This window comes from Streptomyces sp. NPDC017991, assembly GCF_044328075.1.
Classification (GTDB): Bacteria; Actinomycetota; Actinomycetes; order Streptomycetales; family Streptomycetaceae; genus Streptomyces.
Map to the genome: position 1 here is coordinate 20,974 of NZ_JBIRGP010000007.1, position 57,671 is coordinate 78,644.

A 57,671-nucleotide genomic window follows, 5' to 3' on the forward strand; every position below is an offset into this window, starting at 1 on the left:
GTAGGCGGCGGGGCCGGCGCCGGGGCCCCGCGGGGGGGGGGCGGGGGGGCGGGGGGGGGCGGCCCGCGCTGTGCCCCGCGCCCCTGAAGGGGCGCCCCTTCAGGGGCGCGGGGAACTGCGCGACAAGCCCCCACCGGGGCCGCACCCGGGGCCGGACCGGGCAGCGCCACGTACCCCCGGAGGGGATCCCTCAGTCCTCCGGGAGTTCCAGCGGAGCTATCTCGTCGAAGACGTCACCGGGACCGGGGTTCAACGGGTCGGTCTCCCCACCGAAGTGGTGCATGACGCCCCACACCGCGTTGAGCGCGGTCTGTACGGCCCCCTCGGCCCACCCGGCCGTCCAGGAGATGTCATCACCCGCGAGGAAGATACCCCGCTTGTCCTCCGGCAGCCGATCCTGCATGAAGTGCGTGAACAGGCGCCGCTGATAACGGTAGTGACCAGGCAGGTTCGCCTTGAACGCCCCCATGAAGTACGGCTCGTTCTCCCAGGACACGGTCACCGGGTTGCCGATGACGTGCTTCCTGATGTCGACCTTCGGATAGATCTCGCCGAGCGACTTCAGCATCACCTCCATCCGCTCGTTCGCGGACAGCGGCAACCACTTCAGGCTGTCGTCGCACCAGGTGTAGGAGAGGCAGATGACGGCGGGCCTGTCCGGGCCGTTGTCGAGGAGGTAGGTACCGCGCGTCATACGGTCCGTGAGCGTCATCGACATGACGTCCCGCCCCGTCGGATTCCCCCCGTCGTCGACGGCCTTGTCCAGCCAGAACGGCCGGTCCACCGGTACGAACAGCTTGGAGCTCTCCATGTAGTGGGTGCGCTCGATCGCCGTCCAGTGGTCGATCGGGAAGAGCGCGTCGTCACAGGCCACCTTGGACAGCAGCATCCAGGACTGCGCGGTGAAGACCGCCGCCCGGTACGTACGGATGTCGCCGGAGGCGTCGGTCACGGTGATCCGGTTGCCCGCGGTGCGGTTCAACCGGGTCACGGCCGGCCGCGGCTGCCCGCCGTGCAGCGTGGCCAGCGAGGTCCCGTACGGCCAGTGCACGATCTTCTCGGGCTGGCGCTCCCACAGGCGCAGCGGGAGCTGCTGGCTGCCGCCGACGATGCCGCGGTGGTGGTCGTCGGCCTCGGTGTAGACGACGCGCAGGATCTCCAGGATGGAGTTCGGGAAGTCGGTGTCCCAGCCGCCCGTGCCGAAGCCGACCTGCCCGAAGATCTCGCGGTGCCGGAAGGACTTGAACGCCGTGGAGTCGCAGAGGAATCCGTAGAAGGTCTGGTTGTCGAGCTTCTCGACGAGCTTCGCCCAGATCTCGCGGATGCGGGGGACGTCACGCTCGCGCATCGCCCGGTTCATGTCGGAGAAGTCGGCGCCCTCCTCCAGGCAGGCGTTCCAGGCGGCGGCCACGTCCCGGTAGACCTGCGGCAGGTCGGCGAGCGTCTGGGCGTAGTGCGACTCGCCCTTGAGGTCGACGACGGTCGAGGGCGTGGTCTCGGAGAGCGGGTTGGGGAACGGCTCGGTCCGCAGCCCCACCAGGTCGATGTAGTGCTGGAGCGCCGTGGAGGACGGCGGAAAGCGCATCGCCCCCATCTCGGCGGTGAGGGAGGGGTCGCAGCCCTCGAACCCGACCGTCCGCAGCCGCCCGCCGATCTTGTCCGCCTCGTACACGACGGGCCTGAGGCCCATCTTCATCAGCTCGTACGCCGCCACGATGCCGGACAGGCCGCCGCCGATGACGGCCACCTCGGCGCCCAGCTCGGTCGCGGGTATCTGGCCGAGTCCCGCGGGGTGCGCGAGGAAGTCGTCGTACGCGTACGGGAAGTCCGGGCCGAACATGGTGATAGGCGGCTGCGCGTCGGTGTGCGGGACGGCGGGGGGCACCGTGGACGTCATGGGGTACGGACTCCTTGCGCGAAAGCTTGAGGTGGGGCCGGTGGTTCTCGTCAGATCGGGCGGGGGTGCCGGACGAGGGCCCCGTAGAGGCCGGGGCGGCGGTCCTTCAGGTACGGGTTGGCCTCGCGTGAGGCGGCGAGGAACGCGGGGTCCACGTCGCCCAGGACGAGTTCCTCGGTGCGGCCCGCGCGGGCCCGGGCGCCGCCGTCGGGTCCTGCCAGGGTGGAGAGCCCGACGAACTCGAACTCCCCTTCCGTGCCGACCCGGTTGACGTACGCGACGTACATCTGGTTCTCGAAGGCCCGCACGGGCACGACGGACTCGGCGACGAACTGGAACGGGTGCATCTGGGCCGTGGGCACCACGAGCAGATCGGTGCCGGCGAGGGCGTGCGCGCGGACGTTCTCCGGGAACTCCACGTCGTAGCAGATCATGAGCCCGACGCGGAGACCGTCCAGCTCGGCCTGGACGACCGGCTCGTCCCCGGGGGTGAACCACTCCTGCTCGAAGCAGCCGAAGAGGTGTGTCTTGCGGTGGTTCGCGAGGCGCCTGCCGTCGGGGGCGATCAGCTGGGCCGAGTTGAAGACGAGGTCCGAAGCGCGCTCCGGGTAGCCGTAGACGACAGCGACGCCGTGCCGGCCGGCGATCTCGGCGATCTCGTCCGCGGAGTCCCCGTCGGCGGGCTCGGCGAGCCGGTGCACATCGGCGCCGATCGCGTAGCCGGTGAGGAACAGCTCCGGGGCGATCAGCAGCCCGGCGCCCGCGGCGGCGGCGCGGCCCGCGGCCTCGTCGAGGACCTTGAGGTTCCCGACGACGGATCCGGGGCGGCCGGAGCTCTGGAGCAGGGCGGTGCGCATGCGTGTTCCTCACAGGAAGGAAAGGGGTGTGGTCGGGGGCCGGACTGGCGGCCAGATCGACGGTACGGGCGGGGGTTCCGGGGGACAAGGAGGAGCCGTTGCGCGCTGGTACGCGAATCGTTGCGTCCATCGGCACTCCGACGGTGATTCGTTGCGCGCCCCGGGCCCGAAGGTTCTCCCTCGTACGCCCGGCGGGGCCGCGCGCGAGGCAGCCTCCCCACCGGCGGCGCTAAGACGTACCGGTCCGCCGGGGACGACATCACGTTCTCCTTCGGCGCGCATCCGGCGGCGAAGGACGACGACGACCCGCTGAAGGCGACGGGCACCGCGGTCGTCTCCGGTGCGGTCACCGACTCCGACCTGCCGGGCGCGAAGGGCGGACGCGACTTCACGGTCGTGCCGTGGCTTCCGAAGTTCTGGCCGCGCTCCTCCCGGCGGCGACGACCAGCGCCGTGAGGAGGTAGGGCACCGCCGACAGCGCGAAGGCGCCGGCGTGCGAGGTCGCCGACCCGACCACCGCGTAGGCGCCGAACACGGCGACGGTGGCCAGGTCGGTGCCGACCCCGGCGACGGAGGTCAGGGTGGCCCGGCCGGTTCCCTCGATGCTCTCCTGGAGCCGGGCGTCGGCCAGGACGCTCGCCAGCTGGAACCCGCAGAAGGCGAGGGCGACCAGACCGATCGCGGCCGGGGTCCGCGCCCCCGCGCCCATGGCGAGCGCCAGCGCGGAGCCCGCCAGGATCCCGGCGAAGCCGCCCCCGCCCAGCCGCTGTGCCGGGCCGGCGAGCAGCCCGCCGACCGTCGCCCCCGCCCAGATCAGCAACAGCCAGTGCGTCACGGCGTTCTCGGCGACCCCCGTGTCCCGGACGAGCAGGGGCGTGTACTCGTCGAGCGCGCCCCACACCGCGGTGACGGCCGGTACGAGCAGCAGGGCGGCGCGTACGGACCGGTCCCCGCGGGCCTCGGCGAGCCCGGCCCGCAGGGGCGCGACCCACCCCTCGCCGGACGTGGCCCCGGGGTCCGCTTCCCGGTGCTCGGGGAAGCGTGTCGCGACGGCGGCGGTGAGCAGACAGGCCATCACACTGGCGGCTCCGACCACCGGATAGCCGCCGTACGCGAAGACCGGGCCGGCCAGGCCCATCGCCGCCATCACGCCCACGAGTCCCGCCGCACGGGCCCGGCCCATGGCACGGCCGTAGCGGTCGGCCGCACCGAGCCGGTCCAGCTCCTCGTACACCAGCGCCTCCAGCGCGCCGGAACCGAGCGCCCCCTTGACGCCCCAGAGCACGAACCCGAGGGCGAACGCCCAGTACGAGGGCACGAGCACCCAGAGCGTGAATCCGGCGGCGGTGAGAAGGGGCCCCACCCACAGGAGCAACCGCCGTGAGACGGCGTCGGCCCAGGCGCCGGACGGTATCTCCAGCACGACTCCGGTGCCGGACCAGAGAGCGAAGAGCGAGGAGATCTGCCACACCGTGAGCCCGCTGTCGGCGAACAGCAGCGCGTACACCGGATAGAGCAGGACGAAGTCGTCGAGGAACGCGTAGCCGTACAGCACGGCGGTCAGCCGCCGCGAGGAAGAGAGTGTCATGGGGCCTTCCCGAAAGAACCGCGAGAGTTCGGACACCGAAACCACGGCATCCGAGGCGGCCCTCGGGAGGCACAACGTCTAACTCAATGTCGCCAGATCACACCCCAATGCTACCCCGCCCGCTTCCAGGAGCACGGGGAGTCACTTCCAGGGGCGCGGGAAACGGCACAGGCTTTTGCCTTTGGGGGCGCGGGGAACGGCGCAGTCTCGTTCGCTTCCAGGGGCGCGGGGAACTGCGCAATCCTGTTCGCTTCCAGGGGCGCGGGGAACGGCGCAATCTTTTGCTCTTCAGGGGCGCGGGGAACGGCGCGACAAGCCCCCACCGGACCCGCAGCCGAACACTCCCCCGCCCCCCGCGGAGCGCTACGTCGGCGCCCCGGAAGAAAACCTCCGCAACAACGGCGAAAGCACCAGCACGGACTTCGTCCGCTCGACGAACGCCTCCCCCGCGATCCGCTCAAGCACCCGCTCGAAGTGCCGCATATCGGAGGCGAACACCTGCACCACCGCATCCGCCTCCCCCGTGACGGTGGAAGCGGCCACCACCTCCTGATACCGCTCCAGCCCTCGCTGAATCGTCTCCGGCGAGGTGTTCCGGCGGCAGTAGATCTCGACGAACCCCTCGGTCTCCCACCCGAGCGCCGCCGGGTCCACCCGCACGGTGAACCCGGTGATGGCCCCACTGGCCCGCAGCCGGTCCACCCGCCGCTTCACGGCGGGCGCGGACAGCCCGACCTCCTGCCCGATGTCGGCGTAGGAGCGCCGAGCGTCCTCGGCAAGGGCGTGCACGATACGTTCGTCGAGATCGTTCAGCACTGCGGGTGGATCACTTCTCTTCGCTGTTCGCACCGGCCGCGGTGGACGCATCGGTCGCACCCGTCGCTCCGGTCGCAAGACGCGACCGCCGGTAGCCGTAACTGAAGTAGAACACGAGCCCGACAGCCATCCAGGCCCCGAAGACCACCCAGGTCACGATGGAGAGGCTGCCCATCATCCACACGCAGAAGCCGAAGCCCAGCGCGGGCATCAGCGGCGACAGCGGCACCCGGAACGTACGGGGCATCCCGGGCTGCGTACGCCGCAGCACCACGACGGCCACGTTCACCAGCGCGAAGGCGAAGAGCGTGCCGATGCTGGTCGCGTCGGCGAGCTGCCCGAGCGGGATCGCGGCGGCGAGGACACCGCAGAACACGGAGACGATGACGGTGTTGACACGCGGGGTCCCGCTCTTCGGGTGGACGCGGGAGAAGACCTTGGGCACCAGTCCGTCGCGGGACATGGCGAAGAGGATGCGGGTCTGCCCGTAGAGCACGGTCAGCACGACACTCGCGATGGCGACGACCGCGCCGGCCGCGAGCAGCGTGCCCCAGAAGGCGTCACCGGTGACGTCCTTCATGATCCCGGCGAGCGCGGCCTCCGAGTCGGTGAACTCCCGCCAGGGCAGGGCACCGACGGCGACGGCCGCGACGAGCACGTACAGGGCGGTCACGATGATCAGGGAGAGCATGATCGCGCGCGGCAGGTCGCGCTGGGCGTTCCTGGCCTCCTCGCCCGCGGTGGAGGCCGCGTCGAAGCCGATGTAGGAGAAGAAGAGGGTCGCTCCTGCGGCGCTGACGCCGGCCATGCCGAGCGGCATGAAGTGCGCGTAGTTGCCGGAGCGGAAGCCCTGCACACCGATCACGCAGAACAGCAGCAGCGCGGCGATCTTGACGACGACCATGACGGTGTTGGCGCGCGCGGACTCGCGGGCGCCGCCGAGCAGGAACGCCATGGCGAGCAGCACGACGATCAGCGCGGGCAGGTTGAAGATCCCGCCGTCCCCGGGTGGCGCGGAGAGCGCGTCCGGGATGGTGACGCCGATCGTGCCGTCGAGCAGCTCGTTCAGGTACTCGCCCCAGCCGACGGCCACGGCCGCGACGGAGACGCCGTACTCCAGGACGAGACACCAGCCGCAGATCCAGGCGATCAGCTCGCCCATGGTGGCGTACGTGTACGAGTACGAGGATCCGGCGACCGGGATGGTGCCCGCGAGCTCGGCGTAGGAGAGGGCCGAGAAGAGTGCCGTGAGTCCGGCGATCACGAAGGAGACGGTGACGGCGGGGCCCGCCTTCGGAACGGCCTCGCCGAGGACCACGAAGATGCCGGTGCCGAGCGTGGCGCCGATGCTGATCATCGTCAGCTGCCACAGTCCGAGGGAGCGGTGGAGGCTGCCGCCCTCGCCCCGGCCGCCCTCGGCGACCAGGACCTCCACGGGCTTGCGGCGCATCAGCCGCGCGCCGGGCCCGGCGGCCGGGGGATGACTGCGGGACTGCGGTGGTGCGCCGTGGTCGTGCACGCGGCTGGCTCCTTCATCGCTGCCGGTCGAGGCGGCGGGACCCCACGACGGCCCTGCGGAGGGGACCACCGTGCACGGGGTCCCCGCCACACTTCGCTCAGCGCACGACTCTATGAGCCCGGACTTCCCACCCGTAATGCGCCAACCATGCGCGTGTCCGCAAGATCGTTGCGCACATCCCCAACAGACGAACGTTCATTGCGCACCGGTAGGGGGCGCGGGGAACGGCCCGATCTTTCGCCCTTGAGGGGCGCGGGGAACGGCGCAGTCTCGTCGCCTTCAGGGGCGCGGGGAACGGCGCAATCTTGTCGCCCTTCAGGGGCGCGGGGAACGGCGCAATCTTGTCGCCCTCCAGGGGCGCGGGGAACGGCGCGACCAGCCACAGTCGGCCGGCACACGCGACTCCACCCCGCCGGCGGAGCCCTCAGCTCCAGCTGGCATGCAGAGGCTGCCCCTCCGCATACCCCGCAGCGCTCTGCACCCCGACAACCGCCCGCTCCGCGAACTCCGCAAGAGAGTCGGCACCGGCATACGTGCACGAGGACCGCACACCCGCGATGATCGAGTCGACCAGGTCCTCGACCCCCGGCCGGGACGGGTCGAGGAACATCCGGGACGTCGAGATGCCCTCCTCGAACAGCGCCTTGCGGGCCCGGTCGTACGCCGACTCCTCCGACGTACGGTTGCGCACCGCGCGCGCGGACGCCATGCCGAACGACTCCTTGTACACACGTCCGTCGGCGGCCTGCTGGAGGTCGCCCGGCGACTCGTACGTACCGGCGAACCACGAGCCGACCATGACGTTCGACGCGCCCGCCGCCAGGGCCATGGCGACATCGCGCGGGTGCCGCACACCGCCGTCGGCCCACACGTGCTTGCCGTGCTTCCGCGCCTCGGCCGCGCACTCCAGGACGGCCGAGAACTGCGGGCGGCCCACGCCGGTCATCATGCGCGTGGTGCACATGGCGCCCGGTCCCACACCGACCTTGATGATGTCCGCGCCGGCCTCGATCAGATCGCGTACGCCCTCGGCGGCGACGATGTTGCCCGCGACGATCGGCACCTGGGGGTCGAGCCCGCGGACGGCCCGCACCGCGGAGAGCATCGACTCCTGGTGGCCGTGCGCGGTGTCCACGACGAGCGTGTCGACGCCCGCGGCGAGCAGCTGCTTCGCCTTGCCCGCGACATCGCCGTTGATACCGACGGCGGCCGCGATGCGCAGCCTGCCGTCCGCGTCGGTGGCCGGCGTGTAGAGCGTGGCGCGCAGGGCGCCCTTCCGGGTGAGGATGCCGGCGAGCCGGCCGTCCTTGTCCACGGCGGGGGCGTACCGGCGGTTGGCGTGGTCGAGCCTGTCGAACGCCTCCCCCGGCTCGATGTCCGCGTCGAGGAGCAGCAGGTCGCGGGACATGACCTCGGACAACTGGGTGAAGCGGTCGACGCCGTTCAGGTCGGCGTCGGTGACCACACCGACGGGCCGGCTCTCGCCGTCCACCACGACACCGGCGTTGTGCGCGCGCTTGGGCAGCAGGGACAGGGCGTCGGCGACGGTCTGGTGCGGGGCGAGGATGATCGGGGTGTCCAGCACGAGGTGCCGGCTCTTGACCCAGGAGACGACCTCGGCGACGACCTCGATCGGGATGTCCTGCGGAATGACGACGAGGCCGCCGCGGCGGGCCACGGTCTCGGCCATCCGGCGCCCCGCGATCGCGGTCATGTTGGCGACCACCAGGGGAATCGTGGTGCCGGTGCCGTCCGGCGAAGCCAGGTCGACGCCCTGCCGCGAGCCGACCGCGGAACGGCTCGGCACCATGAAGACGTCGTCGTACGTCAGGTCGTACGCGGGCTGGATGTCGTTGAGGAAACGCACGTGCTGCACATCCCAGTCGATCAGAGGCGGCCCCCGGACAGGTCAGCCCGAGGGAGAGCACGTACTTCATTGTCCCATGTGAGGAGCCGTGCACGCCCTGGGTCGATCATCCAGGCTGGTCAGGGGCCTCTTCGTGGGATCCTCCCAGACCCCGGTTCCCCAGACCCCCGGGCCCCGGACCTCCGAGCCCCTAGGTCCCCAGGGCCAGCGCCACGGTGAGCGCCGGGGTGCGGTCGGCCGCCTGGGCGAAGACGTCCTCGGCGATCTCCCACTCGTCGGGCCGCGTGCGCGCGTACGTCCGCCAGCCGGTGACGACGACCAGCAGTCGCCGTTCGCCGACGGCCGCGGGCCACACGGACGGGTCGGCGAGGCTGTCGGCGAGCGCGTCCCAGTTCCGGCCGAACCACTCCGGCAGCTCCAGGACGCGTACGCAGCGCTCCATGAAGCCCGCCTTGTCCGCGACCCCGTCAAGCTCCAGGGTGACCACGTGGCGGTCCGGCAGGTCGCCTTCCGGCTCGTCGTGCGTCATCTCAGCACCGCCCTGAACGAGTTGTTGTGATCATCGGTGTAGTAGACCTCGCCGCCCCGCCCCGTGACAATGCGCGTCAGAGGGCTAGCGTCGGGGGGCCTGGGCCGGCAGCAGGGCCACAACGCACCCCAGCAGCCCGGGAACCAGACGGGGGACGGACCGGAGCAGCATGTCGTCGATGCTGCCACGGCCGTCCCCAGCCGACCGCCCCTACCTGGCCGTCCCCACCCGGCGCGCTGCCTCGAACGGCCGGTGGATCACGACGGATCTCGGTGTACCGCGGTGAACCTGTAGGCGGACCTCGGTGTACCGAGCCGGCTCAGAGCCCGTCGGGGTCCGCCCGGTCCAGGGCCGGACGCGGCGCCGGACCCGTCGTCATCAGGGCGTCCGCCGCCGCCGTGTCCGTCACCAGGCTGGTGACGAGCCCGGACCGCAGCACCGCGTCGATGGCGCCCGACTTGCGCTGTCCCCCGGCGATCGCGACGACCTCGGGGATCCGCCGCAGCCGGTCGGCCTCGACGGTGATGCACCGCTCCCCCAGGTCCCGTCCGACGCGGCGGCCCTCGACGTCGAAGAGGTGCGCGGACATCTCGGCCTCGACCCCGAGGGACGCGTAGTGGGCGCGCTCCTCCTCGGTGAGCATGTCGTGCACCGTCGAGATCCCGGCCTCCCAGGACCCGATGGACACACAGGCCACGGTGACCTTGTCGAAGTACTCGAAGGCCCGGGCGATCCCCGTCTGGCTGCGCAGGGCGGCCGCGGTGGCCACGTCCGGCAGGAGCATCGGCGCGTAGATGGGGTGGGCGTCGCCGCCGGAGACCTGGGCGGCCCGGCGGACGGCCTCGACCGAGCCGCGCTCGGCCGTCCCGGCGTCGTAGACACCCGTCAGCTGCACCACCGTGCACGGCGGCAGCCGGTCGAGCGCCGCCGCCATGTGGATGGTGGAGCGGCCCCAGGCGAGACCGAGCACATCGCCCTCGGCGACCAGCTCACCGAGCAGGTCGGCGGCCACCTCGCCGAGGTTCTCCGGGTCGGGCGACTCCACGGCCTCCGCCGGGGACTCGACGACCACGGCATGCCGCAGACCGTAGCGGGCGCGCAGCGCATCGGAGCGCTCCGCGTCCAGCTCCGCGGGGACACGGATCTCGATCCTCACGAGATCCCGTTCGAGGGCGGTCTCCAGGACCCGGGCCACCTTGAAGCGGCTGACGCCGAACTCCTCGGCGATCTGGATCTTGGACTTGCCCTCTAGGTAGAAGCGGCGGGCCATGGCCGCCGCCTGCACCAGCTCGGCGGGTCCCATCCGCATGGCTGACCGGCCCGCCGACATACCCGACACGGCGATCTCCTCACTGCTGTTCACACTCTGGATTCGCCGTTCATCCTTGCAGATCCGGCGTACTTGATCAGCCCTGAGGGGCGGCGTTCACGTTCCCTTGGCTCAGTGGCCGCATGCCCATGCTGCCTGGGCCGTCGCCTCCTCCGCCTGCGTGCGCAATGCACGTACCGCCTGGGCGGGGTCGGCGGCCCCGTAGACGGCCGAGCCGGCGACGAAGACGTCGGCTCCCGCCTCGGCGCAGCGCTCGATGGTGGAGGCGGAGACCCCGCCGTCGACCTGGAGCCACAGTTCGAGACCGTGCTTGCTGATCAACTCGCGGGTACGGCGGATCTTCGGAAGCATGATGTCGAGAAACGCCTGGCCCCCGAAGCCCGGTTCGACGGTCATGATCAGCAGCATGTCGAGCTCGGGCAGCAGATCCTCGTACGGCTCGATGGGGGTCGCGGGCCGCAGCGCCATCGAGGCACGGGCGCCCTTGGCCCGGATCTCGCGGGCCAGCCGCACGGGTGCCGCGGCGGCCTCGACGTGGAAGGTGACGGAACCGGCACCCGCTTCTACGTACTGGGGCGCCCACCGATCGGCGTCCTCGATCATCAGATGACAGTCCAGCGGGGTGTCCGTCGCCCGTGCCAGGGACTCTACGACCGGTACGCCGAGCGTGAGGTTGGGGACGAAATGGTTGTCCATCACGTCGACATGCAGCCAGTCGGCCCCTTCCACCGCCTTTGCCTCCTCGGCAAGGCGGGCGAAGTCGGCGGAGAGGATGCTGGGATTGATCTGCGCGGCCATGCCACAAGCCTGCCATGCCCGGAGCCGGTTGCCTCCCCGGTCCCGGGCCGGACCGGTCGGTATGTACCAACTCGTTCAGGCCGGGGGGCTGCACCGGCCGGACGGCCCGTGCCATCCTTGTCGGCCCACCGGCTCGATGAGCGGCTACGGGGACGGCCATGACGGACGCACAGGGAACACGGGAGCCTCGGGGATCTCGGGGATCCAAGGACTCTCGGGAGACTCAGGGGTCTCGGGACTCTCGGGGGTCGCGGGAGTCTCAGGGAAAGCAGCGGCGGAGTATCGGCCGGCTGGTCTGCGGCCGACGGGCCAAGTGGCTCGTGGTGGGACTGTGGCTGGTGCTGCTCGTGCTCATGGCACCCTTCGCGCAGAAGCTCACCGACGCCCAGGACAACGACGCGGCCTCCTGGCTGCCCGGTTCCGCCGAGTCCACCCAAGTCCTGCAGACCTCCGAGGACTTCAGGCCGGAACAGCTCCCCGCGATCGTCGTGTACGCCCGCGCCGACGGCCTCACCGCACAGGACCGGGTACGGATCGCCCGGGACGTACGGGAACTCAAGGAACTGCGCGAGCACGGCCTGCGCGGCGCGGAGACCCGTGGCCCCGTGTTCGACCGGAAGACGGCCCCGCGGGCGGCCCAGGTCGCCGTGCCGATCACGATGGACGAGAAGGGCTGGGAGCGCATCGTGCCCGCGGTCGACGCCATCCGTGCGGACGTCGGCAAGGGCGGGGACGGACTCGCCGTGCACATCACGGGCCCGGGCGGTACGTCGGCCGACTTCTCCGAGGCCTTCGAGGGCATCGACTCCACGCTGCTGTTCTCGGCGATGGCCGTCGTCATCGTGATGCTGCTGCTCACCTACCGCAGCCCGAGCCTGCTGCTGGTCCCGCTGATCGGTGTGGTCGCCGCGCTGTTCACCGCGCAGGCGCTGGTCTATCTCCTCGCGGAGCACGCGGGGTTGACCGTCAACGGGCAGAGCGCGGGCATCCTCACGGTGCTCGTCTTCGGCGCGGGCACGGACTACGCCCTGCTCCTGGTGGCCCGCTACCGGGAGGAGCTGCGCCGCCACGAGGACCGCCACGAGGCCATGGCGCTGGCCCTGCACCGGGCGGGCCCGGCCGTCGTCGCGTCCGGCGCCACCGTCGTCCTGAGCATGCTGGTGCTGCTCGCCGCCGAGATGAACTCGACGCGCGGCCTCGGCCCGGTCGCCGCCATCGGCGTCGCCGTGGCACTGGTCGCGATGCTGACGCTCTTCCCGGCCCTGCTGGTGATCTGCGGGCGCTGGATCTTCTGGCCGGTGGTCCCGCACTTCGGCTCCGAGGATCCGACCGAGCGCGGTGTCTGGGCGCGGATGGGCAACCGCTTCTCGCACCGCCCGCGGCTGGTCTGGGTCATCACGGCGGCGACACTCGCGCTGCTGTCGGTGGGCCTCGTCCAACTGCGCGCGGAGGGCATCAGCAACGCCGACTCCTTCACCGACAAGCCCGACTCGATCGTCGGCCAGGAGGTGTCCGCGCGGTACTTCCCGGCGGGCAGCGGCGATCCGCTCGTCGTCATCAGCGACCGCGAACGGGCCGAGGGGGTCGAGCGGGCGGTCACGGACACCCGCGGTGTCGTACCGGAGTCCCTGGGCCTGCCGCCCGGCACGAAACCGGAGTTCGAGGGCAAGGTCCTCTTCGAGGCGACCATGACCGCCCCGGCCGACAGCGAGGCCGCGAAACGGACGGTGGAGCGGGTACGGGACGCCGTGCACGCGGTGCCCGACGCGAACGCCCAGGTGGGCGGCGGTACGGCGGCTCTGCTGGACATGGACGCGGCGACTACCCACGACAACATCCTGATCATCCCGCTGGTGCTGGTCGTGGTGCTGCTGATCCTCTGCGGCCTGCTCCGCGCCCTGATCGCCCCACTGCTCCTGATCGGCACGGTGGTGCTGTCCTTCGCCGCCGCGCTGGGGATCAGCGCGCTCGCGTTCCGGCACGTCTTCGACTACGCGGGCGAGTCGACGGACTTCCCGCTGTTCGTCTTCGTCTTCCTGGTGGCGCTGGGCATCGACTACAACATCTTCCTGACCACCCGCATCCGCGAGGAGACCGCCCGCCAGGGCACCCGCCCCGGCGTGGTCACGGGCCTCGCCGCCACCGGCGCGGTCATCACCTCGGCGGGCCTGGTCCTGGCGGGCACGTTCGCCGCCCTGGGGACACTGCCGATGGTCGCCTTCGCCGAGATCGGGTTCACGGTCGCCCTCGGCGTACTGCTCGACACGTTCATCGTGCGCTCGGTCCTCGTGACGTCCCTGTTCCTGGACGTGGGACCGAGGATCTGGTGGCCGAACCGACTGGCACAGGAGACCGGGGCCAGGGACAGGGCCAGGCCCAGGGACATCGTGGACAAGGGCGGGAACGGCCCCGCGGCCACCCCACCGACGCCTGCCGCGCCGGACGCGGGGTCCCCGTCGGAACCGGCCCCACGACCGGGCGGCCCGACGGAGTGACCGCACCGGCCCAAGGCAGCCGCGGCGGAGGTGGGCCGGCGGAGTGCGTCAGCCGATGTGGGTCGGCGGGTGCGGGTCGGCGGGTGCGGGTCAGCCGGTCCGGGTCAGCCGGTCCGGCGGATCAGCGCCAGATACATGGCGTCCGTCCCGTGCACATGCGGCCACAGCTGGACGTCCGGTCCCTCACCCAGGGCCGGGACGTCCGGGAAGAGCGGGCGGGCGTCGATCAGCTCGCCGTCCTTCTCCTTGAGTACGTCGTTGACCACGGCCCGGGTCTCGGCGAGGTGGGGCGAGCAGGTGGCGTACCCGACGACACCGCCGATCCGCACCGAGTCGAGCGCGGTGCGCAGCAGTCCGCGCTGCAGCGGCGCGAACCCGTCCAGGTCCGTGGGGCGGCGCCGCCAACGCGCCTCGGGCCGCCGCCGCAGGGCACCGAGCCCGGTGCAGGGCACGTCCATCAGTACGCGGTCGAAGGTCCCCGAGCGCCACGGCGGACGGGTCCCGTCGGCGGCGATGACCTGGTACGGCCCGGGGTTCCCGGCCAGTGCCTTCGCGACCAGTTTGGCCCGGTGCGGCTGCTTCTCGGAGGCGAGCAGCACGGCCCCGCGCTCGGCGGCGAGCCCGGCGAGCATGGCCGCCTTGCCGCCCGGTCCCGCACACCCGTCGAGCCATGCCTTGTCGGGTCCGTCGAGGGGCGCGTTCGCGAGAGCGATCGCCACGAGCTGGCTGCCCTCGTCCTGGACGCCGGCCCGTCCTTCGCGTACGGCGTCGATGGCGCCCGGCTCCCCGCCCTCGGCCAGCCGCACCGCGTACGGCGACCAGCGCCCCGGCAGCGCGGTCTCCTCACCGACCTCACCGAGGATTCCGGCGGCGGTGGCACGCCCCGGCCTGGCCACGAGGGTCACCTCGGGCCGTTCGTTGTCGGCCTCCAGCAGATCCTCGATACCGGCGCGCCCGCCGCCCAGCGAGTCCCACAGGGCCGAGACGATCCACCGCGGATGCGAGTGCACGACCGCGAGATGGTCCTCGGCGTCCTCGTCGTAGGGCGGTGCGACCTGCTCGATCCAGGCGTCCAGCTCCTGCCGGGAGATCTTGCGGAGCACGGCGTTGACGAACTTCGCCCGCCCGTCGCCGAGCACGATCCGCGCGAGGTCGACGGTCGCGGACACGGCCGCATGCGTCGGGATGCGCGTCCCGAGCAATTGATGCGCGCCCAGGCTCAGCACGTCCAGGACCGGCGGGTCGACCTCCCGCAGCGGCCGGTCGACGCACGCGGCGATGACAGCGTCGTACGTCCCCTGCCTGCGCAGTGTCCCGTACACCAGCTCCGTCGCCAGTGCCGCGTCACGCCCGTCGAAGTCGCCCTCCGCCCGCGCCTTCCGCAGCAGGGGCGGCAGCACGAGATTCGCGTACGCGTCCCTCTCGTCCACCGCCCGCAAGGCATCGAAGGCGAGCATCCGCACCGGGTCCTTCTTCGGACGACGATAGGGCTTGCCCTGCTGACGGGGCCGACGAGTCTGCTCACTCACGAAAAAGGTGCTCCGGCTCAGTGGAAGAGATACCTCCACAGCGTACGCCGCCCCTTCAGAAGCACGGAGAACCGCACACCCGGGGCCAGGCACTCTTGGGGGCGCGGGGAACTGCGCAACTCACACAGCGACGAAGCCGCACGCTTCCAGGCACCAGCTCCCCTCCAACCGCCAGGGGCGCGGGGAACTGCGCAACTCACACAGCGACGAAGCCGCACGCTTCCAGGCACCAGCTCCCCTCCGGCCCCCAGGGGCGCGGGGAACTGCGCGACAAGCCCCCACCGGCCCGCGGACGAGGAACCGCCCACCCCGCGGAGCGACCGGTTCAGCCCCCCACCACCTCGCCGGAGGCGATCCGGACCCCCCGGGCCCAGTCCGCCGCCCGCATCGGCTTCTTCCCCTGCGCCTGCACCCACAACAACTCGACGGCGTACGACCCCGTACCCACGTACACGTTGTTCTTCCCGACCGCCAACGCCCCCGGCGCCAGATCCGTCCGCTCGGGAACCGGCACGACCTGGATCAGCTTCAGCCGCTCCCCGCGGAAGACGGTCCACGAACCGGGCGAGGGCGTGCAGCCCCGTACGACCCGGTCGACCCGGAGCGCGGGCGCGGCCCAGTCCACGTGCGCGTCCTCGACGCTGATCTTCGGAGCCAGGGTGACACCGTCGGCAGGCTGCGGCACGGCCTTCAGGGTGCCGTCCTCGATCCCGTCCATGGTCGCCGCGAGCAGCCCGGACCCGGCGAAGGCGAGCCGCGTCAGCAGGTCCCCGCTGGTGTCGGTGGGCCGCACCTCCTCGGTGACGGTGCCGTACACCGGCCCGGAGTCGAGTCCCTCCTCGATGAGGAAGGTGGACGCCCCGGTGATCTCGTCCCCGGCCATGACGGCGTGCTGCACGGGCGCCGCCCCGCGCCAGGCGGGCAGCAGCGAGAAGTGCAGGTTGACCCAGCCGTGGGCGGGGATGTCGAGCGCGACCCGGGGCAGCAGCGCGCCGTAGGCGACGACGGGGCAGCAGTCGGGGGCGATCTCCCTCAGCCGCGCGAGGAAGTCCTCGTCCCGTGGCCGGACGGGCTTGAGCACCTCGATCCCGGCCTCCTCGGCGCGCTGGGCGACGGGGCTCGCGACCAGCCTGCGTCCCCGTCCGGCCGGCGCGTCGGGCCGCGTGACGACGGCGGCCACCTCGTGCCGCCCGGCGGCGATCAGGGCGTCCAGAGCGGGAACGGCGACCTCGGGGGTGCCGGCGAAGACGAGCTTCATGGGTGGCAGTCGGCCTCTCGGGCGAATTCACAACGGGCAGCGCACCAGTCTATGGGGCGCGCTCCCCGGGACTGCCCGCATCACAGACCCGGGGCCGCGCCCCTTCAGGGGCGCGGGGAACTGCGCGACAAGCCCCCACCGCCCCGCAGCCAATAACTCTCCCAGCCCACGACGACGCCAGCAGTCCCTGCCGTCCCCTGCCAGGCGGCAGCGCACAACGACGCCCGGTAGGGCCCCCGCAGGGCCCCGCACACGACAAACCCCCTCGTCAGACCGGTCGCCACCGTTGGCGCCCGCCCGACCGCCGGGGGCGTACGCATATGGTTCCACGCCCCTGATGCGTGACCACTCACCTCGAAACGCGTTGGTCAAGAAAGAGTTGACCAAAACGGGCCGCAATCGCGGCCCGGTCCTTTTCAACGCCGGTTCGAGAGGCTTGTTCATGGCCGACCACGCAACCCACGACGCCCAGGCTCGGGCCAGCCTGCACTTGCTGGTGCGGGACATCGAGCGGGTCCGCCGGCAGGTGGACGCACTGCGCACGCTGACAGCCCAGCTGGGCAACGTCTACCGTCCGCGCCGCTCCGGCCCCTCCACGGGCTTCGTCGTCTACGGACGCGCTCCCGCTCCGACCGTCCGCCTCGCCCAGGAGCTGCGGGACAGCGTCGAGACCCTGGTCACGGCCGCCGTGGACTTCGACCGCTCACTGGGTTTCTCGTGGGACGCGGTGGGCTCGGCTCTCGGCGTCACCAAGCAGGCGGTGCACCGCCGTTACGGCGCCCGCCGGGCGACCGCCCAGGCCGCCGCGGAGGCCGAGCGCGCGACCGAGCCCTCGGGAGCCCGCACGGTCGGCGTCAACACCGGCATGCCCACGGTCCCGGCGGCCCGCTCCATGCCGATGCCGATGCCCATGCCGATGCCGACCCAGCCGACGGCAGGCAGCCCCACCCTCCGCGAGGAGGTCAGGCCGAACGCGTTCCCCGGCCCGCGCAACGGCTGACGCCCTCACCGGCCGACCCCGAAGCGGTCCCCTGTCTGCCCCCGAAAAACTTCGGGGGCAGACGCGTATCGCCCCGTCTCCGCCATCCCCGCTACCCCTACTGTCCCCGCTACCCCTGCTGTCCCCGCCTCTGCGCAGGTCACCCGATATCAGGCGGATCGATCCGAATCCGCACCGCTTCACTCCCGCCGCCACCCCGACTGCCCCCGCTGCCCCCACCGGCCCCGCCACCCCCACTCCCTCCCCGAGCACTCCCCCCACGAGCCATCCGGGCAGCCTGCGCATGCTTCAGCGCGGACGCCAGTGCCGCACCCTTCCCCGGCGGCACCCGGATCAGCGCCCGCTCCCACGGCTCGCCCGCGGGCGGTGCCCCCGCCCGCCGCGGCCGCCCCGGGTCCGCCGGAGTCACCGGCACCGGTCCCAGCAGCTCGGCCTCGCCGGGCAGTTCGACCGTGGCGAGGAATCCGGCGAGCGCCTCCGCGGTCCCGGACACGGACGCCATCCGCGACACCGGCGGGAACCCCAGCTCGGCCCGCTCGGCCAGCTCACGCACCGCGTGCCCGACCGGATCCCAGCGCACCAGTGCCTGCACGGGCCGCAGCGTCGGCTCGGCCACGACCACCACGGTCCCGCCGTCCGGCTGCCCCCGTACCAGCGCCGCCGCGTCGATCCACCGACGCAGCGCCTCCTCGCCGGCCCGCAGGTCCGGCCGTCCGAGCATCGCCCAGCCGTCGAGCAGCAGCGCCGCCGCGTAGCCGCCCTCGGCCACGGGCTCCGCGCCCGGCGTACTGACGACGAGCGCGGGCGACCCCGGCACCGTGTCCAGCACCTGTTCGCGGCCGGAGGTCCGCACGGGGACGGCCGGGAACGCGCGCCCCAGCTCCTCGGCGGTCCGCCGCGCCCCCACGACCTGCGCCCGCAGCCGGAACCCGCCGCACTCGGGACAATGCCAACCGCCTTCCTGCCGGCCGCACCACCCGCACTGCAGCCCTCCGGCGTCCTGCCCCTCCAGCGGCCCGGCACAGTGCCGGCACCGCGCGGGCGCCCGGCACTGCGCACAGGCCATACGGGGCACGTAGCCCCGGCGCGGCACCTGTACCAGTACGGGCCCCGTCCTCAGCCCTTCCCGGACCGCCTGCCAGGCGAGGGTGGGCAGCCGTGCCGCCCGTGCTGCCTCGTCACGCGCGAGGTCCTGGTCCCCGACGGTCCGTACGAGCGGAGCCGCCGCGCGTACCTGTTCCCGCTCGGCGACGATCGGAGCCGCCCAGCCGGTCTCGACGAGCTGTGCGGCCTCGACGGTGCAGCTCCAACTCCCCAGCAGAAAGGCGCACTTGTCATGAGCGGCCCGCAGCAGCAGCACCTCGCGGGCATGCGGTTGCGGGGCATGCGGTTCGCTGTGGCTGCCGTCCCCGTCGTCCCAGACGGCCACCAGCCCCAGATCCCGTACGGGCGCGAACATGGCGGCCCTGGTCCCCACCACGGCCCGTACGGACCCGCGCCGCACGGCCAGCCACTGCCGGTACCGCTTCTCGGGCCCGGCCTCGGCGGTGAGCACGGCGTGCCGTCCCTCCCCCAGAACCGAGGTGAGCGCCGCGTCCACCCGGCTGACGGCCCGCCCGTCGGGCACGACGACGAGCGCGCCGCGCCCCGAGGCGAGCGTCGCCGCCACGGCCCGCGCCAGCTCCTCGGCCCAGCCGGGCCCCGGCAGCGCGTTCCACACGGCGCGGGGTGCCCCGCCGCCCGTGAGCGACTCGATGAAGGCGGACCCGCGCGGATATCTGGCCCAGGACCCCACCGCCGGCGCCTCGGGGACGGGCAGCGGCTCGGGCGACGGCTTCCCCTCCGCGCGGGCGTTGCGCGGCGGGACGGCCAGTTGCAGCACATCGGCCAGGCTTCCCGCGTACCGGTCGGCGACGGCGCGCGCGAGGCCGAGCAGCTCCTCGCTCAACACGATCTCGGGCGACACGACTTGGGCGAGGGCCGCCAGGGGCCCCGAGTAGTCGGACTCGGCCAGCCGCTCGACGAGGAACCCGTCGATCAGCCCGCCGCCCTCGCGCCGCCCCTCCCGCACCCGGTGCCGTCCGGCCCCGAACCGCACGCGCACCCGCACCCCCGGCTGGGCGTCGGCGTCCAGTTCCTCGGGCACGGCGTAGTCGAAGTAGCGGTCGAGATGCAGCACGCCCTTGTCGACGAGCACCCGCGCGACGGGCAGGTGCTGGGCGACCGCGGCCCCGCGCCAGGTCCGCGGCTTGGCCCGCGGCGCCTTGCGCACGGCATCCCGGATCAACGCAAGCTGCTCGGGCGGCGCCCCGTCGGCCCCGCCACCCGTCTGCCCGTCGTCGCTGCTCACAGCAGCATTCCTACCAGACCGCACTGACACCACGGCCCGCCCGGGACCGCCCCGGCCACGGATCACGAACACCGCCGAAGCGATGGCCGATACCGCTTCCTCGACACGGCGCTCAGGGTCGGCTTCCCTCCGGAGAAGGAAACGGGAAACCCCCTGTACGCCTTGTTCGGCCCAGCCGTCCGGTCGCACGCTGATGCGGGGCGCTCGTCGGCTGTCGGCCGGTGAGTGACGGAGGTCGAAGTGTCGGAGCAGTCGCACGCTTTCGGACAGGAACTCCGCAGGCGGCGCATGGTCGCCCGGTGGTCACTGGAACAACTCGGACAGCGCGTGCACTACAGCAAGAGCCAGCTCAGCAAGGTGGAACGAGGACTCAAACGCCCGACACCGGAGCTGGCGCGACTGTGCGACACCCACCTCAGCGCCGACGGCGCGCTGGCGGAGCTCGTACCCGTCGTGCGCTCGCGGCCGCCGCTGCCCCGTCCCGTTCACGACGATGAGGTGTGGTTGATGCAACTGGGCAAGGACGGTTCGAGCTCCTTCCGGCCGGTGACCCGGCGCGGTGTCATGACCGCGGGAGCCGCGTCCGTACTGACCATGCGAGCGGGTGATCCACTGCCGCGGCCCTCGGCCGAGGAGGGGGCCGAGACGGTCGTGGACGCCTGCCGCCTCATGTTCGACCAGTTCCGGCGCCTCGGTCAGGCCTCGGGACCGGCCAACGTACTGCCGCCGCTCATCGCACAGACCCACAGCCTGGAGCAGTTGGCGCTGCGCACCGGCCCCCGTACCCGACGTTCCCTCCCGGTCCTCGCCTCGCGCTACGCCGAGTACGCGGGGTGGATGGCACAGGAGTGCGGAGACGACTCGGCGGCCCTGTGGTGGACCGAGCGGGCGGTGCACCTGGCCAACGCGGGCCAGGACACCGGTCTTGCCATGTACGCACATGTCCGGGGCTCGCTGATCAGCCTGTACCGGGGAGACGTGGCCCAGGCGGTCCAGCTCGCCACCCGCGCCCTGGAGAGCACCGCGCCACCCCGCGTCCGCGGTCTCGCGGCCCAGCATCTGGCGCAGAGCAAGGCCGTCGAAGGCGACTACGACGCCTGTATGCGCAGTCTGGACCAGGCCCGTGAGCTGCTCGCGCAGGACGCGGCGGATCCCGGTCAGCCCGTGCTCGGCGCCTCCCACGTACCCGATGTCGTCTCGATGTTCACGGGCTGGTGCCTGTACGACCTGGGCCGCCCGCGGCAGGCCGCCGAATCGCTCGACATCGAGATCCGGCGCGTTCCTGAGCACGCCCTGCGGACCCGGGCCAGGTACGGGGTCCGGCGGGCCCTCGCCCACGCCGCGGCCGGGGATGTCGACCAGGCGTGCGAGGTCGCGAGCGACATCCTGCCCTCCGTCCGGCTCATCCGCTCCGCCACCGTCTGCGCCGATCTACGCAGGCTCTCGCACACGCTCGGGCGGCACGCCCGCCATGCCTCGGTGCGTGCGCTCACACCGGAACTGACCTCCTCACTGGCCTTTCCCACCGCTTCACAGGAGGACTGATGCACGAGATCTTCATCAACTACCGGACCAAGAGCGGCAAGCCGGTGGCGTACATGTGCGACGAGAAGCTGTCCGCCCGGTTCGGCCCGGACAGTGTGTTCCTCGCCCGGAAGTCCATCGATCCGGGCGACAACTACATCGAGACCCTGGACCGGGCGGCCCGGCGCAGCAGGGTCCTTCTCGCGGTCATCGACGAGCAGTGGCTCGACGCACCCGACCGGCATGAGCCTGCGAGGAGGGCGTTGGACGACCCGAAGGACTGGGTGCGACGCGAGATCGAGGAGGCTCTGTCCTCCGGCGCGCTGGTGGTCCCCCTGCTCATCGGCCGCCATGTGGAGCAGCTCGATCCGCACCGCCTGCCCGCGTCGATGGCCGAGCTCGCCGAGTGCCAGTACTCACGCCTCGACCTGCCCACCCTGGACGCGGACCTGATGGGGCTCGGCGACCGTCTCGTACGACAGGTGCCCGGACTGGCGGCGCTGGACCGTCACGCCGGCCCCGACCCGGCCGAAGAGCTCGACGAGCCGCGGCCGACGGTCCGCAACGAGCGCCAGAGAGGTGGAATCGGCCAGGTCGGCGGCTCGGTCGGCACCTTCGTGAACGACGCGCACGGTCCGCTGCACACCGGCCGGGGCGACATGTACGAGGGCCCCCGCATCGAAGGTGACGGGACGAACTACGTCGTCGGGAACAACCGCGGCGGCATCCGTCAGCGGTTCGGTCCCAGGGCTCCGCGCGGGGGCGACGAGCAGTGAGCGAGACGATCGGCTCGTACGTCAATGAGGCGCACGGCTCGGTACACAGCGGTACGGGGCCTCAGTTCAACCTCTATCTGCAGGCTGCCGCATCCCGGCTGAGGGAGCAGGCGGGCAAGCGGCGCCTCGCCATCGCGAAGGGCGACCGCGATCACCTCGATCAGCGGTTCGTCCCGCCCCCGCGCCTGCAGCGGGCCCGCGAGGAACTGCGCCGCTCCCACACGGTCCTGGTCGACGGCCTCCCGGGAAGTGGCCGCCGCACGGCGGCACTGATGCTGCTCCACGAGCTCTCCGCGAGCCGCGGCGGCCTCCATGAACTGCCCGACACGGCCGACGACAGCACCGTCTCGCCCCTCGAAGTCCAGGACATCGACGACGGCGACCGGCTTCTCCTGGACCTCTCCGAGGCCGACGAGTCGCGTTACGTGGCCGTTCAGCAGGTGCTCTCCGACTTCCGCAGCAGCCTCCTCGGTCACGGCGCCCATCTCGCGGTGGTACTGCCGCACCACCTCGGCTACCTCCTCCGGAGCGACCTGCGCCGGTTCACCGTGGAGATCGGCCGGCCTTCCGCGAAGCGGGTGCTGGCCCGCCATCTGCGGTGCGAGGACATCGTGCCGTCGACGGAGGAGCTGAGCGGCCGGGACCTGGCCGGTTACCTGTCCCACGAGCCCATGCGGGGCGTCGCGGAACTGGCGGACCGGATCAAGCACGGCCGGAACACCGCAGGCGCCGAACGCGGGTTCTCCGACTGGCTCTCCGCGTCCCTCGCCCGGCAACAGGACCAGAGCGCGCGGGTCGCCGCGGACACCTCCAAGGAGCACGGCGGCCGGCGGAGGGCCCTCATGCTGTCTCTCGCGATGTTCCACGGCACCACTCCGGGGGCCGTGCTCCAGTCCACGAACGCCCTGCTGGACATCCTCAGCCACCCACCGGATCCCGCACCCCGGCTCGACCGCGCCGATCTCCACGCGGAGTTCGACGGGATCGGGGCCGAGACCCGTCCAGACGGCCGGGTACGGTTCCGGCGCACCGGCTACGACAGCGCCGTACGGGAGCACTTCTGGACCTTTCTGCCGGACATCCGCCGACAGTTGCGCGACTGGTTCAGGACCTGTCTGGCCGAACCCGCCCTCACCCAGCCCGACCGGTCGCAGGCGGTCGAGAGGTTCGCCGAACAGAGTCTGCGTACCGGCCGTCCGGAGGATCTGTCCTGGCTCGCACAACAGTGGACACAGCGCGGCGCCCGAGCCCATCTCGTGGCCGACGCGGCACAGGCACTGGCTCTCGGACTGGACGACGACCGGCACGGGCGCTCGTTCCGGCAGCAGATCTACGAATGGGCGAAGAGCGCGGAGACGAGCACGGGTCTGCGCGAGGTACTGATCGTCGTGTGCTCCGAGGCCATGGCCCGCTCGCACCCCGATCAGGCGCTCGTCAGGCTGCACCATCTGGCTCGCAGAACACAGGGGCCGACAGGGATACGCGCCCTGGAGGCGCTGGCACGCCTGGCGCGCAGCGACAACCGGCTATACCGGCGCATGCTGGACCGTCTGCGTGCGGGGATCACCCAGCATCAGTGGGCGGCGGACATCGAGCTGTTCCTGGCCGTCGCCGATCCGGTACAGCCCGTCGGGCCCCACGGGGTGCGGGAGTCGCTCACCGTCTGCTGGAAAGCGGCGCTGCGGCGGCCCGTCGATTCCTGGTCCCCGTCCGTCTGCCACTGGCTCGACGCGTGTGCGGATCACCGGCGCCGGGGCTGCGTACTGGAAGTTCTCGTCGCGGCCTGTGCGGCCGACAGCCGCGTCTGCGGTCATCTCTACCGCGTCGCTCTCGGCTGGCAGCGCACCGATGCCGGCCGGGCCGAGGTGCGTGAGGACATCGTCGGCTGCCTGCTGCGGAAGATCAATGCCGCTCAGGGCATCGAACCGTACCCACACCCCTACGAGCACACCGTCCGACATCGAGATCGGGGGACATCGTGAGTCATCGGGAGGCATCATGAGCTGCCGGGGGCCGTCATGAGTTCTGGCCACAAGGCGATGACGCTCTTCGTCACCGTCATTCTGGGGCTGATCTTCGTCATCCTCGGGCTGTGCGGCGACTGGCCGTTGTGGGCCTGGCCCACGACTGCCGCACTTCTGCTGGTCATCGCACTGGTGACGCACAGAGTGCTCACTCCTGAGCGGGAGGCCTTTCCACGCGAGTTCGGTCCGGACCCCGACCTCCAGTTCCCGGAACCGCAGCGCCAGGAGCAGCGCGTCGCACACGTCGCGCTGCCGAGTTCCGTCGCGGACTACGACTTCTCCTTCTCCGCCACTGTGCGATGGCTGGTACTGGACGCGGCGGACGACGCCCCGTACATCAACCCCGCGGGTCTGGCCGTGGAAGCGGTGCTTCAGCGCGCACGCGTGCTGACGGCCCAGCAGTCGCCCGACCGGAGCGCCTTCGCGCAGCACCAGCTCGACGGGGTGCTGGGCACCATGCGCCCCGACTCCGGCGGTCGCATCACGGCCATGGCCCAGGACGTCTCGCTCGGCCTTCCCGAACTGGACCGGGAACGGCTCGTCAAGCTCTCCAATGTCCGCAAGGACGAGGACGTCTGGGAACACGAGCGCAACTATGAGCGGAGCAAGCGGGCCTATCTGGGCGACGACGTGCTCAAGGACACGGGTACGGCCGTGGTGTGGTGGCTCTCCCGGAACGACGGGGAGGTCGAGGGAGCCGTCGATCGCATCGGGATGCTCGCCCGGCTGTCGGCCGCGGCGAACAACGAGAACGTCGCCCCGGTCTTCGAGCATCTGGTGTCCCCGCCCGCCGCGCCGTACGCCGGGGCCGACGGCGGCCCGCACACGTCGCCCGGCCTGCAGTGGACACCCGGCTCGGACATCCCGGCGTCGAGCAACGGAGCGGCGCCGGACTCCTCCTCCGGCTCCCCCAGCTCCCTCGACTCGTTCCTGGCGTGGTTCGGTTTCGCGCCTGCCGATCCGGAACTGGACCTCTTCGCCGAACGGCTCATCGTTCTGGCCCGGGCGCACGGCAAGTCGGATGTCGTCGACGAACTCAGGCGCCGCTTCGGCCCGGCGCAACCGCCCGCGGACGGCGAGGAAGCCGGTGACGCCACGCCCGGCCCGGAGGAACCGCCGGCAGAGCCCGAGTCGTGAAACGCCGAGGCCCGGCACCCCCGGGCGGGGGTGCCGGGCCTCGGTAAGAACGCGACAGCGGAGGGACTGGACCTCCGCGGAAAGCGCGAGAGCGCCAGAGCGCCAGAGCAGGAGGCTAGAGCCCCGCCGCCTTCCGCAGGGCGTCCACGCGGTCCGTCCTCTCCCAGGTGAACTCGGGCAGCGCGCGCCCGAAGTGGCCGTACGCGGCGGTCTTGGAGTAGATCGGGCGCAGCAGGTCGAGGTCGCGGATGATCGCGGCCGGGCGGAGGTCGAAGACCTCGGAGATGGCCGTCTCGATCTTCTCCGCGTCGACCTTGGCGGTGCCGAAGGTCTCGACGAAGAGTCCGACGGGCTCGGCCTTGCCGATCGCGTAGGCGACCTGGACCTCGCAGCGGGAGGCGAGGCCGGCCGCGACGACGTTCTTGGCGACCCACCGCATGGCGTACGCGGCGGAGCGGTCGACCTTGGACGGGTCCTTGCCGGAGAACGCGCCGCCACCGTGGCGGGCCATACCGCCGTAGGTGTCGATGATGATCTTGCGGCCGGTCAGGCCGGCGTCACCCATCGGGCCGCCGATCTCGAAGCGGCCGGTCGGGTTGACCAGCAGCCGGTAGCCCTCGGTCTCCAGCTTGATGCCGTCGTCCAGGAGCGCCTTCAGCTCGGGCTCCACCACGAACTCGCGGATGTCGGGCGCGAGCAGCGAGTCCAGGTCGATGTCCGACGCGTGCTGCGAGGAGACGACGACGGTGTCCAGGCGGACCGCCTTGTCGCCGTCGTACTCGATGGTGACCTGGGTCTTGCCGTCGGGGCGCAGGTACGGGATCGTGCCGTTCTTGCGGACCTCGGAGAGGCGCCGCGCGAGGCGGTGCGCGAGGTGGATCGGGAGCGGCATCAGCTCCGGGGTCTCGTCCGTCGCGTAGCCGAACATCAGGCCCTGGTCGCCGGCGCCCTGCTTGTCGAGCTCGTCCTCTTCGTCACCTGCCGCGGTACCCGCGATCCGCTTCTCGTACGCGGTGTCGACGCCCTGCGCGATGTCCGGGGACTGGGAGCCGATCGACACGGACACGCCACAGGACGCTCCGTCGAAGCCCTTCTTCGAGGAGTCGTAGCCGATTTCGAGGATCTTGTCGCGCACGAGCTGTGCGATCGGCGCGTAGGCCTTGGTCGTGACCTCGCCGGCCACGTGTACGAGGCCGGTCGTGATCAGCGTCTCGACGGCGACCCGGGAAGTCGGGTCCTCACGCAGAAGCGCATCGAGGATGGTGTCGCTGATCTGGTCAGCGATCTTGTCGGGGTGACCCTCGGTCACGGACTCCGAGGTGAACAGGCGACGGGACACAACGCTCCCTGTGGTTGCAGCGGCTGCTGGCTGATCATTGGCGGACGGCCGGGAGCTGCGCCCGGCGTCGTCCGAGAACAGTTTATCGGTCGCACTCCGTCGCGGGGCTACTGTCTCGCCTCTCGGAAGCGCTGTGACCTGCGGCACGGGCATTCTGCGACACGAACAACCGTCTCCGCCAGGTTCCCACACCCTTGTGCGCCGGTGAAAAGTAGTGTCCGGGTGTGACGGAGGGGTGTCCTGAAGCGGCTGGGGCGTTCACACCAGTCGGCGCGCCACGAGATCCCACACAGTCTCGGCCAGCGCTTCCTTGGGCCCGTACGGCACCGGGGTCTCGCTTCCGTCGGCGCCCAGCACGACCGCCTCGTTCTCCTCGGAGCCGAAGGTCTTGCGCTCTCCGACCTCGTTGACGACGAGGAGGTCGCAGCCCTTGCGCAGGAGCTTCGTCCGGCCGTTGGCCAGCACGTCGTCCGTCTCGGCGGCGAAACCGACGACGACCTGACCCGGACGGGCGCGGTCCGCCGAGATCTCCGCGAGGATGTCCGGATTTCGAACGAGAACGATCGGCTCCGGTTCCTGGCCGTCCTTCTTCTTGATTTTTCCCGACGCGTATGCAGCGGGCCGGAAGTCCGCCACCGCCGCCGCCATCACCACGGCGTCGGCGTCCGAGGCGGCCTTGAGCACGGCCTCGCGGAGCTGCACGGCCGTCCCGACCTGGATGACGTCGACGCCCGCCGGATCCGGCATCGCGGTGTTCGCGGCGATCAGGGTGACCCGGGCGCCCCGGGCGGCGGCGGTACGCGCGAGGGCGTACCCCTGCTTCCCGGAGGAACGGTTGCCGAGGAAGCGGACCGGGTCGAGCGGCTCGCGCGTGCCGCCCGCGCTGACGAGGACGTGCCGGCCGGCGAGGTCCGCTCCGGCCGCTCCCCGGGCGAGCACGCGGCGGCAGGCCTCGAAGATCTCGGCGGGATCGGGCAGCCGCCCCTTGCCTGTGTCGACGCCGGTCAGCCGGCCCACGGCGGGTTCGATGACGACGGCGCCCCGGCGGCGCAGGGTCGCCACGTTCTCCTGGGTGGCCGGGTGTTCCCACATCTCGGTGTGCATGGCGGGCGCGAAGACGACCGGACAGCGGGCGGTGAGCAGGGTGTTCGTGAGGAGGTCGTCGGCCAGGCCGTGCGCCGCCTTCGCCAGCAGGTCCGCGGTGGCGGGGGCGACGACGACCAGGTCGGCCCCCTGGCCGATCCGCACGTGCGGCACCTCGTGCACGTCCGACCAGACCTCGGTCGAGACGGGGTGTCCGGACAGGGCGGACCAGGTCGCGGCGCCGACGAAGTGCAGCGCGGACCCGGTCGGCACGACGCGCACGTCGTGTCCCGACTCGGTCAGTCGGCGCAGCAGCTCGCACGCCTTGTAGGCGGCGATGCCACCGCTGACCCCCAGCACGACCTTCGGCTTGTCCACGTCTCTCCCCGGACCTCGGAAAACGTACGTACGTCCCCATCACACACCACAGGCCCGGCAGGGGCGCTGCCGGGCCTGTGGATAAACGAACTGCAAGCAGGAAATACTACTGAGCCGGGCCCTCGATGGCTTCCGACGTCAGCAGACCCGCGTTGATCTCCCGGAGGGCGATCGACAGCGGCTTCTCGTGGACGTGGGTGTCCACGAGGGGACCGACGTACTCAAGGAGGCCCTCACCGAGCTGCGAGTAGTACGCGTTGATCTGGCGGGCACGCTTGGCCGCGTAGATCACCAGGCTGTACTTCGAGTCGGTGGCCTCAAGAAGCTCGTCGATCGGAGGGTTGATGATGCCCTCGGGCGCGGTGATGGAAGAGGACACGCTCTGCCTTCCGAAAGGTGGAAATCGACCTTAAAGGTGATCCTGAAAGATCAAACAACTTCCATCAAGGCTAGCAGCTCGCGCGCCACGTCCTCGACGGAGGTGTTGACCAGGGTGGTATCGAACTCCGGCTCGGCCGCCAGCTCGACCTTGGCGGCGCCCAGCCGGCGCTCGATCACTTCGGGCGGCTCGGTTCCCCGCCCGGTGAGCCGGCGCACCAGCTCCTCCCAGGAAGGAGGGGCCAGGAACACCAGAAGGGCGTCGGACATGGACTCGCGGACCTGCCGGGCGCCCTGGAGATCGATCTCCAGAAGGACCGACTCGCCCGACTCCAGGCGTTCGAGTACGGCGTCGCGAGGCGTCCCGTAGCGGTTGCCCGCGAACTCCGCCCATTCGAGAAGCTCGCCGTTGGCGATCAGCTTGTCCATCTCCTCGTCACTGACGAAGAAGTAGTGGACACCGTGCTTCTCGCCGGGGCGCGGCCTGCGGGTCGTCGCCGACACCGAGAGCCAGACCTCGGGGTGTTCCTTGCGCATATGAGCGACGACCGTGCTCTTGCCGACCCCTGAGGGGCCGGAGAGCACGGTCAGCCGCGGACCTACGTCCGGGGATACGGGGGTCGTCCCCCGGGGTGTTGCAGCCATGCGGTGATTATCCAGGTTCTCAGGAGTGCCTGAGAACGTCAGGCCGCACCGCCGCCGAACTCGCGCTCCAAGGAGGCGATCTGATTGGAGCCAAGACCTCGCACACGGCGGCTCTCGGAGATCCCGAGCCGTTCCATGATCTGCTTGGCGCGGACCTTGCCCACGCCCGGCAGAGACTCCAGGAGAGCGGAGACCTTCATCTTTCCGATGACGTCGTTCTCCTGACCCTGCTTGATGACCTCGTGGAGCGAGGCGCCGGAGTGCTTGAGTCGATTCTTGACCTCGGCCCGCTCCCGGCGAGCCGCGGCGGCCTTTTCGAGCGCGGCTGCGCGCTGTTCAGGGGTAAGGGGCGGAAGAGCCACGCCTACGTCACCTCGGATGTCGAACTGTCGGATACGGACCGGTGAGGGACCTGGTCGCCCCACACCTGGCGAGCAACGAGCAACACTTCTGCCCGTTGACTCTGGTCGGAGACTAGCGGGCAAGTCCGCCGGAGTCAGCGAGAACAGAGGAAAAGTCCTGGTCAGCCTCTATCGAGTCCGACATTTACGACAAAACTCCCCGGATTTGAGCATGTATTCAGACGCGGGACGTCCGGAAGACGCGCGCCGAAGTCCTCAAGCCGCCTCCACCGCCGCCCTGATCTCCTCCGCGAAGAGGTCCGATGACGCGCGTAGCGCGGCGATGTCGGGTCCGTGACGCAGGACACCCCGGCTGACGTTCGGCACCACCTGGCGCACCGCCGCTCCGAAGACCCGGGGAAGATCGGCCGGGGTCGCGCCCTGGGCGCCGATGCCGGGGGCGAGGAGCGGGCCGTTGATGGCGAGGTCGTACGAGGAGAGATCGCCGAGCGTGGCGCCGACGACCGCCCCGAAGGAACCCATCGGGGTCTGTCCCGCGTTCTCCTCGGCGAGGTGCGCCAGCATGGTCGCGCCCACGTTCCGCGGGGCCTGGGTCGTGGCCGTACGGCCGGGCCGTACCGCGTGCTGCACCTCGGCGCCCTCCGGGTTGGAGGTCAGGGCGAGCACGAACAGCCCGGAGCCGCTCTCCCGGGCGAGTTCCACCGCCGGCTTCAGCGACCCGTAGCCGAGGTAGGGCGAGACCGTCAGCGCGTCGGAGAACAGCGGTGAGCCCTTCTCCAGGAAGGCGGCGGCGTACGCCGCCATGGTCGAGCCGATGTCACCGCGCTTGGCGTCCATGACGACCAGCGCCCCGGCCGCCCGGGCCTCCTCGACCGACTTCTCCAGGACGGCGACACCGCGCGACCCGAAGCGCTCGAAGAACGCGCTCTGCGGCTTCAGCACGGCGACCCGGCCGGCCAGCGCCTCGACGACGGTGCGGCTGAAGCGCTCCAGGCCCCCGATGTCGTCGTTCAGGCCCCAGTCGGCGAGCAGGGAGGCGTGCGGGTCGATGCCGACGCACAGGGGGCCCCGCTCGTCCATGGCGCGGCGCAGACGGGCACCGAAGGGTGCCGGACTCATCAGGCTCATCCGGTTTCCCTCATGTTCCTCACGTCGGCGCCGACCGCGTCGGCGAGGGTGGCGTACGGGCTCGTACGAAGGCGTGCGGCGAGGCCCTTGTGGATGCCGCGCCCCCAGAAGGGGCCTTCGTAGACGAAGGCGCTGTAGCCCTGGACCAGCGTGGCGCCGGCCAGGATGCGCTGCCAGGCGTCCTCGGCGTTCTCCACGCCGCCCACGCCCACGAGGGTGATCCGGTCCCCCACGCGCGCGTAGAGGCGGCGCAGCACCTCCAGGGAGCGCGCCTTGAGCGGAGCGCCGGACAGCCCGCCGGTCTCCGCGACGAGGGAGCCGTCGGAGCGCAGGCCGAGTTCCTCGCGCGCGATGGTGGTGTTCGTGGCGATGATCCCGTCCAGGCCCAGCTCGACCGCGAGGTCGGCGACGGCGTCCACGTCCTCGTCGGCGAGGTCCGGCGCGATCTTCACGAGCAGCGGCACCCGGCGCGTGGTGACGGTCCGGTCCGCGGCCTCGCGCACAGCGGTGAGCAGGGGGCGCAGCGACTCGGTCGCCTGAAGGTTGCGCAGTCCGGGCGTGTTCGGGGAGCTGACGTTGACCACGAGGTAGTCGGCGTACGGGGCCAGCCGCTCGGCGGACTTCACGTAGTCGGCGGCGGCCTCCTCCTCGGGGACGACCTTGGTCTTGCCGATGTTGACGCCCACGACGGTCCTGAAGACGGGCGTACGGGCCCTCAGGCGCTCCGCCACGGCCTCGGAGCCCTCGTTGTTGAACCCCATGCGGTTGATCAGCGCGCGGTCCGGCACGAGGCGGAACAGCCGCTTCTTGGGGTTGCCGGTCTGCGCCTCCCCCGTGACCGTGCCGATCTCGACGTGGTCGAAGCCGAGCATCGACAGGCCGTCGATCGCGACCGCGTTCTTGTCGAAGCCCGCCGCGAGCCCGAACGGGCCGTGCATCCGCAGCCCGAACGCCTCGGTCCGCAGCTCCTCGTACCGGGGCGCGAGCACGGCGGCGACGTAGGTCCGCAGGACCGGGATCCGGACGGCCAGCCGGATCCAGCGGAAGGCGAGGTGATGGGCCTGCTCGGGGTCCATACGCTGGAACGCGAGCCGGAAGAAGAGCTTGTACATGGTGGGTTTCCTCATCGAGAACCTCGTGAAGAGGGGGACACCGTTTCCGGTGTCCCCCTCTCTCCCAACTGCTAGTCGCGGGCCGCGGTCAGATGTTCCGCGTGTTCCTGCAGGGACCGCACGCCCACGTCTCCGCGGGTGAGCGCGTCAATGCCCTGGACGGCCGCGGCGAGCGCCTGGACGGTCGTCAGGCAGGGCACGGACCGGGCCACGGCGGCCGTACGGATGTCGTAGCCGTCGAGGCGGCCACTGGTGCCGTACGGGGTGTTCACGATGAGGTCGACGCCGCCCTCGTGGATGAGCTGGACGATCGTCTTCTCTCCGTTCGGGCCCTCGCCCTCGGACTGCTTGCGCACGACCGTGGCGTTGATGCCGTTGCGCTTGAGCACCTCGGCCGTACCGGACGTGGCGAGCAGTTCGAAGCCGTGGGCGACGAGTTCGCGCGCCGGGAAGATCATCGAGCGCTTGTCGCGGTTGGCGACGGAGATGAAGGCGCGCCCCTTGGTCGGCAGCGGCCCGTACGCGCCCGCCTGGGACTTCGCGTACGCCGTGCCGAACATCGAGTCGATGCCCATGACCTCGCCGGTGGAGCGCATCTCCGGGCCGAGGATCGTGTCGACGCCGCGGCCCTGGATGTCGCGGAAGCGCGACCACGGCATGACGGCCTCCTTGACGGAGATCGGCGCGTCCAGCGGCAGTTCACCGCCGTCGCCGACGGCCGGCAGCAGCCCCTCGGCGCGCAGTTCGGCGACGGTCGCGCCCAGCGAGATCCGGGCGGCGGCCTTGGCGAGCGGCACCGCGGTCGCCTTCGAGGTGAAGGGGACCGTGCGCGAGGCACGCGGGTTGGCTTCGAGGACGTACAGGATGTCCCCGGCCAGCGCGAACTGGATGTTGATCAGTCCGCGTACGCCGACGCCCTTGGCGATGGCCTCGGTCGAGGCGCGCAGCCGCTTGATGTCGAACCCGCCGAGCGTGATCGGGGGCAGGGCGCACGCCGAGTCGCCGGAGTGGATGCCGGCCTCCTCGATGTGCTCCATGACGCCGCCGAGGTACAGCTCGTTGCCGTCGTACAGGGCGTCCACGTCGATCTCGATCGCGTCGTCCAGGAAGCGGTCGACCAGGACCGGCCGGGAGGGGCTGATCTCGGTGGACTCCTCGATGTACGAGGCCAGCCGCGTCTCGTCGTACACGATCTCCATGCCGCGTCCGCCGAGGACGTACGACGGCCGGACGAGGACGGGGTAGCCGATCTCGTCCGCGATGGCCTTGGCGCCGGCGAAGGTGGTGGCGGTGCCGTGCTTGGGGGCCGGGAGTCCGGCCTCGGCGAGCACCCGGCCGAAGGCGCCGCGGTCCTCGGCGGCGTGGATGGCCTCGGGCGGTGTGCCCACGATCGGGACGCCGTTGTCCTTGAGCGCCTGCGACAGGCCCAGCGGGGTCTGGCCGCCGAGCTGGACGATCACGCCCGCGACCGGTCCGGCCAGCGTCTCGGCGTGGACGATCTCCAGCACGTCCTCCAGCGTGAGCGGCTCGAAGTACAGCCGGTCGGAGGTGTCGTAATCCGTGGAGACGGTCTCGGGGTTGCAGTTGACCATCACGGTCTCGTAGCCGGCGTCGCTCAGCGCGAAGGAGGCGTGGACGCAGGAGTAGTCGAACTCGATGCCCTGCCCGATGCGGTTCGGACCGGAGCCGAGGATGATCACGGCGGCCTTCTCGCGCGGGGCGACCTCGGTCTCCTCGTCGTACGAGGAGTAGAAGTACGGCGTCTTGGCGGCGAACTCGGCGGCGCAGGTGTCGACCGTCTTGTAGACCGGCCGCACGCCCAGCGCGTGCCGCACCTCGCGCACCACGTCCTCGCGCAGCCCGCGGATCTCGCCGATCTGGACGTCGGAGAAGCCGTGCCGCTTGGCCTCGGCGAGGAGCGAGGGCTCCAGCTTGTCGGCGGCGGCCAGCTCGTCCGCGATCTCCTTGATCAGGAACAGCTGGTCCACGAACCAGGGGTCGATCCTGGTCGCCTCGAAGACCTCCTCGGGCGTGGCGCCCGCGCGGATGGCCTGCATGACGGAGTTGATCCGGCCGTCGGTGGGCCGGACGGCCTCCGCCAGCAGTTCGTCCTTGTCGCCGGGCTCACCGACGAACGTGAACTGCGAGCCCTTCTTCTCCAGGGACCGCAGCGCCTTCTGCAGCGCCTCGGTGAAGTTCCGGCCGATCGCCATGGCCTCGCCGACCGACTTCATGGTCGTGGTCAGCGTGGAGTCGGCGGAGGGGAACTTCTCGAAGGCGAACCGGGGGGCCTTGACGACCACGTAGTCGAGGGTCGGCTCGAAGGACGCCGGGGTCTTCTCGGTGATGTCGTTCGGGATCTCGTCGAGCGTGTAGCCGACGGCCAGCTTGGCGGCGATCTTGGCGATCGGGAAGCCGGTGGCCTTCGACGCGAGGGCCGAGGAGCGCGAGACACGCGGGTTCATCTCGATGACGATGATGCGGCCGTCGTCGGGGTTGACCGCGAACTGGATGTTGCAGCCGCCGGTGTCGACGCCGACCTCGCGGATGATCGCGATACCGATGTCCCGCAGCCGCTGGTACTCGCGGTCGGTCAGCGTCATCGAGGGCGCGACGGTGATCGAGTCGCCGGTGTGGACGCCCATCGGGTCGAAGTTCTCGATGGAGCAGACGACCACGACGTTGTCGTTCTTGTCGCGCATCAGCTCCAGCTCGTACTCCTTCCAGCCGAGGATGGACTCCTCCAGGAGCACCTCGGTGGTCGGGGAGAGCATGAGGCCCTGGCCGGCGATGCGGCGCAGCTCCTCCTCGTCGTGCGCGAAGCCGGAGCCGGCGCCGCCCATGGTGAAGGAGGGGCGGACCACGACCGGGTAGCCGCCGAGCTGCTCGACCCCCTTCAGTACGTCGTCCATCGAGTGGCAGATGTAGGACCGGGCGGACTCGCCGTGCCCGATCTTCGCGCGGACGGCCTCGACGACGCCCTTGAAGAGGTCGCGGTCCTCGCCCTTGTTGATCGCCTCGACGTTGGCGCCGATCAGTTCGACGCCGTACTTCTCCAGCACACCCTGCTCGTGCATGGAGATCGCGGTGTTGAGGGCCGTCTGGCCGCCCAGCGTCGGCAGCAGCGTGTCGGGCCGCTCCTTGGCGATGATCTTCTCGACGAACTCGGGGGTGATCGGCTCGACGTACGTGGCGTCGGCGATCTCCGGGTCGGTCATGATCGTCGCGGGGTTGGAGTTGACCAGGATCACCCGCAGGCCCTCGGCCTTGAGGACGCGGCAGGCCTGGGTGCCGGAGTAGTCGAACTCGGCGGCCTGCCCGATGACGATCGGGCCGGAGCCGATGACCAGGACGGACTGGATATCGGAGCGCTTAGGCACGCTGGCCCTCCATCTGGACTGTGTTCATCAAAGACGTGAAGCGGTCGAACAGGTAGGCGGCGTCGTGCGGGCCCGCGGCCGCTTCGGGGTGGTACTGGACGCTGAACGCGGGCCGGTCGAGCAGCTGGAGCCCCTCGACGACCTGGTCGTTCAGGCAGACATGGCTGACCTCGGCCCGCCCGTAGGGGGTCTCGGAGACCTTGTCGAGCGGCGCGTCGACGGCGAAGCCGTGGTTGTGCGCGGTGACCTCGACCTTGCCGGTCGTACGGTCCTGCACGGGCTGGTTGATGCCCCGGTGCCCGTACTTCAGCTTGTAGGTGCCGAAGCCGAGGGCGCGGCCGAGGATCTGGTTGCCGAAGCAGATGCCGAACAGCGGCGTCCTGCGTTCCAGCACGGCGCGCATCAGGGCGACGGGGTGCTCGGCCTGCTCCGGGTCGCCGGGGCCGTTCGAGAAGAACACGCCGTCGGGGGCGACCGCGTAGATCTCCTCGACGGTGGCGGTGGCGGGCAGTACGTGCACCTCGATGCCGCGCTCGGCCATGCGGTACGGGGTCATGCCCTTGATGCCGAGGTCCACGGCGGCGACGGTGAACTTCTTCTCACCCACGGCCGGGACGACGTACGACTCCTTGGTGGCCACCTCCTCGTAGAGGCTGGCGCCCTTCATCTCGGGGGCCTGGCGCACCTCGGTGAGCATGGTGCCCTCGTCGGGCAGCGCGCTGCCGGAGAAGATGCCGACACGCATGGCGCCGCTCTCGCGCAGATGGCGGGTGAGCGCGCGGGTGTCGATGCCGCTGATGCCCACGACGCCCTGCGCGGCGAGCTCCTCGTCCAGCGAGCGCCGGGAGCGCCAGTTGGAGGGCACGCGCGCGGGGTCGCGTACGACGTAGCCGGAGACCCAGATCTTCCTGGACTCCATGTCCTCGTCGTTGATGCCGGTGTTGCCGATGTGCGGAGAGGTCATCACGACGACCTGGCGGTGGTACGACGGGTCGGTGAGGGTCTCCTGGTAGCCGGTCATGCCGGTGGAGAACACCGCTTCGCCGAAGGTCACCCCCACGGCCCCGTAGGCACGGCCGCGGAAGGTCCGGCCGTCCTCCAGAACGAGTACGGCGGGAGCCGCCTTCTGCCGCCGCGAGGCGGTTCCCTGGTCGGAGGTGGTCATCGTGCGCCTTCCGTGTCGCTGCTCTGGTCGCTCTTGCCGAGGTCGTCGCTCTTGTCGGTCATGTGGTTCAGGGTGTCGACCCATTCGTTGTGCTCCGCCGCGTGGTCGGAGCGGAACCCGGAGTCGATCAGTTTGTCGCCGTGCTCCCAGGTGACGACGAGCAGGCCGCCCTCGGAGAGGACCTTGCCCGCGATGCCCTTGTCGAGCCGGGCCTCGCGCAGTCGCTCGCGGGGGACGAAGAAGTCGGCAGCGCCGGGGCGTACGACGTCCAGGCCCGCGTCCGTCAGGGTCAGCTCGACCCTGCTGCGGGTGCCCAGGCCGTGCGCCACGATGCGGTCGAGCCACTGCCCGGCCGTCGTCGAGCCGTGGTAGCGACCGCTCATGGTCAGTCTGGCCGCACCGGGCTCACTCGGCACGACGGGCAGCTCGGGCAGGTCGCCCTGGAGGGTGCCGCGCCACTTCCAGCCCTCGCGCATCAGCCAGTAGACGAGCGCGATGAACAGGGCGAGGCCGACGAGCCAGCCGACCCTGGCGGCCCAGTCGGTCACTTCCGCGGACTTCTGTTCCGCCGCGAGGCCGGTACCGAGGCCCGTACCGAGGTCCGTGGCGATCTGCGCTGCAAGGGGGGTGAGTGATGTCACGCGAGCTTCCCGTCGACGAGCGTGGCCCTGCCCCGCAGCCACGTGTGCGTGACACGGCCCGGCAGCTCACGACCCTCGTACGGAGTGTTGCGGCTGCGCGATGCGAAGCCCGCGGGGTCCACCTCACCACGGTATGCGGTGTCGACGAGCGTGAGGTTGGCGGGCTCACCTGCCGAGACGGGACGGCCGTGGCCCTGCGCCCGGCCGATCTCGGCGGGCTTGACGGACATGCGGTCGGCGACCGCGGCCCAGTCGAGCAGGCCCGTCTCGACCATCGTCTGCTGGACGACCGACAGGGCTGTCTCCAGGCCCACCATGCCCATGGCGGCGGCGGCCCACTCGCAGTCCTTGTCCTCGTGCGGGTGCGGGGCGTGGTCGGTGGCGACGATGTCGATCGTGCCGTCGGCGAGCGCCTCGCGCAGGGCCAGCACATCGCGCTCGGTGCGCAGCGGCGGGTTGACCTTGTAGACCGGGTTGTACGAGCGGACCAGCTCGTCGGTGAGGAGCAGGTGGTGCGGGGTGACCTCGGCGGTCACGTCGATGCCGCGGGACTTGGCCCAGCGGACGATCTCGACGGAGCCTGCGGTCGACAGGTGGCAGATGTGGACGCGGGAGCCGACGTGCTCGGCGAGCAGGACGTCCCGGGCGATGATCGACTCCTCGGCGACCGCGGGCCAGCCGCCGAGTCCCAGCTCCGCGGAGACGACGCCCTCGTTCATCTGGGCACCCTCGGTGAGGCGGGGCTCCTGGGCGTGCTGGGCGACGACACCGCCGAAGGCCTTCACGTACTCCAGGGCCCGCCGCATGATCACGGCGTCGTCGACGCACTTGCCGTCGTCCGAGAAGACGGTGACGCCCGCGGCGGACTCGTGCATGGCGCCCAGCTCGGCGAGCTTCTTGCCCTCCAGGCCGACGGTGACGGCCCCGATGGGCTGGACGTCGCAGTAGCCGTGCTCCCGGCCGAGCCGGTAGACCTGCTCGACTACACCGGCGGTGTCGGCCACGGGGAAGGTGTTGGCCATGGCGAACACGGCGGTGTAGCCGCCGCTCGCGGCGGCGCGCGTACCGGTCAGGACCGTCTCGGAGTCCTCGCGGCCGGGCTCGCGCAGATGGGTGTGCAGGTCGACGAGGCCCGGCAGGAGCACCTTGCCGTCGGCCTCGACGGTCTCCGCGCCCTCTGCCGAGAGTCCCGTACCGACCTCGGCGATCGTCTCGCCGTCGATGAGGACGTCCTGCGGCTCGCCGCCGAGCACCTTCGCACCACGGATAAGGATCTTGCTCATGTGACTTACTTCTCCTCGGTACGCGTGTGGGTGGCGGCGGGTTCGTTGCCGCCGAGCAGCAGGTACAGGACGGCCATCCGGATCGAGACCCCGTTGGTCACCTGCTCGATCGCGGTGCAGCGCTCCGAGTCGGCGACCTCGGCGGTGATCTCCATGCCGCGGACCATCGGCCCGGGGTGCATCACGATGGCGTGCTCGGGCATCTTCGCCATGCGGTCGCCGTCGAGGCCGTAGCGCCGCGAGTACTCGCGCTCGGTCGGGAAGAACGCCGCGTTCATCCGCTCGCGCTGCACACGCAGCAGCATCACGGCGTCGGACTTGGACAGCGTCCGGTCGAGGTCGTACGAGACCTCGCAGGGCCAGGACTCGACGCCGACCGGCACCAGGGTCGGCGGGGCGACGAGGGTGACCTCGGCGCCGAGGGTGTGCAGCAGGTCGACGTTCGAGCGGGCGACCCGGCTGTGCAGGATGTCGCCGACGAGCGTGATGCGCTTGCCGGAGAGGTCCTGGCCGAGGCCGGCGTCCCGGCCGACGAGCCGGCGCCGCATGGTGAAGGCGTCGAGCAGGGCCTGGGTGGGGTGCTGGTGGGTGCCGTCGCCCGCGTTGATGACCGCGGCGTCGATCCAGCCGGAGGTCGCGAGGCGGTACGGGGCTCCGGAGGCGCCGTGCCGGATGACGACGGCGTCGACGCCCATCGCCTCCAGGGTCTGGGCGGTGTCCTTCAGGGACTCGCCCTTGGAGACGCTGGAGCCCTTGGCGGTGAAGTTGATGACGTCCGCGGACAGCCGCTTCTCGGCGGCCTCGAAGGAGATCCGGGTCCGGGTGGAGTCCTCGAAGAAGAGGTTGACGACGGTGCGGCCGCGCAGGGTCGGCAGCTTCTTGATCGGCCGGTCGGCGACCCGGGCCATCTCCTCGGCGGTGTCGAGGATCAGGACGGCGTCGTCGCGGGTGAGGTCGGCGGCCGAGATGAGATGACGCTGCATCTTTCAGGCTCCGTAAGGCAGAAGGCAGTTCAGGTCGGGAAGCGGGCGTCCGGAGGTGCCGGGAAGCACAACCGGGGCGGGCAGGGGCGCGCGTGGGCCCGGCGCACGGCGACGGCCGTACGCCGGAGAGCTACGGCTGCCCGCCCTGGGAGGTCTGCTTCACACCGAGCAGCACGGTGTCCCGACCGTCCTCCTCGGCGAGCTGGACCTTGACCGTCTCCCGCAACGACGTGGGGAGGTTCTTGCCGACGTAGTCGGCGCGGATCGGGAGTTCGCGGTGGCCGCGGTCGACGAGGACCGCGAGCTGCACGGCGCGCGGGCGGCCGATGTCGTTCAGCGCGTCGAGGGCGGCGCGGATGGTGCGGCCGGAGAAGAGCACGTCGTCGACGAGGACGACCAGTCTGCCGTCGATGCCGTCACTGGGGATGTCGGTACGGGCCAGCGCACGCGGCGGGTGCATGCGCAGGTCGTCGCGGTACATGGTGATGTCGAGGGAGCCGACCGGGATGCGGCGGTCGGTGATCTCCTGGAGCTTGACGGCGAGCCGCTGGGCCAGGTGGACGCCCCGGGTCGGAATGCCCAGGAGCACCACGTCCTCGGCGCCCTTGGCGCGCTCGACGATCTCGTGGGCGATGCGGGTCAGGACCCGCGCGATGTCGGGCGCCTCAAGAACGGGCCGGGCGTCGGACTCGTACTGCTGCTTCTGCTGTTCGGTGTCCATACGAAACGGACCTCCTTCTCCGCCTCTCGGGACGGATCATTAAAGGACGTCGGAATTGCGCCATCAACGGTACCAGCCCGGCAATGCCCCTGATCACCCCCCTCGTCCCGGCCGTACTCCGCCTTCCCAGGGGGACCGGTCCGGACCATCCGGCTTGACGAGCCAGAGTCACGCTGCGTAACCTCACAGTGAGTCACCAGCCGCGCGGCCGAGCCGCACGTCGACACAGTGTCCGGGGAGCCATATGTCCAGCGAATACGCCAAACAGCTCGGGGCCAAGCTCCGCGCCATCCGTACCCAGCAGGGCCTTTCCCTCCACGGCGTCGAGGAGAAGTCCCAGGGCCGCTGGAAGGCGGTCGTGGTCGGTTCGTACGAGCGCGGCGACCGCGCCGTGACCGTGCAGCGTCTTGCCGAGCTGGCGGACTTCTACGGCGTTCCGGTGCAGGAGCTGCTGCCGGGCACCACGCCGGGCGGGGCCGCCGAGCCGCCGCCGAAGCTGGTCCTCGACCTGGAGCGACTGGCCCACGTGCCGGCCGAGAAGGCGGGCCCCCTGCAGCGGTACGCGGCGACGATCCAGTCCCAGCGCGGCGACTACAACGGCAAGGTGCTGTCGATCCGCCAGGACGACCTGCGCACTCTCGCCGTCATCTACGACCAGTCGCCCTCGGTCCTCACCGAGCAGCTGATCAGCTGGGGTGTCCTGGACGCGGACGCGCGCCGCGCGGTCTCCCACGACGAGGGCTGACCGCCACCAGCACTGAGAAGAAACGTGCCCTCGGGGTGGCCTGAACCATATGGTTCGGGCCACCCCGAGGGCGTTCCCACGGCCCGTACGGCCCCGAGGCGGTAGCAGGTACGCCGGAGGGCCCCCAGCGTGATGCTGGGGGCCCTCCGGCGTACTACAGGGCGCGGAGCCGTGACACTGGGCGGCTGCGCCGCGTGGGCGCGACCAGCCCCACCGGCCCGCACACGACGTCGAACCGTGCGCGGAGCGGATCCCTCAGACCTCGTCGCGCCGCAGCGAGGACTTGAGTTCCTTGAACCGGCCGAGCAGCCCGTTCACGAAGGCCGGCGAGTCGTCCGTGGAGAACTCCTTGGCCAACTGCACCGCCTCGTCGAGCACGACCGCGTCCGGGGTCTCGTCCACCCAGATCAGTTCGTACGCGCCGAGACGCAGGATGTTGCGGTCGACGACCGGCATCCTGTCGAGCGTCCAGTCGACGGCGTACTGCGAGATCAGCTCGTCGATGCGCCGCGTGTGGTTCGCGTAGCCCTCGACCAGCTGCATCGTGAACTCGCTCACCGGCGGCTGCCGGGTGTCCGTCCTGGAGTGCCGGATCCAGTCCGCGAGGACCGTCTGGACGTCGACGTCTCGCTGGTCACCCTCGAAGAGGATCTGGAAGGCGCGCTTGCGGGCCGTATTGCGGGCAGCCACGGTTAGCTGTTCACCCGGCCGAGGTAGTCGCTCGTGCGGGTGTCGACCTTGATCTTCTCACCGGTGGTGATGAAGAGCGGCACGTTGATCTGGTGACCGGTCTCCAGGGTGGCGGGCTTGGTGCCGCCCGTGGAGCGGTCGCCCTGGACACCGGGCTCGGTCTCCTGGACGACCAGCTCGACGGCGGCCGGCAGCTCGACGAAGAGCACCTCGCCCTCGTGCTGCGCCACGGTGGCGGTGAAGCCCTCGATCAGGAAGTTGGCGGCGTCGCCGACGGCCTTGCGGTCGACCATGAGCTGGTCGTAGGTCTGCATGTCCATGAAGACGAAGTACTCGCCGTCCATGTACGAGAACTGCATGTCGCGCTTGTCGACAGTGGCCGTCTCGACCTTGACGCCGGCGTTGAACGTCTTGTCGACGACCTTGCCGGAAAGCACGTTCTTCAGCTTGGTGCGCACGAAGGCGGGGCCCTTGCCGGGCTTGACGTGCTGGAACTCGACGACGGACCAGAGCTGGCCCCCGTCGAGCTTGAGCACCAGGCCGTTCTTGAGGTCGTTCGTGGAAGCCACGGTTGCGGAATCTCCTGGACTGACGTGGACGACCCAGGTAACACGCGCACGGCTCGAAGCGGTCGAAGCACTCGATACGGTCGAGGCTTGTGCGGCTTGCGAGACTAGAGCGCGAGCAGTTCCTTGGTCGTGATGGTGAGTAGCTCGGGTCCGCCGTCCGCCTCAGGGCGCACGACGAGCGTGTCATCGATCCTGACACCGCCCCGGCCCGAGAGGTGGACCCCCGGTTCGACGGTGACCGGCACGCAAGCGTCCAGTTTACCCATGGCCGCGGGGGCCAACTGCGGCTCCTCGTCGATTTCGAGCCCCACACCGTGTCCTGTCGACTCCGGAAGGCCCTCCGTGTACCCGGAGGAGTCCAGCACCTGACGGGCCGCGCGGTCCACGTCACGGTAGGCGGCGCCGGGCACCAGGGCTTCACGGCCGGCCCTCTGGGATGCGAAGACGAGGTCGTACAGCTCGATCTGCCAGTCGGCCGGAGAGGTGCCGATGACGAACGTGCGGCCGATCTCGCAGCGGTATCCGTGGTAGGTCGCCCCGAGGCAGACGGAGAGGAAATCTCCCTCCTCGACCCGGCGGTCGGTCGGCCGGTGCCTCCGCCGCCCGGAGTGCGGGCCCGTGCCGACGGACGTCCTGAAGGCCGGTCCGTCGGCGCCGTGGTCGACGAGGCGGCGCTCCAGTTCCAGCGCGAGGTGCCGTTCGGTGCGGCCGACGAGGATCGACTCCAGGAGTTCGCCCAGGGCCTGGTCGGCGATCTCCGCGCCGATGCGCAGACAGGAGATCTCCTCCTCGTCCTTGATCACCCGCAGCTGTTCGACGGCTCCGCCGACGTCCGCGAGGCGCAGGGCGGGCGCCACGGAACCGATCGCCCGGTGGCGGGCCACGGTGAGGTGGTGCTCCTCGACGGCGAGGGAGTCGGCGCCCTGGGTCGCGGCGAGGTCCGCGGCGGCCACGGCGGGGTCGCCTCCGGGGCTCGGCAGTGTGTGGACGCGCAGGGCGTCGTCCGGGCGGCCGTCCGCGGCGGCGGGGGTGCCGGGTGTCGTGCCGGGTGTGGTGCCGTGCACGAGCAGGTCCTCGGTCCTGCCCAGCAGGAGGACCGCGCCGGGTGGGGCCACGCCTGTGAGATAGCGGACGTTGGCCGGGCGGGTGACCAGCGCGGAGGCGCTGCCGGCGGCGTTGACGCGGTCTCTCAGGCGGGCTCGGCGGGTTTCGTGCACCTCTGGCATGGTCTGAGCGTATGAGCTTCGCTCGGATTGTGCCGGTTTGAGGGGGCCGAGTGGGCGGGGGCCTGCGGGGACGGGGGTGCGGCTGGAGGTTGGGTGCCGGGTGCGGGGCCGTGGGGGCTTGTCGCGCAGTTCCCCGCGCCCCTGAAAAGCGCGGCGGAGTAAGGGGTGCGGCTGGAGGTTGCGTGCCGGGTGCGGGGCCGTGGGGGCTTGTCGCGCAGTTCCCCGCGCCCCTGAAAAGCGCGCTGGTCCTCGCGCCCCTGGAAGGCTCGGGCCGGTGGGGGTCGAGCGCGCCGTTCCCCGCGCCCCTTTGCGGTGCTCAGGTCACCACTGGGGTGGGCTTGCGATGGAGCGGGCCAGGACCTCGTCCAGGACTCGGGCCGTCTGGGGGACGTCCAGTTGGGAGTTGTCGATGATGGGGAGGCCCGAGCCGTACCAGCCGGCCATCCGGCCGTGGATGCGGGCCACTTCCTCGTCGGTGAGGCGGCGGTTTCCGGAGCGCTCCGCGTTGCGCTCCAGGACTATCTCCAGGCCCGGCAGGAGGACGACCGGGAGCAGCCCGGGCCCGACGTGCCGCTTCCAGCCGCCGAGGCCCACCACGGGCCGGTCGGGGAACACGGCGTCGTCGAGGATGCAGGAGATGTTGTTGGCCAGGAAGTTGCGGGCCGCGAAGCCGCAGGTGCGGCGGGCGAGGCGGTACTGCGCCTCCGACATGTCGTTCCACCCCGACTGCGGGTCGGCGAAGCCCGAGCGCACCCATTCGCGGACGTCGTCCAGGCTGATGTGCGCGGTGGGCACCCTGCGGTGGTCCGCCCAGTACTTGGCGACGCTGGTCTTGCCCGCGCCCGCGGGCCCGATGAGCAGCACGGCGAGCGTCGTGGACGTCGGGTCGGGGGTGCCGGTCGTGGGCGGCGCGCTCGGCATCGGGACGGGGCCGCCCGGCGGTAGCTGGACATGGCCCGTGGTGTCCGGCGTCGGTGGCACGGGGGCGTGGTGCGGGACGGCGTGGTGCGGCGCGGGCGGATGGCCCGGCGGGTGCGGAGGACCGGGCGGGTGCGGGGCCGCGGGCCCCGTCTGCGCTCCGGCGAAGCCCGGCGGCGGACCCGCGGGGGCACCGGCGTGCGTACCGGGGTGGTGCGGTCCCGGGTGTGGTGCGGCCCCCGGCCAGCCGGCGGCCGGTCCGTGCCCCGGCTGATGGGGCGGCGGCAGCGGAGACCCCACTGCGTGCTGCATCCGGTGCCACTCCGTCTCGTACAGGCGATGGGCGCTGGCAGCGGGGCACCTGCCCCGCTCGCCTACCGAACGGTACCGTCCCCGGCCGCCGTTTGGTGAACGGCCGGGAACGGCCCGAAGTGCCCGTCCGCGCAAGGCGAATCGGCGCAAGTGCCGCCCGGTGGAGCTATTCGCCCACTTCGCCGTAGGCGGCGAGGAGCACCGCCGGGTCGGGGCCCTCCAGGACGGTCGGCTTGGCCAGTCCGTCGAGGACGATGAAGCGCAGGAGGTCGCCGCGGGACTTCTTGTCGACCTTCATGTTCTCCAGGAGCTTCGGCCACTGGTCGTAGCGGTAGGTCAGCGGCAGCCCGACGGACTCCAGGATCGTGCGGTGCCGGTCCGCGGTCACGTCGTCGAGACGGCCCGCGAGACGGCCCAGTTCGGCGGCGAAGTGCATACCGACCGAGACCGCGGCGCCGTGCCGCCACTCGTAGCGCTCGTTCTTCTCGATGGCGTGGGCGAGGGTGTGCCCGTAGTTGAGGATCTCGCGCAGCCCGGACTCCCTGAGGTCGGACGAGACGACCTCGGCCTTGACCCTGATGGAGCGCTCGATCAGCTCGGCGGTGTGCGGTCCGGCGGGCGTACGGGCGCCCTGCGGGTCGGCCTCGATGAGTCCGAGGATCTCCGGGTCGGCGATGAAGCCGGCCTTGATGATCTCGGCGAGCCCCGACACGAAGTCGTGGACCGGCAGCGAGTCGAGCGCGGCGAGGTCGCACAGCACGCCGACGGGCGGGTAGAAGGCGCCGACGAGGTTCTTGCCCTCGGCGGTGTTGATGCCGGTCTTGCCGCCGACCGCCGCGTCCACCATGGCCAGCACGGTGGTGGGGATGGCGATCCAGCGCACCCCGCGCAGCCAGGTCGCCGCGACGAAACCCGCCAGGTCGGTGGTGGACCCGCCGCCGACGCCGATGATCACGTCGGTGCGGGTGAAGCCGGACTGCCCGAGCGCCTTCCAGCAGTACGCGGCGACCTCCGCGGTCTTGGCCTCCTCCGCGTTGGGCACCTGGATGGCGACGGCCTCGAAGCCCTGACCGGCGAGGTCGGCGCGGAGCGCGTCACCGGTCTCGGCGAGCGCCTCGGGGTGGATCACCGCGACCCGCTTGGCCCGATCCCCTACCAACTGGCCCAGCTCACCGAGGAGTTGGCGGCCGACCAGCACCTCGTACGGCTCACTGCCCGCCGTACCTCCGACGTGGATCCGCGTCACTGCCTCGTTCATGCTTCCTTCAACTCCAGTGCGTCGAGGACCGCTCGGGTGACCTCTTCGGGGGTGCGGCCGTCGGTGGTCACCACGGCGCTCGCGACCCCCGCGTACAACGGGCGGCGGGCGTCCATGAGTTCGCGCCACTGCCGGCGCGGGTTGACCGCGAGGAGCGGCCTGGCCGCGTTCAGACCGGTGCGCTGCACGGCCTCCTCGACGTCCATCGAGAGGTACACGACGGGCTGTCCGGCGAGCAGCGCCCGGGTGTCCGCGTCGAGGATGGAACCGCCGCCCAGCGCCAGGACGCCGTCGTGTTCCGCGAGGGCCCGCCGCACGGCCTCTTTCTCGACGGCGCGGAAGACCTGTTCGCCCTCGTCCACGAAGATGTCCGCGATGGTGCGGCCCTGCTCGGCCACGATGTCCTCGTCGGTGTCGCGGAAGCGGCAGCCGAGCCGCTCCGCGAGCAGCGCGCCGACCGTGGACTTGCCGACGCCCATGGGGCCGACCAGCACGATCCTGGGACCGGTCACCGCACGACCAGGTTCTTCAGGTACGACTGCACGTTGCGCCGGGTCTCCGGCACGCTGTCGCCGCCGAACTTCTCCGCCACCGCGTCCGCCAGGACCAGCGCGACCATCGCCTCGGCGACGATCCCGGCCGCGGGCACCGCGCACACGTCCGAGCGCTGGTGATGCGCCTTGGTCGCCTCGCCGGTCACCACGTCGATGGTCGCCAGGGCCCGCGGCACCGTGGCGATGGGCTTCATCGCCGCCCGTACGCGCAGGAGTTCACCCGTGGTCAGACCGCCCTCGGTGCCGCCCGAGCGGCCCGAGGTGCGCCGGATGCCCTCGTCGGTCTGGACGATCTCGTCGTGCGCCTTCGAACCCGGCACCCGCGCGAGGTCGAAGCCGTCCCCGACCTCCACGCCCTTGATCGCCTGGATGCCCATCAGCGCCGCCGCCAGCCGCGCGTCCAGGCGCCGGTCCCAGTGCACGTGCGAACCGAGGCCCACCGGCACCCCATACGCCAGCACCTCGACCACCCCGCCGAGCGTGTCGCCGTCCTTGTGGGCCTGGTCGATCTCCGCGACCATCGCCTTCGACGCGTCCGCGTCCAGGCAGCGCACCGGGTCCGCGTCCAGCTTCTCGACGTCGTTCGGGGTGGGGTAGACGCCGTAGGGGGCCTTCGCCGCCGCCAGCTCCACCACGTGCGAGACGACCTCGATGCCGGCGGTCTCCTTCAGGTACGAACGCGCCACCGCGCCCAGCGCCACCCGCGCCGCGGTCTCCCGTGCGGAGGCCCGCTCCAGGATCGGCCGCGCCTCGTCGAAGCCGTACTTCTGCATACCGGCGAGGTCCGCGTGGCCGGGCCGCGGCCGGGTCAGCGGGGCGTTGCGGGCCAGCTCCGCGAGAATCTGCGGGTCGACCGGGTCGGCCGCCATGACCTGTTCCCACTTGGGCCACTCGGTGTTGCCGACCATCACCGCGACCGGCGAGCCGAGGGTGAGTCCGTGCCGGACACCGCCCAGGAAGGTGACCTCGTCGCGCTCGAACTTCATCCGCGCGCCGCGCCCATAGCCCAGGCGCCGCCGGGCCAGGTGGTCCGCCACCATCTCCGTGGTGATCGGCACGCCGGCGGGAAGACCCTCCAGCGTCGCCACAAGTGCCGGACCGTGGGACTCCCCGGCGGTCAGCCAGCGCAACCTGCTCAACGGTGCTCCTCATGCTCGCGCCCTGGTGCGGTGTCCTGTTCCTACGAACACGCTGCTGCGTACACGCGTCCTCGCGTACGGCGACGGCGCGACCGGGTGCGCGGCCCTGGCCCGCCGCCTCCGATCCTCCCACGTCCGCGCCCTGCGCCCGGCCCCAGGTCCATCTGGCGGACGCGCCCGGGTCGTACCGTGGCGCGGGTCCGCCTCACGCCGTGGGGTCGTCCTGCCGGGGCGGCGGCGCGTACGAGCCCAGGTGGTCGGCACCGCGGCCCTGTGCGTACCGTGCCGACTCGGGGACGGGCCGCCCCGCGCGCACCGCCCGGTGGTACGTGAACTTGCGCTTCAGCTTGAGGGCCCAGGCCGTCAGGACGGCGAGCACGAAGACCCCCAGCGCGGCGCCTTGCGCCCAGTCCGGCAGGAAGCCCACCACCGACTGGAAGATCTCCGACTTCCAGGATGCCTGTGTCACGTACATGGATCTGTCCCCCGATTGTCCCGGTCCCCCCGACCCCGCCCCCGCGGCATCGGAAACCGGATCCTAGCGGCCGTCCTGGCGGGCCGCGAGGGACTTCTCGCCCGCCGTCCGCATGGTGTCGACCGGGCCCGGAGCGCGGCCCGTCATCTGCTCGACCTGGAGCACCGCCTGATGCACGAGCAGGTCGAGTCCGCTGACGACGGCGCCTCCGTAGGCGGACCAGCGGGCCGCGAGGTCGGTGGGCCAGGGGTCGTACAGGACGTCGAAGAGGGTGGCGGGCCGCTCGGGGACGGACGGGGCGAGGGCGTCGGTGGCGCCCGCCGGGGTGGTCGCGATCACCAGGGGCGCGCGCAGCGCCTGTCCGGCGTCCGACCAGTCCGCCGTACGCACCTCGATGTCGAGCCGCTCGCCCCACTGCCGCATCTCGGCGGCGCGCGCCGCGCTGCGGACGTACACGACGACCTCGCCCGTGCAGACGCGGGCGAGGGCGGCCAGCGCGGAGGACGCGGTGGCGCCCGCGCCGAGGATCGCTGCGGATTCCACTTGTTCGATGCCCCGCTCGCGCAGGGCGGCGACGATGCCGGGGATGTCGGTGTTGTCGCCGACACGGCGACCGTCCTCGGTGCACACCACCGTGTTCACGGCCTCGACGGAGGCCGCCGTCCCACTGATCTCGTCGAGCAGCGGAATGACCGCCCGCTTGAGCGGCATCGTCAGCGAGAGTCCGGCCCATTCGGGACCGAGTTTCCCGATGAATTCGGACAGCGCCGTCTCGTCGATCTCGAAACGGTCGTACGACCAGTGGTGCAGACCGAGTTCCTCGTACGCGGCGCGGTGCAGCACCGGGGAAAGGGAATGCCCGATCGGGGAACCGAGAACGGCGGCTCGGCACCGCCGGTCCCCGTCAGTCCTTGTTGCGCCGCTCATTGAATTTCTGAACCAACTTCTCGTGCTCGGCCAGGGTCTTGGTGAAGTCCGTCTTCTTGCCGTCGATGGAGATGAAGAACATCCACGCACCGCCGTCGGGCTTCAGCGCCGCCCGCAACGCCTCGTCGCCGGGATTCCCGATCGGCCCGGGCGGAAGACCCTTGTAGAAGTACGTGTTGTACGGGTCGTCGTAGTTGCGGATCTCGGCGACCGAGATATCGATCTTGCTCTGACCCTTGAGGTAGTTGTACGTCGAGTCGAACTCAAGCTTCTGGTTGGTGACGTCGTTCGTCGGCTTCAGCCGGTTGTAGACGACGGACGCCATCTTCTTGAAGTCGTCGTGCGTGATGCCCTCGGCCTGGACGAGACTCGCGACCGTGACGACCTGCAGCGGGTCCTCAAGGCCGAGGTCGTCGGCCTTCGCCTCCAGGTCGTACTTGGCGTACTCCTTGTTGGCCTGGGCGACCATGTCCTTCAGGACGGTCTCGGGCTTCATGTTCTTGTCGGCGGGATAGGTCGCCGGATAGAGGAATCCTTCCAGCGGGTCCTTGATGTCGCTGTCGTCGTCCGCCCAGTCCGGCAGCCCGAGGCTCTTGTACTTCTTCTTGGCGACGTCCGCGGTGGTGCCCTTGGAGAGATCGAGTTGCTTGTCGATCGCCTCGTACACGGTGACGTTGCGCTGCCCTTCCCTGACGACCAGATTGTTCTGGCTCTTGGGATCGAGCATCAGCGCGACAGCGCTTTCCGCGGACATCTGCTTCTTCAGCAGATAGGAACCCGCCTGGATCTTGTCGCCGTTCTCGTTCTGCGCCTGGGCCGCCACGAAGGCGTCCACGCTCTTGACGACGCCGGCCGCCTTCAGTTTCTGGCCGATCACCGATCCGAAGGCGCCCTTGGGAATCACGACGGTCACCTGGCCGCCGGTTCCTTCGCCCGCGTAATCGGGGGCCGAGCCGAAACGACTCTGATAGAACTGGTAGCCGAAATAGGTGACGCCACCGCCCACCGAGAGAAGGACGAGGGAGACCACCAGGCAGGCGCAGCCGTTCTTGCTCTTCTTCTCGCCTTTGCCCTTGCTCCCCTTACCGCCTTTGGCGCCTTTTCCGGCCTTGCCGCGTCGGCGGTTCTGCGGGTCGTCGTCGGTGTCTTCCTCGTCGTCTTCATCGCCCGCGAAGAACGCGTGCTCGCCCTGGTCCGGCCCCGGGTCCCAGTCGGTGCGCTGCGATTCCGGTTCCGCTTCGGGTTCCGGTTCGGCGCGGCGGCGGCTCGGCGGCTCGGGCGGCGGGTAGGCGTCGGGGGTCCCGTAGTAGTCGGGCTGCTGACCGTTGTACGCCACGGCCTGGCCGCCGTAGGGGTCGTTCGGATCAGCGCCGTACGGGACCTGCTGCTGCGGCTGGTACTGCTGGCCCGCGTCCCAGCCGCCGCCGTTGTACGGCCGGCCGTTCTGGTCGTACTGCTGACCGTTCTGGTCGTACTGCCCGCCACCCTGGTCGGGGTACCCCTGCCCACCCTGGCCGTTGTACTGCTGCGGAGAGTGATTGCCGTACTGCTGCTGCTCCTGGCCGTAGTGCTGCTGCTGTCCCTGGGCGTACTGCTGCTGCCCCTGGTCGTAGTCGGCCTGCTGGCCCGTGCCCCAGTCGCCGTACTGCGGCTGCTGCGGCTGCTCCGGATAGTGCTGCGGCTGGCCGCCGTAGGGGGACTGGGCCGCCTGGGCCTCCTGTCCTCCCCATCCGTTGTCCCCGTACAACGGGTCCTCGGGATGCCACGGTTCGGAGCCTGGGCCCCGGCCATACTCAGTCATCGATCCCCTAGAGCCGCGAGGCGGTGGTCGCGCGGTGGCTGGGCTTCCGTCGCCTCTCTCCTGTGCGGAGGCTATTCGAACACCACCGCATCGCGCGGAACGTTACCGTACCGCGATCAGATGACCACTTCGACGCCCTCGCCCGGAGATGTACCTGACACCCGTTCGGACTCCAGTGCCTGCTGGAGGATGATCACGGCCGCCACCTGGTCGATGACCGATCTGCCCTTCTTGGACTTCACGCCCGAGGCGCGCAGTCCCTGACTGGCCGTCACCGTGGTCATCCTCTCGTCCACGAGGCGCACCGACACGGGTGCGATCCCGCGTGCGAGCTCCTGTGCGAACGCGCGGACCTTGACAGCGGCCGGCCCCTCGCCCCCCTTGAGGGAGCGAGGAAGACCGACGACGACCTCGATCGGCTCGTACTCCTCGACGAGTTGCCGCAGCCGCCGGTGGGCGGCCGGGACGTCACGTCCCGGTACGGTCTCCACCGGCGTGGCCAGGATCCCGTCGGGGTCGCAGGAGGCGACCCCGATCCGGGCGTCCCCGACATCGATGGCGAGCCGGCGTCCGCGGCGCATGACCCGCTCGCCGTCGCTCACTTGGCGGTCTCGGCCACGAGCCGCTCGACGGCGTCGGCGGCCTCACCGATGGCGGCCGGGTTCTGGCCGCCGCCCTGGGCCACGTCGGGCTTGCCGCCACCGCCGCCGCCGAGGGTCTTGGCGGCCGTGCGCACCAGGTCACCGGCCTTGAGGCCACGCTCGCGGGCGGCCTCGTTGGTGGCGATGACCGTCAGCGGTTTGCCGTTGACGGTGGTGAACAGGGCGACCACGACGGCCCGTCCGCCCTGGATACGGCCGCGTACGTCGAGGACCAGCTTGCGCAGGTCGTCGGCGCTCGTGCCGTCCGGGACCTGACCGGTGACAAGTGCGACGCCCTGCACGTCCTTGGCGGATCCGGCGAGACCGGCGGCGGCCTGGAGGACCTTCTCCGCGCGGAACTTCTCGATCTCCTTCTCGGCGTCCTTCAGCTTGCCGAGCATGGCCGAGACCTTCTCCGGGAGCTCCTCCGGACGGCCCTTGATCAGCTCCTGGAGCTGGGCGACGACCGTGTGCTCGCGGGCGAGGAAGTTGTAGGCGTCGACACCCACCAGGGCCTCGATACGGCGGACACCCGAACCGATCGACGACTCGCCGAGCAGCTTGACCAGGCCGAGCTGGGCGGTGTTGTGCACATGTGTGCCGCCGCACAGCTCCTTGGAGAAGTCGCCGATGGTGACGACGCGCACGCGCTCGCCGTACTTCTCACCGAACTCGGCGATGGCGCCCTGCTTCTTGGCCTCGTCGATGCTCAGGATCTCGGCGTGCACGTCGAGGTCGCGGGTGAGCACCTCGTTGATCTTCTGCTCCACGTCCGTCATCACGGCCGTGGGCACGGCCGACGGGGAGCCGAAGTCGAAGCGGAACCGGCCGGGCTGGTTCTCGGAACCGGCCTGGGCGGCCGTCGGGCCGAGGGCGTCGCGCAGGGCCTGGTGCGTGAGGTGGGTGGCCGAGTGGGCGCGGGCGATGGCCGTGCGGCGGCGCACGTCGATGACGGCCTGGGCCTTGGCGCCGACGGTCACCTCGCCGACCTGGACGACGCCCTTGTGGACGTACACCCCGGGGACGGGCTTCTGGCAGTCGCGGACCTCGATCACGGCACCGGTGTCGATCCTGATGCGGCCGGTGTCGCCGATCTGGCCGCCGCCCTCGGCGTAGAACGGGGTGCGGTCGAGGACGATCTCGACCTCGTCGCCCTCGGTGGCGGCGGGCGAGGAGGCACCGTCGACGAGGATGCCGACGACCGTGGACTCGCCCTCGGTGTTCGTGTAGCCGATGAAGTCGGTCTCGCCGGCGGCGTCGGCGATCTCGCGGTAGGCGCCCATGTCGGCGTGACCGGTCTTCTTGGCCTTGGCGTCGGCCTTGGCGCGCTCCCGCTGCTCCTTCATCAGGCGCCGGAAGCCGTCCTCGTCCACGGACAGGCCCTGTTCGGAGGCCATCTCCAGGGTGAGGTCGATCGGGAAGCCCCAGGTGTCGTGGAGCAGGAAGGCCTTGTCGCCGGAGAGGACGGTGCCGCCGGAGGACTTGGTCTCCGTGACGGCGGTGTCGAGGATGTTGGTGCCGCCCTTCAGCGCCTTCAGGAAGGCGGCCTCCTCGGCGAGGGCGACGGTCTCGATGCGCTTGCGGTCGGAGACCAGCTCCGGGTACTGCCGGCCCATCATCTCGATGACGACGTCGACGAGATCCTGGACGACCGGGCCGGTGGCGCCGAGCAGCCGCATGTTGCGGATGGCGCGGCGCATGATGCGGCGCAGCACATAGCCACGGCCCTCGTTGCCCGGGGAGACGCCGTCGCCGATGAGCATCACGGACGTCCGCATGTGGTCGGTGACCACACGCAGGGAGACGTCGGAGCCGTGGGCGGCGCCGTACTCGACACCGGTCAGCTCGGTGGCCTTCTTGATGACGGCCATGGAGGTGTCGATCTCGTACAGGTTCTGCACGCCCTGCAGGATCATGGCGAGGCGTTCGAGGCCGAGGCCGGTGTCGATGTTCTGGCTCGGCAGGTCGCCGAGGATCTCGAAGTCCTCCTTCGAGGTGCCCTCGCCGCGCTCGTACTGCATGAAGACGAGGTTCCAGATCTCCACGTACCGCTCGTCGTTGACGGCGGGGCCGCCCTCGGCGCCGAACTCGGGGCCGCGGTCGTAGTTGATCTCGGAACACGGGCCGCAGGGGCCCGGGACGCCCATGGACCAGTAGTTGTCCTTCTTGCCGAGGCGCTGGATGCGCTCCTTGGGGACGCCGACGACCTCGTGCCAGATGCGCTCGGCCTCGTCGTCCTCCAGGTACACGGTGATCCAGAGCTTCTCCGGCTCCAGGCCGTAACCGCCCTTGTCCTGGGGGCTGGTCAGCAGCTCCCAGGCGTACTTGATGGCGCCTTCCTTGAAGTAGTCGCCGAAGGAGAAGTTGCCGCACATCTGGAAGAACGTGCCGTGCCGGGTGGTCTTGCCGACCTCTTCGATGTCCGGCGTACGGACACACTTCTGGACGCTGGTGGCGCGGGCGAAGGGGGGCTTGACCTCACCGAGGAAGTACGGCTTGAAGGGGACCATGCCGGCCGGGACCAGGAGCAGAGTCGGGTCGTCCGCGATGAGCGACGCCGAAGGGACGACGGTGTGCCCGCGCTCCTCGAAGAAGCTCAACCAGCGGCGACGAATCTCGGCCGACTCCATCAGTGGTCCTCATTCCGGTTGTACGAGTACGTCGACCTCTCGACGTACGTCGGGTTCTTGCCGTGCTTCGGGGTCCCGCCGTGCTGCGGGTCGTCGCCGCTCTCCAGGGCGGCGAGGCGGCGCGGGGAGGCCGGTTCGGGGTCGGCGTTCAGTCCGAGCGCCTCGCCGAGTTCCGCCTCGCGCTGGACCATTCCGTCCCGGACGTCGAGTGCGAAGTCCTTGACGCGGTGGCCCGCCTCGATCGCCTTGTCGGCGGCTCTGGCCGCCAGGCTCTCGGGCGTCAGCTGCTTGATCTTGCGGTTGACCTTGGTGGTGGCCCACACGCCGGCGGCTGCGCCCGCGGTGAACCAGAACGTACGGCGGAACATCGCTGCGTCAGTCCTTCTTCCGCTTTCCCCGTCGCGCCGACGGGACGGTGCGGCCCACGATCACGGTGCGTCGCGTGGGCTTGGCGGGCTCGTCCTCGCGGCGGCCGCCCATGGCCCGGCGTACGCCGTAGCCGAACGCCGCCACCTTCACCAGCGGGCCGCCGAAGGTCGAGGCGACGGTCGAGGAGAGCGCCGAGGCGTTCGACGTGACCTCCTGGACGTCCGCGGCGATGGCGTCGACCCGCTCGATCTGGCTCTGCGCGGAGCGCACGGCCGCGGAGGCGTCCGCGAGGAGCGGGACCGTCTGTTCGGTCACGTCCGCGACGAGCTTGGTGGTCGCCCTGAGCGTCTGGGCCAGCCTCGCGAGTGCCACCGCGAGGAAGGAGACCAGGATCGCCCAGAAGACGGCCACCAGGATCCCGGCCACCTCACCACCGGACACTGCGCACCCGCTCCCTGAACTCGTGCCTCACCATCGAAAAGTCGTCCTCCGACCCTATCGCGCCGGCGCCGCGGCTCCGTACCGGATTACCGCCCGCCACCACCGGGGTTCGCGCGAAGCGATTGTACGGAGTGCGCATGGGTGGGTACGCTCCGTTGCCCATGCGGTCTTCTCAGGGTTCTCGGCCCTCCGGCGCGGGGGCGGGCGGTCACCGGGGCGGCAATCTGCCCCTGGAGCTCAACGCGTTCGTGGGCCGCGCGGCCGAACTGACGCGACTGGACGCGGCCCTCGGCGCCGCGCGGCTGGTCACGGTGACGGGCCCGGGCGGGGTGGGCAAGTCGCGGCTGGCGGCGCGCGCGGCGGCCCGGCTCCGGCCGGACGACGGGGTGTGGCGGGTGGAACTGGCCGAGCTGCGCGAGCCGGAACTCGTCGAGTACGCGGTCGTGGAGGCGCTGGGCCTGACGGATCACACCTCGCGACCGCCGCGGCAGGTCCTGCTCGACCATCTCGCGGAGCGGCGGCTCCTGCTCGTGCTCGACGGGTTCGAGCATCTGGTCGACGCGTGCGCGGCGCTGGTCGGTGAGCTGCTGCGGCGCGCGGCCGGCCTGCGGGTGCTGGCCGTGGGGCGCAGGCCGCTCTCGGTGGAGGGCGAGCAGGTGTTCCCGCTGGCGCCGCTGACCGGGCCGGAGGCGGCCGAGCTGTTCGCGGACCGCGCCGCCGCCGGCACGCCGGGTTTCGCGCTGGACGACGGCAACCGCGCGGACGTCCACGAGATCTGCCGGCGGCTCGACGGGGTCCCGCTCGCCGTGGAGCTGGCCGCGGGACGGCTGCGGGCCCTCTCCCCCGCTCAGTTGCTAGCCCGGCTCGACGACCGTTTCCGGCTGCTCACGGGCGGTGGGCGCGACACGCTGCCGCGCCATCGGACGCTGCGTACGGCGATCGGCTGGAGCCATGAACTGTGCACACCGCAGGAGCGGCTGATGTGGGCGCGGCTGTCGGTGTTCGCCGGGCAGTTCGACCTGGAGTCCGTGGAGTACGTGTGCGGGGGCGGCGGGCTGCGTCCCGACAACATCCTCGACGTCCTCCACGAGTTGCTGGCCCAGTCGGTGATCACCCGCGAGGACACGCCGGCGGGGGTGCGCTACCGGATGCTGGACACGGTCCGGGCCTACGGCGCGGACTGGCTGGAGGCCACCGACGACGGGGACCGGCTGCGGCGGCGGCACCGCGACTGGTTCACGGGGCTCGCGACCTGGGGCGAGCTGGACTGGTTCTCGCCCCGGCAGCGTGAGGTGGCCGCGCGGGTGGAGGCGGAGCTGCCGAATCTGCGCCGCGCCCTGGAGCACTGTCTGAGCGAGCCGGACGACGGGCATCTGGGGCAGTACCTGGCGGGGACCCTCTGGTTCTACTGGGTGGGCTGCGGGCGGCTGTCGGAGGGGCGGCACTGGCTGGAGCGCAGTCTGGACCTGGACACCGAGCACGAGCGCTCGCGGCTGAAGGCGCTGTGGGTGCTCGGCCATGTGGCGGTCCTCCAGGGCGACACCGTGCCCGCGTTCGCCGCGCTCGGCGAGTGCCGTCGGACGGCGGAACTCGCCGGCAACCGCACCGCGCTGGCCTACGCCGAGCACCGCACCGGCTGTCTGGCCCTGGTCACCGACGACATGCCCCGCGCGCAGACCCTGCTGCGTTCGGCGCTCGACCGCTATCACGAGATCGGCGAGCTGAACAGCAACGTCCTGATGGCGCAGGTGGAGCTGGCGATGGCGCTGGCCTTCCAGGGCGATCTGCCGGGCGCGGTACGGCTGTGCGAGGAGGTGCGCCGGGTCTGCGTGGACCACGGGGAGCGCTGGTCGCTGGCGTACGCGCTGTACGTACTGGCGTACGCGGCCCGGACCGAGGGTGATCTGCCGGGCGCCCGGCGACTGTTGACGGAGTGCCTGGACATCACCCATGCCTTCCACGACCTGCTCGGCACGGTCCTGGCCGTGGAGCTGCTCGCGCTGGTCACCGCGGCCGAGGGCGACGCCGCCGAGGCGGCGGTGCTCCAGGGCTCCGCCTCCCGGATGTGGCCGTCGGTGGGCCTGCCGCTGTTCGGTTCGGCCTACTACAACGCCCCGCACGAGCAGTGCGAGGCCATGGCCCGGGAGCGGCTGGGCGACGATCGGTACGAGGAGTGCGTACGGGCCGGGGCGCGGCTGGGGCGGCAGGCGGCGGTGGGGCGGGCGCTCGGCCGCACCCGGCCGGAGGCGCTCGGTACGTCTGCCGCGCCGCTTGACATCCCGGCACTCCCGGACATGCGAGAACCCGCCGCCTCGCCCACCCGCAAGGGTGGGGAGACGACGGGCTGATGCTCTGAGAGCAGGCGCGAGGCCGGTGGTGCTGGGTACGCCTGATCAGCGGGCGTAGTACTCGACGACGAGCTGCTCGTCGCAGATCACCGGGATCTCCTTGCGGTTCGGCTCGCGGTCCAGGCGGAACGCCAGGGCGCCGAGGTTCACCTGGAGGTAGCGCGGGGTCTCACCGTCGGGGGCGAACCCACCGGCACGGGCGACCTCGAACAGCGTCTTGCTGCGGCTGCGCTCGCGGACCATCACGACGTCGTCCGGCTTGACGCGGAAGGACGGCTTGTCGACCTTGCCGCCGTTGACCTCGATGTGGCCGTGCACGACCATCTGGCGGGCCTGGTAGATCGTGCGGGCGATGCCCGAACGCAGAACCAGGGCGTCGAGACGACGCTCCAGCTCGATGACCAGGGCCTCACCGGTCTTGCCCTGCGTCTTGGCGGCACGCTCGTAGGCGCGGACGAGCTGACGCTCGGACACGTCGTACTGCGCGCGCAGACGCTGCTTCTCCAGCAGACGGACCTTGTAGTCCGAGTTCTGCTTGCGGCCACGGCCGTGCTCGCCGGGCGGGTAGGGGCGGGCCTCGAAGTACTTGACGGCCTTCGGGGTCAGCGCGATGCCGAGGGCACGCGACTTCTTGACCTTGGGGCGGGACTGGTTCGGCATGAACCAAACACCTCGTGATTTCTGATGTGAATACGGCTTCACCAGTGGTTAGGGGAGGTCGCATCCGCAGCCAGGG

Annotated in this window: 48 protein-coding genes and 1 pseudogene; 8 read left to right on the forward strand and 41 right to left on the reverse strand. The window is 71.0% G+C overall.

The window, feature by feature from the left end; all coding sequences use genetic code 11:
- Positions 1–190: 190 nt before the first annotated feature.
- From ACH4DZ_RS21225 to rpe, 10 genes and pseudogenes are all read right to left on the reverse strand, one after another.
- Positions 191–1,897 carry a flavin monoamine oxidase family protein gene (locus ACH4DZ_RS21225; RefSeq protein ID WP_398288782.1) on the reverse strand — a complete coding sequence of 569 codons (1,707 nt, stop codon included), beginning with the start codon at positions 1,895–1,897 and terminating at the stop codon, positions 191–193.
- 50 nt (positions 1,898–1,947) lie between these two features.
- On the reverse strand, positions 1,948–2,754 hold the full coding sequence (locus ACH4DZ_RS21230; RefSeq protein WP_398288783.1) for a carbon-nitrogen hydrolase family protein: 807 nt from the start codon (positions 2,752–2,754) through the stop codon (positions 1,948–1,950).
- Between the two features lie 388 nt (positions 2,755–3,142).
- Positions 3,143–4,342 (reverse strand): MFS transporter, encoded by a 1,200-nt coding sequence (locus tag ACH4DZ_RS21235; protein ID WP_398288784.1) that lies wholly within the window; start codon positions 4,340–4,342, stop codon positions 3,143–3,145.
- A 363-nt stretch (positions 4,343–4,705) separates the two neighbouring features.
- A complete protein-coding gene (locus tag ACH4DZ_RS21240; RefSeq protein WP_398288785.1) occupies positions 4,706–5,158 on the reverse strand; it encodes an Lrp/AsnC family transcriptional regulator in 453 nt (150 codons plus the stop codon).
- Between the two features lie 10 nt (positions 5,159–5,168).
- Positions 5,169–6,677 (reverse strand): amino acid permease, encoded by a 1,509-nt coding sequence (locus tag ACH4DZ_RS21245; protein ID WP_398288786.1) that lies wholly within the window; start codon positions 6,675–6,677, stop codon positions 5,169–5,171.
- A gap of 424 nt (positions 6,678–7,101) precedes the next feature.
- Positions 7,102–8,544 (reverse strand): GuaB1 family IMP dehydrogenase-related protein, encoded by a 1,443-nt coding sequence (locus ACH4DZ_RS21250; protein WP_398289209.1) that lies wholly within the window; start codon positions 8,542–8,544, stop codon positions 7,102–7,104.
- Positions 8,545–8,734: 190 nt separating this feature from the next.
- Positions 8,735–9,073, reverse strand: coding sequence for a barstar family protein (locus ACH4DZ_RS21255; protein ID WP_398288787.1), 339 nt, complete (start codon positions 9,071–9,073; stop codon positions 8,735–8,737).
- Positions 9,070–9,147, reverse strand: a pseudogene (locus tag ACH4DZ_RS21260) (ribonuclease N); the annotation flags it as partial. The pseudogene ACH4DZ_RS21260 and the gene ACH4DZ_RS21255, both read right to left, overlap by 4 nt.
- 245 nt (positions 9,148–9,392) lie before the next feature.
- The gene (locus ACH4DZ_RS21265; protein ID WP_398288788.1) at positions 9,393–10,436 is read right to left on the reverse strand and encodes a sugar-binding transcriptional regulator; all 1,044 of its coding nucleotides are present in this window, start codon (positions 10,434–10,436) and stop codon (positions 9,393–9,395) included.
- A gap of 78 nt (positions 10,437–10,514) precedes the next feature.
- The gene (gene rpe, locus ACH4DZ_RS21270; RefSeq protein ID WP_398288789.1) at positions 10,515–11,201 is read right to left on the reverse strand and encodes a ribulose-phosphate 3-epimerase; all 687 of its coding nucleotides are present in this window, start codon (positions 11,199–11,201) and stop codon (positions 10,515–10,517) included.
- A 323-nt stretch (positions 11,202–11,524) separates the two neighbouring features.
- Here rpe and ACH4DZ_RS21275 point away from each other — a divergent pair, with 323 nt between their 5' ends.
- Positions 11,525–13,696, forward strand: a complete 2,172-nt coding sequence (locus tag ACH4DZ_RS21275) for an MMPL family transporter (protein WP_398288790.1) — start codon at positions 11,525–11,527, stop codon at positions 13,694–13,696.
- Between the two features lie 104 nt (positions 13,697–13,800).
- On the opposite strand, the gene ACH4DZ_RS21280 is transcribed toward ACH4DZ_RS21275, so the two are convergent.
- Positions 13,801–15,225 carry an RsmB/NOP family class I SAM-dependent RNA methyltransferase gene (locus ACH4DZ_RS21280; protein WP_398288791.1) on the reverse strand — a complete coding sequence of 475 codons (1,425 nt, stop codon included), beginning with the start codon at positions 15,223–15,225 and terminating at the stop codon, positions 13,801–13,803.
- Positions 15,226–15,550: 325 nt separating this feature from the next.
- On the reverse strand, positions 15,551–16,483 hold the full coding sequence (gene fmt / locus ACH4DZ_RS21285; RefSeq protein WP_398288792.1) for a methionyl-tRNA formyltransferase: 933 nt from the start codon (positions 16,481–16,483) through the stop codon (positions 15,551–15,553).
- Positions 16,484–16,925: 442 nt separating this feature from the next.
- Between fmt and ACH4DZ_RS21290 the strand changes: the two genes are divergently transcribed.
- Positions 16,926–17,483, forward strand: a complete 558-nt coding sequence (locus ACH4DZ_RS21290; protein WP_398288793.1) for a hypothetical protein — start codon at positions 16,926–16,928, stop codon at positions 17,481–17,483.
- A 139-nt stretch (positions 17,484–17,622) separates the two neighbouring features.
- On the opposite strand, the gene ACH4DZ_RS21295 is transcribed toward ACH4DZ_RS21290, so the two are convergent.
- Positions 17,623–19,833, reverse strand: coding sequence for a primosomal protein N' (locus ACH4DZ_RS21295; protein WP_398288794.1), 2,211 nt, complete (start codon positions 19,831–19,833; stop codon positions 17,623–17,625).
- 240 nt (positions 19,834–20,073) lie between these two features.
- On the opposite strand from ACH4DZ_RS21295, the gene ACH4DZ_RS21300 reads away from it, so the two are divergent.
- From ACH4DZ_RS21300 to ACH4DZ_RS21315, 4 genes are read left to right on the forward strand one after another with little or no spacing between them, the layout of a single operon-like run.
- Positions 20,074–21,378 carry a helix-turn-helix domain-containing protein gene (locus tag ACH4DZ_RS21300; protein WP_398288795.1) on the forward strand — a complete coding sequence of 435 codons (1,305 nt, stop codon included), beginning with the start codon at positions 20,074–20,076 and terminating at the stop codon, positions 21,376–21,378.
- Positions 21,378–22,133 (forward strand): toll/interleukin-1 receptor domain-containing protein, encoded by a 756-nt coding sequence (locus tag ACH4DZ_RS21305; RefSeq protein WP_398288796.1) that lies wholly within the window; start codon positions 21,378–21,380, stop codon positions 22,131–22,133. Before ACH4DZ_RS21300 ends, ACH4DZ_RS21305 begins: the two co-directional genes overlap by 1 nt.
- Complete coding sequence (locus ACH4DZ_RS21310; RefSeq protein WP_398288797.1) at positions 22,130–24,115, forward strand: ABC transporter substrate-binding protein; 1,986 nt, start codon at positions 22,130–22,132, stop codon at positions 24,113–24,115. The genes ACH4DZ_RS21305 and ACH4DZ_RS21310 overlap by 4 nt, the downstream gene beginning before the upstream one ends.
- A gap of 36 nt (positions 24,116–24,151) precedes the next feature.
- Positions 24,152–25,294, forward strand: coding sequence for a hypothetical protein (locus ACH4DZ_RS21315; RefSeq protein ID WP_398288798.1), 1,143 nt, complete (start codon positions 24,152–24,154; stop codon positions 25,292–25,294).
- A 115-nt stretch (positions 25,295–25,409) separates the two neighbouring features.
- On the opposite strand, the gene metK is transcribed toward ACH4DZ_RS21315, so the two are convergent.
- From metK to pyrR, 13 genes are all read right to left on the reverse strand, one after another.
- On the reverse strand, positions 25,410–26,633 hold the full coding sequence (metK, locus tag ACH4DZ_RS21320; RefSeq protein ID WP_398288799.1) for a methionine adenosyltransferase: 1,224 nt from the start codon (positions 26,631–26,633) through the stop codon (positions 25,410–25,412).
- 258 nt (positions 26,634–26,891) lie between these two features.
- Entirely contained in the window at positions 26,892–28,094 is a 1,203-nt protein-coding gene (gene coaBC / locus ACH4DZ_RS21325; protein ID WP_398288800.1) for a bifunctional phosphopantothenoylcysteine decarboxylase/phosphopantothenate--cysteine ligase CoaBC, read from the reverse strand.
- 106 nt (positions 28,095–28,200) lie between these two features.
- Entirely contained in the window at positions 28,201–28,473 is a 273-nt protein-coding gene (gene rpoZ, locus ACH4DZ_RS21330; RefSeq protein ID WP_005319902.1) for a DNA-directed RNA polymerase subunit omega, read from the reverse strand.
- A gap of 50 nt (positions 28,474–28,523) precedes the next feature.
- A complete protein-coding gene (gmk, locus tag ACH4DZ_RS21335) occupies positions 28,524–29,117 on the reverse strand; it encodes a guanylate kinase (RefSeq protein WP_398288801.1) in 594 nt (197 codons plus the stop codon).
- A gap of 38 nt (positions 29,118–29,155) precedes the next feature.
- Positions 29,156–29,479 carry an integration host factor gene (locus ACH4DZ_RS21340; protein ID WP_005319887.1) on the reverse strand — a complete coding sequence of 108 codons (324 nt, stop codon included), beginning with the start codon at positions 29,477–29,479 and terminating at the stop codon, positions 29,156–29,158.
- 255 nt (positions 29,480–29,734) lie between these two features.
- On the reverse strand, positions 29,735–30,598 hold the full coding sequence (gene pyrF, locus ACH4DZ_RS21345) for an orotidine-5'-phosphate decarboxylase (protein WP_398289210.1): 864 nt from the start codon (positions 30,596–30,598) through the stop codon (positions 29,735–29,737).
- Positions 30,599–30,603: 5 nt separating this feature from the next.
- Entirely contained in the window at positions 30,604–31,719 is a 1,116-nt protein-coding gene (locus ACH4DZ_RS21350) for a quinone-dependent dihydroorotate dehydrogenase (protein WP_398288802.1), read from the reverse strand.
- 71 nt (positions 31,720–31,790) lie between these two features.
- Entirely contained in the window at positions 31,791–35,099 is a 3,309-nt protein-coding gene (carB, locus tag ACH4DZ_RS21355; protein WP_398288803.1) for a carbamoyl-phosphate synthase large subunit, read from the reverse strand.
- Positions 35,092–36,264, reverse strand: coding sequence for a glutamine-hydrolyzing carbamoyl-phosphate synthase small subunit (gene carA, locus ACH4DZ_RS21360; RefSeq protein ID WP_398288804.1), 1,173 nt, complete (start codon positions 36,262–36,264; stop codon positions 35,092–35,094). The genes carB and carA overlap by 8 nt, the downstream gene beginning before the upstream one ends.
- A complete protein-coding gene (locus tag ACH4DZ_RS21365) occupies positions 36,261–36,875 on the reverse strand; it encodes a hypothetical protein (protein ID WP_398289211.1) in 615 nt (204 codons plus the stop codon). The genes carA and ACH4DZ_RS21365 overlap by 4 nt, the downstream gene beginning before the upstream one ends.
- Positions 36,876–36,901: 26 nt before the next feature.
- Positions 36,902–38,188 (reverse strand): dihydroorotase, encoded by a 1,287-nt coding sequence (locus ACH4DZ_RS21370; protein ID WP_398288805.1) that lies wholly within the window; start codon positions 38,186–38,188, stop codon positions 36,902–36,904.
- A 5-nt stretch (positions 38,189–38,193) separates the two neighbouring features.
- A complete protein-coding gene (locus tag ACH4DZ_RS21375) occupies positions 38,194–39,171 on the reverse strand; it encodes an aspartate carbamoyltransferase catalytic subunit (RefSeq protein ID WP_398288806.1) in 978 nt (325 codons plus the stop codon).
- Between the two features lie 130 nt (positions 39,172–39,301).
- Complete coding sequence (gene pyrR, locus ACH4DZ_RS21380; RefSeq protein WP_398288807.1) at positions 39,302–39,892, reverse strand: bifunctional pyr operon transcriptional regulator/uracil phosphoribosyltransferase PyrR; 591 nt, start codon at positions 39,890–39,892, stop codon at positions 39,302–39,304.
- Between the two features lie 244 nt (positions 39,893–40,136).
- Here pyrR and bldD point away from each other — a divergent pair, with 244 nt between their 5' ends.
- Positions 40,137–40,637 (forward strand): transcriptional regulator BldD, encoded by a 501-nt coding sequence (gene bldD, locus ACH4DZ_RS21385; protein ID WP_067366005.1) that lies wholly within the window; start codon positions 40,137–40,139, stop codon positions 40,635–40,637.
- A 255-nt stretch (positions 40,638–40,892) separates the two neighbouring features.
- On the opposite strand, the gene nusB is transcribed toward bldD, so the two are convergent.
- The 14 genes from nusB to ACH4DZ_RS21455 form a co-directional block, all read right to left on the reverse strand.
- Complete coding sequence (gene nusB / locus ACH4DZ_RS21390) at positions 40,893–41,327, reverse strand: transcription antitermination factor NusB (RefSeq protein WP_398288808.1); 435 nt, start codon at positions 41,325–41,327, stop codon at positions 40,893–40,895.
- A 2-nt stretch (positions 41,328–41,329) separates the two neighbouring features.
- Positions 41,330–41,896 (reverse strand): elongation factor P, encoded by a 567-nt coding sequence (gene efp / locus ACH4DZ_RS21395; RefSeq protein ID WP_055513022.1) that lies wholly within the window; start codon positions 41,894–41,896, stop codon positions 41,330–41,332.
- Between the two features lie 104 nt (positions 41,897–42,000).
- Positions 42,001–43,122 (reverse strand): aminopeptidase P family protein, encoded by a 1,122-nt coding sequence (locus ACH4DZ_RS21400; RefSeq protein WP_398288809.1) that lies wholly within the window; start codon positions 43,120–43,122, stop codon positions 42,001–42,003.
- A gap of 321 nt (positions 43,123–43,443) precedes the next feature.
- Positions 43,444–44,352 (reverse strand): Pro-rich N-terminal domain-containing protein, encoded by a 909-nt coding sequence (locus ACH4DZ_RS21405; RefSeq protein ID WP_398288810.1) that lies wholly within the window; start codon positions 44,350–44,352, stop codon positions 43,444–43,446.
- Positions 44,353–44,518: 166 nt separating this feature from the next.
- Positions 44,519–45,610: a 3-dehydroquinate synthase gene (aroB, locus tag ACH4DZ_RS21410; protein ID WP_398288811.1), complete on the reverse strand. Its 1,092-nt coding sequence runs from the start codon at positions 45,608–45,610 to the stop codon at positions 44,519–44,521.
- Positions 45,607–46,089, reverse strand: coding sequence for a shikimate kinase (locus tag ACH4DZ_RS21415; protein WP_398289212.1), 483 nt, complete (start codon positions 46,087–46,089; stop codon positions 45,607–45,609). The genes aroB and ACH4DZ_RS21415 overlap by 4 nt, the downstream gene beginning before the upstream one ends.
- A gap of 29 nt (positions 46,090–46,118) precedes the next feature.
- Positions 46,119–47,303: a chorismate synthase gene (gene aroC / locus ACH4DZ_RS21420; protein WP_398288812.1), complete on the reverse strand. Its 1,185-nt coding sequence runs from the start codon at positions 47,301–47,303 to the stop codon at positions 46,119–46,121.
- Between the two features lie 205 nt (positions 47,304–47,508).
- Positions 47,509–47,778, reverse strand: a complete 270-nt coding sequence (locus ACH4DZ_RS21425; protein ID WP_398288813.1) for a hypothetical protein — start codon at positions 47,776–47,778, stop codon at positions 47,509–47,511.
- Positions 47,779–47,841: 63 nt separating this feature from the next.
- Positions 47,842–48,705, reverse strand: a complete 864-nt coding sequence (locus ACH4DZ_RS21430; protein ID WP_398288814.1) for a shikimate dehydrogenase — start codon at positions 48,703–48,705, stop codon at positions 47,842–47,844.
- Entirely contained in the window at positions 48,683–50,506 is a 1,824-nt protein-coding gene (mltG, locus tag ACH4DZ_RS21435) for an endolytic transglycosylase MltG (protein ID WP_398288815.1), read from the reverse strand. The genes ACH4DZ_RS21430 and mltG overlap by 23 nt, the downstream gene beginning before the upstream one ends.
- 116 nt (positions 50,507–50,622) lie before the next feature.
- Positions 50,623–51,087, reverse strand: a complete 465-nt coding sequence (ruvX, locus tag ACH4DZ_RS21440) for a Holliday junction resolvase RuvX (protein WP_398289213.1) — start codon at positions 51,085–51,087, stop codon at positions 50,623–50,625.
- Positions 51,088–51,104: 17 nt separating this feature from the next.
- Positions 51,105–53,777, reverse strand: a complete 2,673-nt coding sequence (gene alaS, locus ACH4DZ_RS21445; RefSeq protein WP_398288816.1) for an alanine--tRNA ligase — start codon at positions 53,775–53,777, stop codon at positions 51,105–51,107.
- A complete protein-coding gene (locus tag ACH4DZ_RS21450) occupies positions 53,777–54,145 on the reverse strand; it encodes a DUF6167 family protein (protein ID WP_398288817.1) in 369 nt (122 codons plus the stop codon). The genes alaS and ACH4DZ_RS21450 overlap by 1 nt, the downstream gene beginning before the upstream one ends.
- A gap of 7 nt (positions 54,146–54,152) precedes the next feature.
- A complete protein-coding gene (locus tag ACH4DZ_RS21455; RefSeq protein ID WP_398288818.1) occupies positions 54,153–54,587 on the reverse strand; it encodes a DUF948 domain-containing protein in 435 nt (144 codons plus the stop codon).
- Between the two features lie 161 nt (positions 54,588–54,748).
- On the opposite strand from ACH4DZ_RS21455, the gene ACH4DZ_RS21460 reads away from it, so the two are divergent.
- Positions 54,749–56,935, forward strand: coding sequence for an ATP-binding protein (locus ACH4DZ_RS21460; protein WP_398288820.1), 2,187 nt, complete (start codon positions 54,749–54,751; stop codon positions 56,933–56,935).
- 45 nt (positions 56,936–56,980) lie between these two features.
- On the opposite strand, the gene rpsD is transcribed toward ACH4DZ_RS21460, so the two are convergent.
- Positions 56,981–57,595: a 30S ribosomal protein S4 gene (gene rpsD / locus ACH4DZ_RS21465; RefSeq protein WP_055614429.1), complete on the reverse strand. Its 615-nt coding sequence runs from the start codon at positions 57,593–57,595 to the stop codon at positions 56,981–56,983.
- Between the last annotated feature and the right edge of the window lie 76 nt (positions 57,596–57,671).

Excerpts from the sequence above, each read along its gene's own strand:
- ACH4DZ_RS21225 (WP_398288782.1), bottom strand. The coding sequence starts at position 1,897 with ATGACGTCCACGGTGCCCCCCGCCGTCCCGCACACCGACGCGCAGCCG.
- ACH4DZ_RS21230 (WP_398288783.1), bottom strand. The coding sequence starts at position 2,754 with ATGCGCACCGCCCTGCTCCAGAGCTCCGGCCGCCCCGGATCCGTCGTC.
- ACH4DZ_RS21235 (WP_398288784.1), bottom strand. The coding sequence starts at position 4,342 with ATGACACTCTCTTCCTCGCGGCGGCTGACCGCCGTGCTGTACGGCTAC.
- ACH4DZ_RS21255 (WP_398288787.1), bottom strand. The coding sequence starts at position 9,073 with ATGACGCACGACGAGCCGGAAGGCGACCTGCCGGACCGCCACGTGGTC.
- rpe (WP_398288789.1), bottom strand. The coding sequence starts at position 11,201 with ATGGCCGCGCAGATCAATCCCAGCATCCTCTCCGCCGACTTCGCCCGC.
- fmt (WP_398288792.1), bottom strand. The coding sequence starts at position 16,483 with ATGAAGCTCGTCTTCGCCGGCACCCCCGAGGTCGCCGTTCCCGCTCTG.
- ACH4DZ_RS21290 (WP_398288793.1), top strand. The coding sequence starts at position 16,926 with ATGGCCGACCACGCAACCCACGACGCCCAGGCTCGGGCCAGCCTGCAC.
- ACH4DZ_RS21305 (WP_398288796.1), top strand. The coding sequence starts at position 21,378 with ATGCACGAGATCTTCATCAACTACCGGACCAAGAGCGGCAAGCCGGTG.
- ACH4DZ_RS21315 (WP_398288798.1), top strand. The coding sequence starts at position 24,152 with ATGAGTTCTGGCCACAAGGCGATGACGCTCTTCGTCACCGTCATTCTG.
- gmk (WP_398288801.1), bottom strand. The coding sequence starts at position 29,117 with ATGGCTGCAACACCCCGGGGGACGACCCCCGTATCCCCGGACGTAGGT.
- pyrF (WP_398289210.1), bottom strand. The coding sequence starts at position 30,598 with ATGAGTCCGGCACCCTTCGGTGCCCGTCTGCGCCGCGCCATGGACGAG.
- ACH4DZ_RS21350 (WP_398288802.1), bottom strand. The coding sequence starts at position 31,719 with ATGTACAAGCTCTTCTTCCGGCTCGCGTTCCAGCGTATGGACCCCGAG.
- carA (WP_398288804.1), bottom strand. The coding sequence starts at position 36,264 with ATGACCACCTCCGACCAGGGAACCGCCTCGCGGCGGCAGAAGGCGGCT.
- ACH4DZ_RS21370 (WP_398288805.1), bottom strand. The coding sequence starts at position 38,188 with ATGAGCAAGATCCTTATCCGTGGTGCGAAGGTGCTCGGCGGCGAGCCG.
- ACH4DZ_RS21375 (WP_398288806.1), bottom strand. The coding sequence starts at position 39,171 with ATGCAGCGTCATCTCATCTCGGCCGCCGACCTCACCCGCGACGACGCC.
- pyrR (WP_398288807.1), bottom strand. The coding sequence starts at position 39,892 with ATGGACACCGAACAGCAGAAGCAGCAGTACGAGTCCGACGCCCGGCCC.
- bldD (WP_067366005.1), top strand. The coding sequence starts at position 40,137 with ATGTCCAGCGAATACGCCAAACAGCTCGGGGCCAAGCTCCGCGCCATC.
- ACH4DZ_RS21400 (WP_398288809.1), bottom strand. The coding sequence starts at position 43,122 with ATGCCAGAGGTGCACGAAACCCGCCGAGCCCGCCTGAGAGACCGCGTC.
- ACH4DZ_RS21405 (WP_398288810.1), bottom strand. The coding sequence starts at position 44,352 with ATGCAGCACGCAGTGGGGTCTCCGCTGCCGCCGCCCCATCAGCCGGGG.
- aroB (WP_398288811.1), bottom strand. The coding sequence starts at position 45,610 with ATGAACGAGGCAGTGACGCGGATCCACGTCGGAGGTACGGCGGGCAGT.
- ACH4DZ_RS21415 (WP_398289212.1), bottom strand. The coding sequence starts at position 46,089 with ATGGGCGTCGGCAAGTCCACGGTCGGCGCGCTGCTCGCGGAGCGGCTC.
- ACH4DZ_RS21425 (WP_398288813.1), bottom strand. The coding sequence starts at position 47,778 with ATGTACGTGACACAGGCATCCTGGAAGTCGGAGATCTTCCAGTCGGTG.
- ACH4DZ_RS21430 (WP_398288814.1), bottom strand. The coding sequence starts at position 48,705 with ATGAGCGGCGCAACAAGGACTGACGGGGACCGGCGGTGCCGAGCCGCC.
- mltG (WP_398288815.1), bottom strand. The coding sequence starts at position 50,506 with ATGACTGAGTATGGCCGGGGCCCAGGCTCCGAACCGTGGCATCCCGAG.
- ruvX (WP_398289213.1), bottom strand. The coding sequence starts at position 51,087 with ATGCGCCGCGGACGCCGGCTCGCCATCGATGTCGGGGACGCCCGGATC.
- alaS (WP_398288816.1), bottom strand. The coding sequence starts at position 53,777 with ATGGAGTCGGCCGAGATTCGTCGCCGCTGGTTGAGCTTCTTCGAGGAG.
- ACH4DZ_RS21450 (WP_398288817.1), bottom strand. The coding sequence starts at position 54,145 with ATGTTCCGCCGTACGTTCTGGTTCACCGCGGGCGCAGCCGCCGGCGTG.
- ACH4DZ_RS21460 (WP_398288820.1), top strand. The coding sequence starts at position 54,749 with ATGCGGTCTTCTCAGGGTTCTCGGCCCTCCGGCGCGGGGGCGGGCGGT.
- rpsD (WP_055614429.1), bottom strand. The coding sequence starts at position 57,595 with ATGCCGAACCAGTCCCGCCCCAAGGTCAAGAAGTCGCGTGCCCTCGGC.